Here is a 57,671-nt window from a genome sequence, read left to right as displayed (position 1 = left end):
AGTTCTGCTGGATGGTGCAGTCGTCCTCCAGCCGTACCAGGGCATGCAGGTCGCCCCTCAGCGAGCCGGTGTCGATCTCGTCGATCCGGCCGTGCTTGGTGTGCCGGATGGCCTTGACGACCAGTTCGGCCTTGCCGCCCCACTGGCGGTAGAGCGTGGCCTTGCTGGACCGGGTGCGGGCGGCGACGGCGTCCATGGTGAGGGCGTCGTAGCCGACCTCGCGCAGCAGGTCGAGCACGGCCTCGTACAGCTCGGCCTCGCGCTCGGGGGTGATACGGCTGCGACGTGCCGTCGTGGCCTCGGTCATCCCGCTCACCTCCTGTTCCCGCTGCTGGTCCCGCGTCCGAACGACACGGTTTCGTACACGTCCGACGGTACCCCACCGAGCAAGCGAAACGAAACGGTTTCGTTCGTGTCGTGGGTCACGGTTGTCAGCGCCGCATAAGGTGCCCTCGCACGAGTTGCCCGGGCCCCTCGCGCGGAAAAGCATGGGGAGGTGAGCTATCTGCGCATGCCCCATCTCCATGGCGACCTGTTGTGCTTCGTGGCCGAGGACGACCTCTGGCTGGCCCCGCTCGACGGACGGGAGCGCGCCTGGCGGCTCACCGCGGACCGCACCAAGGCCGGCCACCCCCGCTTCTCGCCCGACGGCGGCCTCGTCGCGTACACCAGCTGGCGCACCCTCGACCCGGAGATCCACCTCGTGCCGGTGGACGGCGGCACCAGCCGGCAGTTGACCTACTGGGGCAGCTCCGACACCCGGGTGACCGGCTGGAGCCCCGACGGCGACATCCTCGCCGTCGCCTCGCACGGCGAGCCGTTCTCCTACTTCACCTGGGCCTACAAGGTCACCACCGAGGGCGACCCGGGCCGCAAACTGCCCTGGGGCCCGGTCAGCGACCTCCAGGTCGCCGACCTCGACGGGGAACGCAAGTCGCTGCTGCTGACCGGCACCCCGCCGCACGACCCGGCCTCCTGGAAGCGCTACCGGGGCGGCGCCATGGGCCGGCTGTGGCTGCACGGACGCCGGCTGCTCGCCGACATCGGCGGCCACCTCGCCTCGCCGATGTTCGTCGGCGACCGCATCGCCTTCCTCTCCGACCACGAGGGCGTCGGCAACCTCTACTCCTGCGCCCACGACGGCTCCGACCTGCGCCGCCACACCGACCACGACGCCTTCTACGCCCGCAACGCCGCCAGCGACGGCAGCCGGGTGGTGTACCAGTGCGCGGGCGAGGTGTGGCTGGTCGACGACCTCTCCCCCGGCGCCGAGCCGCGCCGGCTCGACGTACGCCTCGGCGGGCCGCGCACCGGGCGGCGGCCCTACCAGGTGCCGGCCGCGCAGCACGTGGACGGGCTCAGCGTGGACGAGACGGGGCGCGCGAGCGCCGTCGTCGTCCGCGGCAGCCTGTACTGGCTCACCCACCGCGACGGCCCCGCCCGCACCATCACCGACACCCCCGGGGTGCGCGTGCGGCTGCCGGAGATGCTCGGCTCCGGCGGGCAGGTCGCCTACGTCACCGACGCCGAGGGCGAGGACGCCATCGAGATCGCCTACCTGCCGCGCACCACCGGCGACCGCGCCCCGCGCCGGCTCGCCCAGGGCGCACTCGGCCGGGTGCTGGAGCTGGTCGCCGACCCCGACGGCGAACGGCTCGCCGTCGCCTCGCACGACGGCCGGCTGCTCCTGCTGGACGCGAGCGAGGACGGCGGCGGCGAGGTCACCGAGCTCATCCGGTCCATCAACGGGCCCGTGCGGGACCTGGCCTTCTCCCCGGACGGCGCCTGGCTGACCTGGTCCCACCCGGGCATCGGCCGCTCGCTCAGGCAGATCAAGATGGCCCGCATCAAGGACGCGCTGATCGTCGACGTCACCAACGGCCGCTTCGAGGACGAGGGTCCCGTCTTCACCCGCGACGGCCGCTACCTCGCCTTCCTGTCCTGGCGCGGCTTCGACCCGGTGTACGACGTGCACACCGGCGACCTGTCCTTCCCGCTCGGCTGCCGCCCCTACCTGGTGCCGCTGTCGTCGGCCACCCCCTCCCCGTTCGCGCTGAGCCCCGAGGGCCGGCCGGCCGCCGGGGGCCTGGACCCGGTGGAGGACGAGGGCGCCGACGGACAGGTCACCGTCGAGGTGGAGGGCCTCGCCAACCGGGTCGTGCCCTTCCCCGTGATCGCCTCCAAGTACTCGGCCCTGTGCCCGGTCGCCGGCGGCGGCCTGGTCTGGCTGCGCTGGCCGATCTCCGGCGCGCTCGGCGAGACCTTCGTCAACCCCGACGACACCAGCGGCCGCCCCACCCTTGAGTACTTCAACCTGGCCAAGGCGAAGAAGACCGAACTCGTCGGCCACCTCGACTGGTTCGCGGTCAGCGGCGACGGCACCCGGCTGGTCGTCGTCGACGAGGGCGACCTGCGCGCGGTGCCCGCCACCGAGCCCGGCGACAGCGACTCGACGGTGTGGATCGACCTGCGCCGCATCCTGCACGAGGTCGACCCGCCCGCCGAGTGGCGCCAGTCCTTCGACGAGGCCGGCCGGCTCATCCGCGCCTACTTCTGGGACCCCGGCATGAGCGGCATCGACTGGGACGGGGTGCTCGCGCAGTACCGGCCGCTGGTCGAACAGGTCGCCTCGCCCGACGAGTTCGCCGACCTGCTGCGCGAGGTGCTCGGCGAACTCGGCACCTCGCACGCCTACGTCACCGCCGCCCGCCGCAACGAGGGCCCGCCGCACTTCCAGCGCTGGCAGGGCCTGCTCGGCGCCAACTTCGTCTGCCGGGACGGCGCATGGCTGGTCAAGCGCATCCTGCCCGGCGACTCCTCCGACTCCAAGGCCCGCTCCCCGCTGGCCGGCGCCGGCATCCGCGAGGGCGCCGCGCTCACCCACGTCGACGGCCGCCCCGTGGACCCGGTCGCGGGACCGTATCCGCTGCTCGCCGGGTCCGGCGGTACGACGGTGGAGCTGACGTTCTCCGTCGCGGAGGGCGAGGAGGGCGAGGAGGCGCACTCCCGGCGCGTCGCCGTCGTCCCGCTGATCGACGAACGGCCCCTGCGCTACCAGGACTGGGTCGCCAAACGCCGCGAGGTCGTACGCGAGCTGAGCGGCGGCAAGTGCGGCTATCTGCACATCCCCGACATGGGCGGCTCCGGCTGGGCCCAGTTCAACCGCGACCTGCGCATGGAGATGTCCCGGCCGGCGCTCATCGTCGACGTACGCGGCAACGCCGGCGGCCACATCAGCGAACTGGTCGTGGAGAAACTGACCCGCACCATCCTCGGCTGGGACCTCACCCGCGACGCCCAGCCGGTGTCGTACGCCTCCAACGCCCCGCGCGGACCGGTCGTCGCCCTGTGCGACGAGGCGACCTCATCCGACGGCGACATGATCACGGCCGCGTTCAAGCTGCTGAAGCTGGGGCCGGTGGTCGGCCAGCGCACCTGGGGCGGCGTCGTCGGCATGACCGGACGGCACCGGCTCGGCGACGGCTCGGTGATCACCGTGCCGATGAACGCGGCCTGGTTCGACGCCTACGGCTGGTCCATCGAGAACCACGGGGTGGTCCCCGACGTGGAGGCCCTGCGCACCCCGCTGGACTGGGCCGAGGGCCGCTACGCCCAACTCGACGACGCGGTACGGCTGGCGCTGGACCTGCTGCAGACCAACCCGCCGGCGAGCCCGCCGGACTACCGGGGCGTCCCGAACCGGGCCCGGCCCAAGTTGCCGCCGCGGCAGTGAACACGCGGCCGCCGCCACGGCAGTGAGCCTCTGCCCAGGCGGTGAGCACGCGCGTGGGGTGCCCGGACGTCTCCGGGCACCCCACGGCGTACAGGTCAGGCCGAGCTAGATCATGTCCTCGTCGCGGTCGAACCGCTCGTCCAGCTCGTGCTCCGGGTCCTCCATGCCCTGGCGGCCGCGCTCACGCTGCGGCTGCTGGGGCTGCTGGGACCCGCGGTTGCCCAGCTTCTCGCGAGCCTGCTCGCCCTTCTGGCGGGCCTGGTTCTGCCACTGCTCGGCCTGGTCCTGGAACTTGTCCTTCATGCCCATGTGGGTTCACTCCTGTGGTGGGTGAGTCGGTGACCCCCGAAGGGGCCTCGACCAGATTCACACGGGCGGTCACCCTGCGCATGTCGATCAGTCACGCAGCGTGCTGCGCTCCTGCTCATCGGCCGCGCCACCTGCGCCGACGAGGCCCGAGCGCATGCCCTGGAGCCGGTCGCCGAACCGCCGCATCTCCCGCTGCCCCACCGTGCCGATGAGGCCCGGCAGATACCCGCGCACCGACTGCATCCCGCGCAGCCACCACTGCCCGTACACATGGCCGGCGCGGCGCTCGATCCCGGCGACGATCCGGTCGACGGCCGGGCCCAGCGGGTAGGTCTTGTTGGACGGCCACGGCAGCCGCTGCCGCAGCTCGCGCATCACCTCGTCCTGGTCGGCGCCGCGCACCATGTCGGTGTCCGTCCACGACAGGTAGGCCACGCCCACCCGCACGCCCTTGTAGCCGACCTCGGCGCGCAGGCTGTGCGCGTACGCCTCCACGCCCGACTTGGACGCGCAGTACGCCGTCATCATCGGCGCCGGCGTGATCGCGGCCAGCGAGGCGACCTGGAGCAGATAGCCGCGGCTCTCCATCAGCACCGGCAGGAAGGCACGGGCCGTCACCGCCGAGCCGATCAGGTTGACCTCGATCACCCTCCGCCAGGCGTCCGGATCGGAGTCGACGAACGGACCGCCCGTCGCCACACCGGCGTTGGCGACCACGATGTCGACCTTGCCGAACCGCTCCTTGACCTCCTGCGCCACCCGCGCCATCGCCTCGTGGTCGGTGACGTCGGCGTGCCAGTACGCGCTCTCGCTGTGCAGCCGCTCCGAGACCTCCTTCAGCGCCTGCGGCTCCAGCCCCACCAGCGCCACCTTCGCGCCGCGCACCGACAGCTTGCGGGCGAGGAGTTCACCGACCCCGCGCGCGGCACCGGTGACGACCGCGACCTGCCCTTCCAGGCTCACCTTGCTCATGCGCTCTCCTCGACCTCGGTGTGTGCGGGTATGTGTGCGGCGACCAGTTCGCGGATGGCGCCGGTGACCAGCTCGGGCGCCTCGACGGGGGTCATGTGGCCGATCCCCGGCAGCTCGGTCAGCCCCGCGCAGTCGGGCAGCGCGGCGGCGAGCGACCGTGCGTGCGCCGGCGGGGTGAGCCGGTCGGCGGTGCCGGCGACGATCGCGGTGGGCACCCTCAACTCCCGTACCCCCTGGTCGAGATCGAGCGCGTCCAGCACCTGCGACCAGGTGTGGCGGGCGGTGCGCGGGCAGCCGTGCACGATCCGCGCGCACGCCTCGACCATGTGCGGGGCCGAACCGGGGCCCATCGTCGCGTACTTGAGGATGCGCAGCGCGAGCGGCGTGATGGGACCGAGCGGGGCGCGGGAGCCGAGGATGTGCTTCGTGAGCCAGGTCCGCAGCCGCCCGGCCCTGATGGGTACGACGGTGGCCTGGGCGACCAGCCGGGAACTGCCGGTGCTGCACAGCAGGACGGCCGCGGCGTGCTCGCGGAACGCGTCCCGCTCGGCCGCCGCCATCACCGTCATGCCGCCCATGGAGTGGCCGGCGATCACCGCCCGCTCGCCGGGCGCGAGGGTGGCCTTCAGTACGGCTTCCAGGTCGTCGGCGAGGGTGTCGGTGCTGCACGTCGCGCTCGCCGGGCTGCGTCCGTGGCCGCGCTGGTCGTAGGCGATGACGCGGTGGTCGGCGGACAGCGCCCGGATCTGCGCGGCCCAGAAGGCGGTCGAGCAGGTCCAGCCGTGCGCGAGGACGACGGCCGGCGCGTCCGGGTCGTCCACGGGGCCGTGCACCTCGACGTGCAGCCGGGCGCCGTCGGCGGAGGTGACGGTGAGGGTGCGGGCGGGGGCCGGCGGGGCGTACGGGCCGAAGGTGACGTGGTGGGGACGGCTCACGCGGTCACCTCCGCGGTGTCGTCGCTCTCGGCCTTGGGCGCCGTGGGAACGGCCGGCGGCCGCAGGACGGCGTACTCCGCGAGGTCCACCCGCCGGGTCGCCCGGCGGAACTCGGTGGTCGTCCCGGGCCAGATGGTGGTGTTGCGGCCGCTCGCGTCCAGGTACCAGCTGGTGCAGCCGCCCGTGTTCCACACCGTGCGCGTCATCCGGTCCTGCACCCTGCGGTTCCAGGCGTGCACGGCACTCGGGCGGGCATCCAGGGCGGCGCGGCCGCCGAGGACGTTCAGCTGGCGCAGATAGTCGGCCATGTAGTTCAGCTGGGACTCGATCATCAGGATCATCGAGGAGTTCCCGAGGCCGGTGTTGGGCCCGATGATCGTCATCCAGTTCGGGAAGCCTGCGGCCGAGGCGCCGCGCAGGGCCTGCATGCCGCCGCTCCAGTGCTCGGCGAGCGTGCGCCCGTCCGCGCCCACGACCCGCTCGGCGATCGGCATGTCCGTGACATGGAACCCGGTGCCGAAGATGATCGCGTCGACCTCGGCCTCGGTGCCGTCGGCGGCGACGACGGTGGACCCGCGGACCTCGCTGAGCCCGCTCGCGACGACGTCGACGTTGGGCTGCGCGAGCGCCGGATAGTAGGTGCTGGACAGCAGGATGCGCTTGCAGCCGATGCGGTAGTCGGGGGTGAGCTTGGCGCGCAGCGCCGGGTCCTTGATGGCGCGGGCCATGTTGCGCTTGGCGAGCTGCTCGACGAACCCGAGTTCGTTCGGGTGCTTGGTGAACGCCTGCACCTGCAGCTCGCGGATGCCCCACAGCAGGCCGCGGCGGGCCTTGGTGGTGAACGGCAGCTGCTGGTGCAGCCACCGCTCGGCGCCGCTGATCGCGCGGTCGACGCGGGGCATCACCCAGGCCGGGGTGCGCTGGAAGAGGGTGAGCCGGCCGACCTTGGGCTGGATGGACGGCACGATCTGGATGGCGGAGGCGCCGGTTCCGATCATGGCGACGCGCTTGCCGGTGAGGTCGTAGTCGTGGTCCCAGCGGGCGGAGTGGAAGACCTTGCCCGGGAAGGAGTCGAGCCCCGGGACGTCCGGGATCTTCGGGTCGGACAGCGGCCCGGTGGCGGAGACGACGACGTCGGCGGTCAGCTCCCCGGAGCTGGTCTCGATGTGCCACCGCAGCTGCTCGCCGTCCCACGTCATCCGCTTCACCTCGGAGTCGAAGCGGATGTGGGGGCGCAGCCGGAAGGTGTCGGTGACGTGCTCCAGATAGGCGCGGATGTGCTCCTGCCCGGAGAAGGTGCGGGGCCAGTCGGGGTTGGGCGCGAAGGAGAAGGAGTACAGGTGGGAGGGCACGTCGCAGGCGCACCCCGGGTAACTGTTGTCCCGCCAGGTGCCGCCGACGCTGCTCGCCCGCTCCAGGACGACGAAGTCCGTGATCCCCTCGCGGCGCAGCCGCACGGCGGCCCCCAGCCCGCCGAACCCGGACCCGATCACCGCCACCCGTACATGCTCGTGCTCAGCCATGCCGAAGCTCCTCCTGGCGCCCTGCGACTCTGCCAGTGAACACTGGCGCAATGGGGAGAGTAGAGGAGCTCCGTACTGATGGGTAGGGGGCGGGCGAGGAAAGTTACCCGCGGTAGAACATAGGCTCCTCCCGTGGCAGAGAAGCGTGAATACCGCATGGAGGAGCTGGCGGAGCTGGCCGGCATCACGGTGCGCACCCTGCGCTTCTACCGCGAGCGCAAGCTGCTCGCGCCGCCCCGCCGCGAGGGCCGTATCGCCTGGTACGACGACCACCACCTGGCCCGGCTGCGCACCATCGCCGCGCTGCTGGAGCGCGGCCACACCCTGAACGGCATCGCGGAACTCGCCGAGGCCCTCGACCAGGGCCGCGACGTCGCCGACCTGATCGGCGTCGGCGCCCCCACCGAGGAGGAGCCGGTCCGCCTCACCCCCGAGGAACTCGCCGCCCGCTTCGAGGGCGACGTCACCCCGGAGAACCTCGCCGCCGCCATGGACCTCGGCTACCTCGGCACCGACGGCGACGAGATCGTCCACATCAGCCGCCGCCTGCTGGACGTCTCCTCCACCCTGGTCCGCGAGGGCATCCCGCTCGCCGAGGTCCTGTCGGCGGCGGCCCGCGTCCGCGAACACGCCGACGCCCTCGCCACCCTCTTCACCGACCTCATCCTGCGCCACGCCACGGAGTCCGACCTCCCCCGCCTGCGCCCCCTGGCCCGCAGCGTGGTGGAGGCGGAACTGTCTTTGGCGCTGGACCGGCGGTTGCGCAAGCAGGGGGACGGGTAACGTCCCCTGCGTCGCGGTGTGCCCGCGCCGCCCCTCACGGCTCCCGGCGCGAGGCGCCGGCGACCACGGGGAGCAACACGACGAGGGGGGCGACCGTGTCCGAGGGACCACGGGTCAGCGAGGAGGAAGCGACCCGCCAGGCCTGGCAACTCCAGGGCGCGCTGTCCGAGTTGACCCGCACGGCCGACGCCAAGGCGTCCTTCGCGCTCGCCATCGAGTCCGCGACGCTCGCCGCCATGGCCGCCCTGGCCAACTCCCGGCACGGCCTCGGCCAGGTCTCCGGCTCCCTGCCCCGGGCGGCGCTGTGGACGGGGGTGGCCCTGCTCGGGCTCTCCGCCGTCATGGCCGTCCTCGCGGTCCTGCCGCGGCACGGCCGCGAGGGCCGCACCCGGGCGCACCACCCGGACGACCTCGTCTTCTACGGACACATCCGCCACCTGACCCCCGCCGAGCTGGCCGACGGCCTGCGCGGCCACCGCCCGCTGCCCGCGCTCAGCCGCCAACTCGTGGCCATGAGCCGCATCCTGTGGGTCAAGCAGCGACTGGTACGGCAGTCGCTGCTGACCGCCGTGGCGGGCGGCGCCCTGGTGGCGGTCGCCGCGCTGACGGGCTGACCACCGGGGCCACGCGGAAGGGACGTCGATGACCGCGGACTTCCTCAGCGGCGGGCCGACGGGCCGCGGGCCCGGCCACACCCCCTTCTGGGACCTGCTGGACGCGCCCGCCCGCTCCGCGCTGCGCGCCGCGGGCCGGGTGACGGCGTATCCGGCGCGGGACGACCTGATGCGCCAGGACGACCTCACCGACCACCTCCTCGTCGTCGGCGACGGCTGCGTGAAGGTGACGAGCCTGTCCGCCGCCGGCTACCAGGCGGTGCTGGCTCTGCGTGGCCCCGGCGACCTGGTCGGCGAACAGGCCGGACTGGACGGCGGTCCCCGGTCGGCGACGGTGACCGCGCTCACCCCGGTGCACGCCCTGCTGATTCCGGCCGGCCGGTTCCGTACGGCGGCCCGTGACCACCCCGTCATCACCGGCGCCGTGCACCGGATGCTGTCGGCCCGTCTGCGCGACGCCGACCGGCAGCGCACCTCCGCGGGCGCCGACCCGCTCGCCTCCCGGCTCGCCGGTCTCCTGCTCGATCTCGCCGCGGCCCACGGGCGCCGGCGTGCCTCCGGCGCCGTCGAGATCGCACTGCCGCTGTCCCAGGACGACTTCGCCGGCCTGGTCCTCGGCTCACGCAGGACCGTCAGCCGCGTCCTGGAGCAGTGGCGGGCCGACGGCTGGGTGACCACCGGCCGCACCCGGCTGACCCTGGACAATCCCGACGCCCTCAAACGCGTCCGCGAGGGCGGGCCGACCGCCGGAGCGGGATGAGCACCGCCGGGCTCACAGGTCGCTCCAGACCAGCGTCGTGAGGCCGTACTGCTCGGCGAGCGGGTTCCACTGTGTGACGAAGTCCTTCTTCGCCCGCGTCGCCTCGGCGCTCGCGTCCGCCGCGTCCTGCCAGGCGCCGGAGCTGTTCACGGCGTCGGCCGAGCAGTTCCCCGACACCTCGTCCACCACCCGTGCGTAGGCCCGGTCGGCCTCCTCGGAGCTGCGCCAGGCGGTGCGCAGCGTCGACAGCAGGCCGTCGGGCAGCGCGGACCCGCTCAGCGCGTCGAGCCGTGTCACCAGGTCGTCGCGCGCGTCGGCCGCCTCGGTGAACACACTGCGGGCCGACTGCAGACCGGTGCAGCGCGTCATCGACTGCACCGCGTCGGCGACGCCCCCGCGCCGGCCGGCGTTCTCCTCCAGCAGGTCGTCCAGCGTGCGGGCCTGCTCCGCAAGGCTGTCCGACGAACCCGCCTCGCCCTGGAGCGTGCCCGTACTGCTGCTGCTGTTGCCTCCCGAGCCGCTGTCACCGTTGGAGCCGTGCACCCACGCCACCACCGCGACGACCAGTGCGACCAGGAGCAGCACGGCGACCGCAATCGCACAGCCCGTCCGCGAACCCTGCGGGGTGGCCTGCTGCGGCGCGTGCGCGGTGACCGGCCCGGAGCCGGCCATGGTGCGGCCCGGCGACGTCGTCCTGCCCGGCCCGGGCGGCGGGCCGGAGGGGGTGGCCGTGGGCGGAGGGCTCGGCGGTGGGGTCGGGGGCGTCGGGCGGGGCTTCGGGCCGGCGGTGGCCGGCCAGGTCACCGGCGCGGTGTCGAAGGCCCGGCGCAGCGGATCCAGCCACTCCGACAGGGCCGGCCGATCGGGGGCCGTGCCCCGCAGGGCACGCTCCGCCAGGTCGCCCACGGCGCCGTCGACGCGCCGTAGCGCCCCCGTGTCCTGCCCGTGCTGCTCGTGCAGGAAGAGACGGACCGCGAGCAGCGCGAACTTGTAGACGTCGCCCTGCCGGGTGCCGACCGCCTCACCGGCGGGCAGCTCCCAGCCCGGCGTCTGCACGGGCTTGAGCGCCCAGTCGCCGCCCAGGCCCATCGCGTCGCAGTCGATGAGGAAACAGCCCGGGCGCGGTCCGGCCAGGGTGAACAGCAGGTTCTTCGGCGACAGGTCGCCGGCCACCACCCCCAGCCCGTGCAACCGCTGCAAGGTGTCGGCCAGGGCGAGCAGCAGCCCCATCATCTGCCGGGGCGTCACCTCGCCGACCATACGGTCCACATAAGCCAGGGAGTTGAGCAGGAACTCGAAGCCGGCCGTCTTGCGGTCGCCCGAGGGCAGGGTGAGGAAGTACTCGTCCGGGATCTGCCGCATCAAAAAGCCGCACACGTCCTGCCCGCGGGTCACCAGCGCCGCGGGCCAGGCCGTGTTCCGCGCCATCCACTCACCGACCGCGGCCGGCTGTGCGGGCAGGAAGGCGACCATGCGCTCCAGCGTGCCGACGCGCAGCTCGCCCAGCGCGGTCGGCTTGTACTCCTTGTACGCCACGGGCCAGGTCTTGTTGATCAGCCGCTTCTCGATCTCCCAGACCTTGCCCTGGCCGCCGTCGCCCAGCGAGCGGCCGAGGAGCAGACGCTCGTGGGGGATCCGGGCGGCCGCGCTGTCCGTCACCGGCTGCCCCCGCTCGGACCGGGCCCGGTGGGCAGGCGGTGCCTGGGCCATACGGCGAGCAGGGTGCGGTCGTCGTCGAACGTCTCCCGGGAGAAGTCGAGCAGACGGGCCAGGGTCCACGGCTGCACCGGCGGCACCGTCAGACCCTGCGCGAACATCTGCCCGACCAGCCCGGTGCCGTCGCCGAGCGGCACCCCGAATCCGTCGGTGCCCACCAGCAGCACGCAGTCCGCGGGCAAGGTGTACGACAGCGGGCGCACCTGACCGGCGAGCCGCGGCAGCGCGACCACGGCGGTGCTGGAGATGTCGTCGCTGTCCTCCGTCCCGTCGTGCAGCAGCGGCATGAACCGGCCTGCCTGCAGCAGCCAGGCGGAGGAGTCACCGGCGCGCACCACCGTGACGTGCATCCCGCCGTCCTCGGCCGGGGCGACCGTGCCCGCCACCAGGGTCGTCGCCAGCGTCCGCACGGCCTCCGCCCGGTCCCTCTCGTCCGGCTCCCGGCCGCGTGCGACGCGCATGTGGAGCTGGTAGGCGGCGGCGTGCACCACGCGGGACCAGTCCGGTCCGGCTCTGTCCTCGCCGAGCTGCACCAGCAGGTCGTTCACGGCCGTACGGCAGGCCAGCGCGGCGCCCACGTGGGACTGCGGCGCGGCCGAGACACCGTCGGCCACGGCGAAGGCGACCGTGCCGGTCGGCTCGTGCCAGGCGACGACCACGTCGTCCTGCCGGGGCAGCCCGCCGACGCGGTGGGCGTCTCCGCGGACGGAAGCCAGCCGCACGGTCAGGTGCGGCGTCGACCATCCGTCGAAGAGGGTGTCGGGCCGGTAGGGGTCGGCGGGCGGAGGCTTCGCCTCCAGGCTGACCGCCGGCGTACCGAGCACGATCCGCTGCCAAGGGTCACCCTCGGGACGCGGGACGCGCGAACCGCGCCCGGCGGACTCCGGCTGCCCGGGTCCGCTCACGGCGCCATGGCCGCGCGGTGGCTGGGCAGGGGGCGGGGGCGGGGTGCCGTAGCCCTGGGACCGCTGGCCATCCGGCGGCGCGGTGCCGTACCCCTGGGACCGCTGACCATCCGCCGGCGGCGCGGTGCCGTAGCCCTGGGACCACTGACCATCCGGCGGCGGCGCGGTGCCGTACCCCTGGGGCGGCACGCCGTACCCCTGTGGTGGGCGGCCGTCGAGCAGGGGCGGGGTGCCGTAGGCGGGGTGGTCGCCGGGGGCGGGCTGCTCGGCGTACGCGCCGCCGGCGCGGTCCGTGCTGCCGGGCGGCCGCGGCCGGTCGGGGGCGTTCAGGTCCGGACCGGAGTACTCGGGTACCTGGTAGTCCGACACCCGGTAGTCCGGCACCTGGTAGTCAGGGACCGGATAGTCGGGCGGCGGGTAGGGCCGGGCCGGGTGCCCCGCGCCCGGGGGGCCGGCCTGCGCCGGCGCGGGCCGCGTGCCGTCCGGCCCGTCGTCCGTGGCCGCCTCCGGCGCGTCCTGCCGCTCGTCCGCCCGGTCCTTGTGCCAGGGAAACCGCACCCGCTTGTCCACCTCAGACCTCGTCGATCGCGAGCCGGAAGCCCTCGGGCTTCTCCACCACCAGCTCGGGCCGGCCCGACGCCATCGCGTTGCCCGACTCCACCACGCTCTTGGTGAGCGCGGTGAAGAACCTGGCGATGGAATCGCCGAGTTGTGCCCCGGGAAGGGACACGAACGCGAAGTCCTGCCGCGTCGCCACGGACAGGATCGTGTCGGCTCGGGCCTCACCGATCCCGAACGCGATGACGTTGGGCGCCGCCGGGGTAACCGACCGGTCGGTGAGCCGGCTGTGCGTCTGCCGCCACTCCTCCCCGCAGGTCGGCTGCCCGTCGCTGAGGAAGAACACCGCGGGCCGGTGCACCCGGTAGCCCTGGGCCTTCAGCGCCGCCACGTCCTGCGGGATCCGCTGCAGCAGCGCCCCGAACGCCGCGTCGTAGTTCGTGCCGCCCCCCGCCGACAGCCGCGGCAGCTCGGCCTCGCTTCTCAGATCGGCCAGCACCAGCCGCTCGGTGACACCCCCGGCGAACCCGAGCACCGAGAAGCGCACCTTGGCCGCCGCCATCGGCTCCCCCAGCAGCGCCACGTGCAGCGACTTCATCCCCTCGTTGAGGTCGCCCACGTACGCCGTCATCGACCCCGACTCGTCCGCGAGGACGTACACCGGCAGCAGCTGCCCCAGCGTCTCAGCCATCCCACTACTCCCCTTCCCGTTCCGCTTCAGTGCTCGCCGGGGACCGGCATCAGGCCCTGCGGGCAGTCCAGCCGCAGCTCCATCCGTCCCGCGAGCGCGCTCCGGCCCAGGTGCAGCAGCGTCTGCTGCACCAGCACCGAGAACTGCACGACCGACTGCGCCGTGTCCGCCCCCTCCACGGCGACCACGCCGAGTTCCGGCCGCGAGGCCAGCCGCTGCACCGCACGCACCCGGCCCGGCCCGACGCCGCAGGCCACCAGGTGCGGGTGGTACGTGTGCGCCATCAGCTCCGCGTGCGCCTGCGGCCACTCGGTGTCGTCCTCGGCCTCGGCGACGGCGAGGAAGAAGACCACCGGGCGCAGCACGCGCGGCACCTGCTCCTTCAGCCGCTCGGTCTCCAGCGGCACGAGGTCCCGCAGCCGCCGCAGCACGGGCCGGTAACGGCAGCCCGGCGCGGTGTTCAGGCCGGGCACTCCGGTGCGCCAGGACACCTCGGTCAGCGGCAGCACCACGTCGGCCCCGTCGGCGTAGGTGATCACCGACAGCCGGACCGCTGCCGCCACGTCGGGGCTGCTGGCCAGCACGGTCTGCACCGAGCGCAGCATGTTCCCGAGGTCGGTGAGGCAGCCGGCCGCCGCGGCGGAGGTGTCCAGCACGAGGTAGACCGGGATCAGCCCGCTGGGCGGCGCTGAGGTGACCGCGGGGGTGGAGCCGCCCCACTGGACGGGACCGCCGGCCTGCGCGGAGGCGGGCGCGGACGAGTAGTCGGGCAGCTGCGGCGGCGTGCCGGTGCTGAACGACGGCGCGGTGCCGGCGTCGGGACGCTCCAGCACCCCGGCGACGCCGGTGCCGGCCGCGCCGGGTCCCAGCACTCCCTTGCGCAGCCCCGGCAGGTCGACCTCGCGCACCACGCCCCGCTCGATCAGGAACTTGACCATCTCCGCGTGCCGCTGGTCGCGGATCTCGTGCTGGGCGGCCTCGGCCGCACGGACCTGGCCCCACAGGGTGAGCGCCTGCGCGGTGTCCTCCGGGTGGCGCACGAGGTGCTCGGACAGGAGCCGTTCCATGTCCATCGGCCCGCTGCCCAGCGCGGCCCGCTCCTCCCGCTCGCGCTCCCGGCGGCCCGCGGCACGCAGCGCCTCGATCTCCACCTCGGAGCGGGCCTCACCGAGCCTCGCCTCGTGCTCGTGCACCCCGAGCCGGGCGCGGCGGCGGGCCTCCTCCAGCTCCTGGATGTGCCGGGCGGCCGCCGCGTCGGGCTCCATCTGGATCTTGCAGTAGTAGATCGTGACGCCCTCGGGCAGCCGGATCTCCCGGTCCAGTTCCTGGTTGATCGCCAGCTGCGCCGCCATGGCCTCGGTGATGGCGAACCGGGCGGCGCACAGGCGGACGCGGTCGGTCAGATACCCGTAGACGACCGTGAGCGCGTCGCGCACATTGCGGGCCACCACCATCGCCGGGTCGTGCACGCGGAAGCCGACGTCGATCGTCGCCTGGAACCGGTGCCCGCCGTCCTTGCAGGTCAGCGGGGTCTTGGTGACGTTCGCCTGACGCCGGTGATCGCTCAGGTCGACGACGTAGCAGGGCCGGCTCCCGCCGAACCAGCGCTGCCCGAACGTACGGACCCGCTCCACCTCGAAGGGCCCGCCCTCCACGGGGTAGACGATCGCCACCGCCGGCGGCAGGTTGGGCAGCTCCCCCACCCGGCTGCGCGGGATCGCGCGGTCGTTCAGTATCAGCGAAAAGGACACCCTCACACCCCTTCCAGATCGAGCTGCGCGCGCACCACCCGGGCGGTGAGCGGAAACCGCACGACGCGCTCGGGGTGGACCCAGTCCTCGGCGCAGCCGCGCAGGATCCGGCCCGAGCGCGTGTCCCCGTGCGCGATGGCGCCGACGAGCAGACGGAACATCTCGCGCAGCAAGGAGTCCCGTTCGGCCAGCCGCGCCCACTGCCCGATGACCTGCTCCGCCTCGTCGTGGAAGAACGACTCGTTCAGCGCGCCCCGCCACAACCGCACGAACGGGTCCCGCAGTTCGTGCCGGCGGTGCGCCAGGTGCAGCAGGGTCGGCCACTCCGGAACCGTCGCGTCCGGCTCCACTTCCCTGGTCTCGACGACGACCTGCGCGGCCACGATCAGGAAGGCGAGCGTCGCCGCCCGGCTGGAGCGGTGCTCCTCCGCGCGGGCTCGCAGCATGGACAGCACGGCCCCGGTGACATCGGGATCGTCGGCGACCAGGTCGGCCAGCGCGTAGCCGACGGCCACCGCCACCGTCACGCTGTCCACGGGGAGCAGCCGGCCCAGTTCCTCGACCGGGCTGCCGGAGACCGCGCCCAGGCCGTGCACCCGCGCCGCGGTCGCCCGCGCGGCGGGATGGTCGTCGGCGTACCAGCCGTCGACCAGAGCGTCCGCCTGCTCCCGCACCCACGGGTTCTGGCAGGCCACGGCGAGCGCGTAGGCGACGGCCGTGCGCCGCGGCACGCTGTCCCCGTACGCCCACGGGACCAGCACGCGGCGCTCCACCGTGCGGTAGGACTCGGCGGCCAGCACCCCGAGCCCGGCGGCGGCCGCGTACACGCGCACCTGCTCCGAGGGGTGGGTGACCAGCTCCGCCAGCCAGTCGAGGATCTCGGCCTGTATCTCGTACTGAGTCCAGGCGTGCACGATGACCCGGCGCGCGTAGGCCGGGTCCCGGTACTCCAGCAGCTTGCCGGGCTCGCCGTCGGGCTGGTCCAACTCCTGGGCGCGCAGGCGGTGCAGCTGTCTGCGCCGCGGCGTCCGGAACGGGTCCCTGGCGAGCGGGAGACGGCCGTCGGGTCCCGGCGCCCTCACATACGGGGAGTCGTCCTCCAGGCGGTCGCGCAGCGAGCGGGCGGCCTCGGCGACGTCCTCCTGCGGCAGTCCGTTGAGCACGGCCAGCGCGAGCGCGAAGCTGCGGGTGGCGGGGTCGGGCAGGCTCTCCGCCCAGATCTCGAAGTCCTCCGCCTCCAGCCGGGCGCGGTGCTCACGCAGGCGGTCCAGGTCGACGCCGCCGTACAGGTCGACGTGTTCGCCCATCACCGCGGCGAGTTCGCCGGCCTGCCGGCAGGCCGGGAGGTCGCCCAGCAGTTCGGTGACGACCTCGCGCACGTCGTCGCGGGCCATCAGCCGGTCGGCGTCGCGCTCCCCGAGGCGCCACCGCAGGTGGGCGCGCACCACTTCCCACGGCTGGGGAGCATCGGACAGGTCCCGCACGCCGGCCAGCAGTTCGCCGTCGGCGAGCTCGCCGGCCGCCACGGTGACGACCATCCAGGCACCGGCCTGCGACAGCGCGCCCTGCACCTTGTCGTACGTCTCACGGCTGAGGCTGGCGATGTCCTCGGGACGCTCCAGCAGGAACCCCGCGCCGGGTTCGATCACCCCGCTGTCGTTCTCCAGCTGATCGGCCAGGGAGGTCAGGTCCACGCCGCCGTCGAGGTGGTAGAGGGTGCCCTGGCAGGCTCCCAGCAGCAGCCGGACCGCCATGCCGGACTTGCCGTGCCCGGCCGCCCCGCGCAGGATCAGCAGCCGCTGGCGGAGCAGGGCGTCGCGGGCGTCGGGCAGATCGGCGGGAGCGCAATAGGCGAACCGGACACGTTCGACGGTGAGCGGGGACAGCACCCGTAACTTGCGCCTGCTGCCGCCCAGCAGCACCACGTACTTGTCGCCGCCGACCATGTCGCCCTCGACGTTGGCCACGGCGTTCTGCAGATGCCCGCGCCGCTGGGAGCCCTGCCCGAGCCGTCCGGTCGCCTCGTAGGACTCGGCGCCGGGCCCGGACTGGGGTGCCGCTCCCTCGCCCGCGCCGGGCGACGGTGCGCTGTCGGGGGTGCCGTTGGGGGCGGGCTGCTCGGGTGTCGCCGGGCCCGCGGCGGGCGGAGGGGACGTGGTCCCCGCCGCGCCCGCCGTGGGTCCCCCCGAACCGGCCGCCGGCTGGCTCCCCCCGGATGCGCCGGCGGCCGGAGCCGCGCCGGCCGGACCGGCCGTCACAGCCGCACGCTCCCGCTCGTGTGAACGGTCACGTGCTTGTCTCCGGCGATCTGGTCGCCCTGAACGGTCTGAGCGTGCTGCGAGACAACGGGGTGGGGGGCTTGCCGGACGTCGTCCTGTGACGGGGTGCCGCCTTCAGGGGCGGCCGTCGGCTGCGCCGGCGGTTGCCCGGCGGCGGGGTCGGCGGCGGGGTCGGCCGGTGTGGCACGACCTGCCGTGGCCGCAGGAGCTGCCGCGCCGGCACCGCCCGCCTCAGTGGCGGTGGGCGGGTTCGGCAGGCCGACCGGGGCGGACCGGCCGGGGACGGTGATCCAGCTGCTGATCGTCTCGCCGTGCTTGGTGAGGAAGTCGCAGGGCAGGTAGGCCGCGGGGTCGATGCCCCGGTGCCCGTGTCTGATCACCGCGCGGTGCACCTCGCCGGAGACGGCGAACACCATGCGCGCCGACGGCGCCGCGGTGAGCACGTCCCGCAGCGGCTGGGCGTCGACCAGCCGGCACGCCGTGTTGACGGCGTCCCCGGACCAGCCGCGCTCGTCCCGGGCCGCCAGTCCCTGGTGCAGCGCCAGCCGCAGCCGCAGCGCGTGCTCCGCGTTGGCGCCTTCGGCGTACTCGCCGAGCTCCAGGTCCAGCTCCCGCACGAAGGGCCCCGCGATCAGCAGCGGGGAGACGGAGGGCTCGACCAGCATCAGCACGCCGTCGCCGCGGTCCTCCGTCACCGTGTCCGCCGCACCGAGCCCGGACCGCTCCATCGCGGCCGTGAGCACCCGATACATCGCGCCCCGCACCCGCCGCTGGACGGGATCACGGCGCGAGCTGAAGTTCTCGACGTCCAGCGCCATGATCCAGCGATGCGTGGCCTCTCCCGCCATGAGCGTGCCTCCCCGTGCTCCCCGTGACGCGCAGCCGATCGATCAGCCCCACCAGTAGACGGCACCCGGAGGGAGCGGGTCCACGCCATTTGGCGCATTGGCGGGATTGGCCGGAAAGCATTCACGACAGACGCTCGAAGGAGCCAGACGTGTTCGAAATAGCCCTGGATCAACGGGAGTTGAGAGACGACAGGGACGCTTCCCGAGGGGAGCCGGCGGGCGCACGCCGGAGCGTACGCCGGGGCGGACGCGCCGGAGGCGTCACCGGTCGTAGACGACCGTCACCGGGGCGTGGTCCGACCAGCGGTCGGTGTGTGTGGCGGCGCGCTCCACGTAGCCCTTGAGCGCCCGGGCCGCAAGTCCCGGCGTCGCGCAGTGGTAGTCGATCCTCCAGCCCGAGTCGTTGTCGAAGGCCCGTCCCCGGTAGGACCACCAGGTGTAGGGGCCGTCGGTGTCCGGGTGCAGGGCGCGGATCACGTCCACGTAGCCGCCGTCGGCCGGGGTCAGGACGCGGGTCAGCCACTCGCGTTCCTCCGGCAGGAAGCCGGAGTTCTTCTGGTTGCCGCGCCAGTTCTTCAGGTCGGCCTGCCGGTGGGCGATGTTCCAGTCGCCGCAGACCAGGACCTCCCGGCCGTCGGCGGCGGCCCGCTCGCGCAGTTCCTTGAGGTGGGCCAGGAACTCGCCCATGAAGCGGATCTTCTCGTCCTGGCGCTCGGTGCCGACCTCGCCGGAGGGCAGGTAGAGGGAGGCGACCGTGACGCCGGGCAGGTCGGCCTCGACGTAGCGGCCGCTGCCGTCGAACTCCGCCGAGCCGAAGCCGACGCGGACGCGGTCGGGCTCGCGGCGGGTGTAGAGGGAGACGCCGGCGCGGCCCTTGGCGGCGGCCGGGGCGTGCACGACGTGCCAGCCGTCGGGCTGCCGGACCTCCTCGGGCAGCTGGTGCGGCTCGGCGCGCACCTCCTGGAGGCAGACGACGTCTGCTTCCGTCCGGGCGAGCCACTCCACGAAGCCCTTCTTGGCGGCGGCCCGCAGCCCGTTCACGTTCACGGTGGTCACTGTCAGCACCCCGGCACGATACCGGCACACTGGTCCAGGTCCTGAAAATCCCGAGAGCCCACCTCCTGCATAGAAGTACGATACCCAGCATGCTTATACGCCGCGTCCCCTTCGACCACCCCGACGCCGTCAAGCTCAACGACGAGGTCCAGGCCGAGTACCACGAGCGCTACGGCGACGGCGGCGACGCCACCCAGCTCGACGCGTCCGACTTCGAGCCGCCGAACGGCGTGTACCTGATCGCGTACGACGCCGACGACCGGCCCGTGGCCACCGGTGGCTGGCGCCGGCAGGACGCCAACGAGGAGGGCAACCGGGACGGCGACGCCGAGCTGAAGCGCATGTTCGTGGTCGCCGACATGCGCGGCCGGGGCCTCGCCCGGCGCATCCTGGCCGCGCTGGAGGAGGACGCCCGCGCGGCGGGCCGTATCCGCATGGTCCTGGAGACCGGCACCAAGCAGCCCGAGGCCATCGCCCTGTACACCTCCTGCGGCTACGAGCCCTGCGAGAAGTTCGGCTACTACCGCTTCCACGAGGACAGCCGCTGCTTCGCGAGGGCGCTGTAACCCCGGGCGGGCGGGCCGCTCACTCGCGCAGGAACGCCAGCACCGCCAGCACCCGGCGGTGCACGTCCTCGGCCGGCGGCAGGTCCAGCTTGGTCAGGATGGAGCCGATGTGCTTGCCGACCGCCGCCTCGGAGACCACCAGCTGCCGGGCTATCGCGCCGTTGGATCTGCCCTCCGCGACCAGCGCCAGCACCTCCCGCTCCCGCGGGGTGAGCCGCGTCAGCGGGTCCCGGCGGCGGCGCAGCAGCTGCCGTACGACCTCCGGGTCGACCACCGTGCCGCCGGCGGCCACCTCGGCGAGGGCGTCCACGAACTCCTCGACCTGACCGACGCGGTCCTTGAGGAGATAGCCGACCCCCGTGCCGTCCCCGGAGTCCAGCAGGTCGGCCGCGTACGCCCGCTGCACGTACTGGCTGAGCACCAGCACCGGCAGCCCGGGCCGCTCGGCGCGCAGCCGGACCGCCGCGCGCAGCCCCTCGTCGGCCTGGCCGGGCGGCATCCGCACATCGGTCACCACCACGTCCGGCTCGTGCTCGGCGACCGCCGCGAGCAGCGCCTCCGCGTCGCCGACCGCCGCCACGACCCGGTGCCCGAACCGGGTGAGCAGCGCGGTCAGCCCGTCCCGCAGCAGCACGCTGTCCTCGGCCAGCACCACGCGCAGCGCCGCCCGTCCGCCCCTGCCGTCCCCCATGTCCCCCGTCCTCTCCGCCCCGTCGTTCACCCGGGCCGCTCCCCCGTGGCGACCCGAGCGGCCCCTTCCTGGGCGTCCGCGAGCGCCGCGCACGGGATCTCCGCGCGCAGCACCGTCGGTCCGCCCGGTGGGCTCGACACGGAAAGTCTTCCATCGACCACTGACAACCGGTCCCCGAGCCCGGTCAGCCCGCTGCCGCCGGCCGGGTCCGCGCCGCCGCGCCCGTCGTCGCGCACCTCGACGGTCAGCCGTCCCCCGGCGTGCCCGCCGCGCACCTCGGCGCGGTCCGCCCCGCTGTGCCGGGCGACGTTGGCGAGGGCTTCGCACACCACGAAGTACGCGGCGGCCTCCACCGCCCCGGGCAGCCGCCCGGGCAGGTCGAGCCGCACGTCCACGGGGACGGGGCTGCGGTCGGCGGCGTCGGCGACGGCCGCCTTGAGGCCGTAGTCCGCGAGCACCTTGGGATGGATGCCGTGGATCAGCTCGCGCAACTCGGCCAGGGCGGCGCCCGCCTCCTCGTGGGCCCGGGCCAGCTGCTCGGCGAGCGGTCCGGGCGGGGCGTCGAGGCGGGCCAGGCCCAGTGTCATCGTCAGCGCCACCAGCCGCTGCTGCGCCCCGTCGTGCAGGTCGCGCTCGATGCGGCGCCGCTCGGCCTCGAAGGCGTCGACGAGGCGACTGCGGGAGCGGGCCAGTTCGGCCACCCGCGCGCCGAGCTCCGGCTCGCGGGGCGCGATCAGCAGCCGGGTCAGCCCGGCCCGGGCCCCGGCCGCCGCGCCGAGGACGTACGCGCCGGCCGCCAGCAGCAGCACGCCCAGGACGGCGACGCCCCACGCGGCCGGCCAGCCGGTCACCGTCCAGGTCTTGAGCACCTTCGCCTCACGGCCGTCGCCCGTCGTCGCCATCAGCAGGGGGGTCGCCGCCATCGCCGACGGGAAGAGCAGCGCCACGGTCACCACCAGCACCTCGGCCGGCCACAGCAGCGCCGCGCACAGCAGCGCGTGGCCCAGCTCCCGCCAGGTGGCCTGCTCCCGCAGCCGGGTGGTCAGCCAGCTGCGCAGTCCGGGCTCGGGCGGCTCGACGTGACCGCCCGGGGCCGGCCCGTCGGCCACCAGCCGCAGCCGGTGCCGTTCGAGCGCGGCCACGGGCAGCCCGGCGAGGGCGACGGCGGCGAGCAGCGGCAGCCCGACGAGCGCGAGCGCCAGCACACCGCCGACCGCGAGCAGGGTCAGCAGCGACACCAGCACGGCGATCCCGAGGGCGACGCCCGACACCAGGTAGGCGGCGGCACGCCACGGCCACGGGGTGAGCAGGTAGCGGGGGCGGGCCAGGGCCTGCCAGAGGGTGCGCGGCGGTTGCATGCGGATCACGGTAGGAGCGGCGCCCCGGTCACGGCCATCGGTCCAGCGGGTGGGCTGGGGGTATGCCTGGCCCTACCCCAGGTCTCGTCCCTGCCCGACTGATCCGGACGCCCGGCGGCGGTTGGCTTGTGCCATCGGGACCGAACGAGTGGGGCGGGAAGGGCAGATGACCACGGACGCGATCCAACTGACCTGTGTGAGCAGGAGATACGGCAGCACAGACGGCGGTGTGACGGCGCTGGACTCCGTGTCGCTGGCCTTCCGGCGCGGCACGTTCACCGCCGTGATGGGCCCGTCGGGCTCCGGCAAGTCGACGCTGCTGCAGTGCGCCGCCGGGCTCGACCGGCCCACCTCGGGCTCGGTCCGGCTCGGCGGGACGGAGCTGACCGGGCTGAGCGAGCGGAGGCTGACGCTGCTGCGGCGTGAGCGCGTCGGATTCGTCTTCCAGGCGTTCAATCTGCTGCCGTCCCTGACCGCCGCCCAGAACGTCGCCCTGCCGCTGCGCCTGGCCGGCCGCCGCCCCTCCGGGGCCCGCGTGCGGGAGGCGCTGGAGCAGGTCGGCCTCGGCTCGCGGGCCCGGCACCGGCCGTCGGAGCTGTCCGGCGGCCAGCAGCAGCGCGTCGCCCTGGCCCGCGCCCTGATCACGCGCCCCGAGGTGCTGTTCGGGGACGAGCCGACCGGCGCGCTGGACTCGCGCACCAGCCGTGAGGTGCTGCGGTTGCTGCGCGGCATGGTCGACGACGAGGGCCTGACCACCGTCATGGTCACGCACGACCCGGTGGCCGCCTCCTGTGCCGACCGGGTCGTGTTCCTGGTCGACGGGCGGGTGCACGGCGAGATGAGCGGGGCGTCGGCGGGGGACGTCGCCGCCCGGCTGGCGGACCTGGAGGCCGAGGCCGACCGGGGCACGGCGCACGCGCGCGTGGCTGCGGAGACCGACCAGGGTGCCCGGCACACGCGTGTGCGGGAGGCCGACCACCGTGCCGCGCACGCGCGCGTGCGGGAGGCGTTCCCGTGCTGACTCTCGCCCTGCGCACCGTCCGCACCCGCTGGGTGTCCTTCGCCGGCAGCTTTCTCGCCCTCTGTCTCGGCACGGCGCTGCTGACGGTGATGGGGCTCGCCCTGGCCGCCACGCTCGACGCGCCGCCGCACCGCCCGGAGCGCTTCGCCGCCGCGCCCGTCGTGGTCCGGGGCCAGGACACCCTGCGGGTCGAGACCCCGGCCGGCGTGCGCACCCGGCCGCTCACCCGGCCGCGCGAGGTGCCCCCGGCCACGGTGGCCGCGCTGCGCGCGGTGGGCGACGTCGTCGTCGACCGGTCCTTCGCGGTGGATGTCGCGGGCGGGCCGGGCGATCTGGTGGGCCACCCCTGGCCGGTCGCCCGCTTCGCGCCGTACCGGCTGACCGCCGGGCGCGCGCCCCGCGCCGCCGACGAGGTGGTCGCCGCCGACGACTGGACGGCGGTGGGCCGACGGCTGCGCAGTGACCGCGGCACGCTGCGGGTGGTCGGCACGGTCCGCGCCACGGCGGCCGAGAACCCGGTGTTCTTCACCGACGCGCGTGCCGCCCGGCTCGCCCCCCGTGTCGTCCAGCTGGTCGTCGACGCCGGCCCCTCGGCCGTACGGCGGGCCGTGGCCGCGGCGGACGTGCGGGTGCTGACCGGTGACGCGCGAGGGCTCGCGGACCCCGATCCCGGGCGGGACGCTCGGGCGCTGACGGCGCTGAACGCCCTGTTCGGCACGGCCGGTGGCGTCAGCGGCTTCGTCTCGGTCCTGGTCGTGGCGTCCACCTTCGCGTTCACGGTGGCCCAGCGCGGGCGGGAGTTCGGCCTGCTGCGCGCCGCGGGCGCGACACCGGGTCAGGTGCGGCGCACGGTGCTGGCGGAGGCGCTGCTCGTGGGCACGGCGGCCTCGGCGGCGGGTTGCGCGCTCGGCGCGTACGGGGCGCCGCCGCTCGTCGCTGGCGTGGTGGACGGCGGCCTGGCGCCCGGCTGGTTCGCCCCCGCCGATCCGCCCTGGCACGCGTGGCCGTATCAACTGGCGTTCTGGGCGGGCCTGCTGGTCGCGCTCGGCGGGGCTGCCGCCGCGTCCTGGCGGGCGGGGCGGATCGCGCCGACGCGGGCGCTGCGCGAGGCGTCGGTGGACAGCCGCACCCTGACCTGGGGGCGCCGGGTGTGCGGTACGGCCCTGCTGCTGACCGCCGCCGGGACGCTCGCCCACACCCTGCTGACCGACCCGGCCGACCTGCTGCACCGCAAGACCTACGTCAGCCGCCCCCTGTTGCTGACCGGGGCGCTCGCGCTGCTCTCCCCCGCGCTGCTGCGGTCGGCGGTGCGTCTGCTGGCCTGGCTGCCCGCCAGGCTTCCGGGCGCGCTGGGGATGCTGGCCCGGGAGAACACCGCGACGAGTGGGCGCCGTACGGCCGCCGTCGCCGCCCCGGTGCTGGCCACGGTCGCCCTGACGGGCTGTCTGCTCGGCACACCGGCGGCGCTTCAGCAGGCGCGGGCGGCGGAGGCGGGGGCGCGGACGGTGGCCGACTTCACGGTGGTGCCGCGGGGGCACGCGCTCGTGGCCGGCGCGGCGGTGGACGACTCCGGCGGGATCGGTACGGCGGTGGTGGCCCGGCTGCGGTCGGTTCCCGGCGCCGACGTCTCCCCCGTGCGCGGCACGGCCGTCCACGTCCTGGAGGACGGCGTCGCGCTCGTCACCTTCGACGCCCGTGCCGCCGGCCCCCGTCTGCTGGCCGCGACCGTACGGCTGCCCGTGACCGCCGGACGGATCTCCGACCTGGACGATGCGTCGATCGTCGTGAACGAGGAGTGGGCCGAGCACACCGTCGGCCACCGTGTCACCGTCCGGCTCGGCGACGGCACCCGCCGGACGCTGCGCGTCGCCGCCGTCCTGGCCACCGGCACCGGCGACAACGGCGTGTGGGTCACCCCGGCCAACGCCCCCGGCGCCGGGGTGGAACGGATCGACGTACGGGTGCGGTCCGGCGCGGACCCGGCCGCGGTCGCGGCGGCGCTGCGCACGGCGGTACGCCCCGGGGACGGCGTACGGGTCCTCACACGCGCGCAGTGGCTGCGCGAGTCCCGGCCCGGGACGAACGCCACCACCCGGCTCGGTCTGTTCCTGGTCCTCGGCATCGCCCTGCTCTACACGGGCCTGTCGCTCGCCAACACCCTGACCATGTCGACGTCCGGCCGGGCCGCGGAGTTCAGGGCACTGCGGCTGGCGGGTGCCACGCGGGCGCAGATCCTGCGGCTGACGGCACTGGAGTCGCTGACGGTGGTGGCGGCGGGCGCCCTGCTCGGGCTGCTGGTGACCTTCGTCACGGCGGCCGGTACGGGCGCCGCCCTGGCCCTGTTGTCCGCGCCGGCGCCGCTGGTGATCCCCTGGCCCGCGCTGGGCGCGGCGACGGCGGCGTGCGCGCTGCTCGCGGTGGTGCCGGCGACGGCCACGGCGGCGGTCGCGTCGCGCCGCTGAGACGAAGGGCCGGGACAAAGGCGAGAGCCCCGGCGATCGTGATGATCGCCGGGGCTCTCATTGCGTGGACCTGAGGGGATTTGAACCCCTGGCCCCCTCGATGCGAACGAGGTGCGCTACCGGACTGCGCCACAGGCCCTTGCAACGAGTGAAACTTTAGCATCCCCCACGGCGTGCTCGGAAATCCGCTCCCGGGCGGGTGGATGCCGGGCTCACTCGTTGGCCGCGCGCGGCCGGTCGCCGTCCTCGTACTGGTCGAAGAGGGGGGTGCGGCCGCGCTCGCGTGCCCGGCGTGCGGAGGCGGCACGGCGCGCGTCGCTGCGGCCGTCGGCGGCGTTCGGCCTGTCGTCCGCGCCGGGGGGCTCCTCCACCGCGACCGGCTGCTCGTCGGCCGGCTCCGGGATGACCGCGCTGGAGCGTGCCGAGCTCCACGCGTCCGGTGCGCCCAGGTCGACGTCGGCCGTGGCGCGCGGGGCGACCGGCGCGGTGACGTAGGTCGGCAGGGGCACCGGTACCGGGTCCCAGCTGTCGCCGTGGCCGGGGCGCCGCTGCCGTTCGCGCTGCTGGTCGACCCACTCGGCGTGGTCGGTCTGCTCCACCAGGGCCCGCCGGTCGGCGGCGAGCGCCGACAGCCCGGTGTCGGTCACCACGTCGTGGGCTTCGTCCGGCTCCTCGGCGTCGGCGTGCGCACCGGTGTCGACGGGGGTGCGCCGGCGCGGCTGGCGCTCGCGCAGTCGCTGTGCGGCGGCCTCGGCCCGGCGGCGGTCCATGTGGTAGGCGAAGCGGCGGCGCTCCTGCCGGCGCAGGTAGACGATGTACGCGCTGAGCATCACGGCGGGCACGCCGGGCGCCCACAGGAACGCCAGCCCGCCGACGGCGGCGACGACCGCGCCCAGCGTGAACGCCAGGAACAGCATCACGGTGGTGCGCCGGCGCCGGGCGAGCACCTTCGAGCGCCGGGCGCGCGCGGCGGCCGCCTGCGCGGAGGGCGCGGAGGACGCGGACGGAGCGGAGGGCGCACGCCGGGCTTCCGGCACCCGCGCTTCGGGCACCCGGCCGCGCGCCGGCTCGGGCGCGGGCTCGTGCACCGGCTCACTCACCGGCTCGGACTCCGGTACGTCGTGCTCGTACGCCTGCGCCTGGGCCGCCGCGTGGGTGTGCGGTCGGGTCGGAGGCACGGCGAAGGCCCGGACGTCCACCGAGTCGGTGACGGCGTCCGGGTCGGCGAAGTCGGGCTCCCCCTCGTCGGTGGAGCGCGCCCGCAGGTCCTTGGCGTACCGGCGCTCCATGCCCGCTCGTCCGGACAGCAACCGGATGGCGGTGCTGAAGCGTTCCGTCGGACGGGCCTCGTTCAGCTCGTCCTGCCTACGGAGCCACATGGGCACCAAGTAGGCGGCCCAGGCCCCGACGATGACTGCGTAGATGAGGCCGCTGCTGCTCACGTCTCACACGGTAGAGGGGTTTGCGTGAGGCCATCCGCCAATTGGGCCGGTGTGTCGCACGATCTGGCTGATATTCCGAACTTTTTTTGTGATCGGCGCGATCAGCGGGCCGCTTCATCCCGGAATTCACCGCCCCGAGATGGTCACAGGCCGATCAATTTCGAACACTTATTCAATTTCCCGGAGTGACGGCTCCGACTAGCCGTGATTCCGGGGCGTGTTCTGCGTGCTGTGCGACGAGCCGTTCTGGGTGCGGGTGCGCCGCCAGCGGGCCAGAAGTCCCTCCGGCACCTCCTCGGCGGTCAGCGCGAAGACGAGATGGTCGCGCCAGGCGCCGTCGATGTGCAGATAGCGGGGCCGCAGCCCCTCCTCGCGGAATCCGAGTTTCTCCACCACCCGGCGGCTCGGCCCGTTCTCCGGGCGAATGCACACCTCGATGCGGTGCAGACCCACCGTGCGGAAACAGTGGTCCACCGCGAGCGCCACGGCCGTCGGCATCACCCCGCGCCCCGCCACGGCCTGGTCCACCCAGTAGCCGACGTGCCCCGAGCACATCGACCCCCAGGTGATCCCGGCCACGGTCAACTGCCCGACCAGCTGCCCCCGGTACTCGACGACGAACGGCAGCATCCGGCCCGCGCGCGCCTCGCGGCGCAGATGCCGGACCATCTGGCGGTAGGTCGGCCGGTGCGCGATCGGCCCGGTCGGCGTGGGCGGCGGAATGGTCGCCTCCCACGGCCGCAGCCAGTCCCGGTTGCGCCGGTTGACCTCGCGCCAGGCCCGCTGGTCGCGCATCTTTATGGGCCGCAGGACCACATCGCCCTCGGCCAGCACCACGGGCCAGGATGAGCCGTTCAGCTCGCACCCCCACTGCCGGCGCCGGGTCTGGGGTGGTCGCCGCCGCGGATCTGGTCGACGGCGTGCACCAGCAGCGGCTCCAGCACGGCCAGGCCGTCCTTCACACCACCCGTGGAACCCGGCAGGTTGACGATCAGGGTCCGCCCGGCGACACCGGCCAGGCCGCGGGAGAGCACCGCCGTCGGCACCTTGTCCCGGCCGTGGGCGCGGATCGCCTCCGCGATGCCCGGCACCTCGTGGTCGATCACCGCACGGGTGGCCTCCGGCGTGCGGTCGGTGGGCGAGATGCCGGTGCCGCCGGTGGTGACGATCACGTCGTAGCCGTCCTCGGCGCCGGCCCGCAGCGCGTCCCGCACCGGGTCGCCGTCGGGCACCACCCGCGGGCCGTCGACGTCGAAGCCGAAGCGCTTGAGGCCGTCGGCGACCAGGGGGCCGCCCCGGTCCTCGTAGACACCCGCGGCGGCCCGGTTGGAGGCCGTGACGACCAGGGCCCGGTAGCTCATGCCCGGCTCCAGTCGCCCGACTTGCCGCCCGTCTTCTCCTCCACCCGCACGTCCGTGATGACCGCTCCCTTGTCGACCGCCTTGACCATGTCGATCACGGTGAGCGCGGCGACAGAGACCGCGGTGAGAGCCTCCATCTCGACGCCCGTGCGGTCCGTCGTCTTCACCGTGGCCAGGATCTCCACGGCGTCGTCCGCGACCGACAGGTCCAGTTTCACACCGGAGAGGGCGAGCGGGTGGCACAGCGGGATCAGGTCCGGGGTGCGCTTGGCGCCCATGATGCCCGCGATCCGCGCGGTGGCCAGCGCGTCGCCCTTGGGCACCCCCTCGCCGCGCAGCAGCTCGACCACGCGGGGAGAGACGAGGACGCGGCCGCTGGCGCGGGCGGTGCGCGCGGTCACGTCCTTCCCGGACACGTCGACCATGCGGGCGGCGCCCGCGTCGTCGATGTGCGTCAGGCGGTCCTGCACAGGGGTGCCGGGGGTCTCCCCCCGGTTGGGCACAGTCATGGTGGTGGCGCTCCCGGTCCGGGCCCGGCGCGCTGCGGCGCACGGGCCTGTTTGCGCGACACGGTACCGCCAACCGGGAGCGGTCAGCCGAGCAGGACGACCTCTACCTCGTCGCCGGACGCCACCGACTCCACGTCCTCGGGTACGACGATCAGCGCGTCGGCCTGCGCCAGGGCCGCGATCAGATGCGAGCCGGTCCCGCCCACCGGGCTGACCGTGCCGTCGGCGTAGGCGCCGCGCAGGAACTGCCGGCGGCCCTTCGGCGAGGTCAGCGGCCGCTCGGCGGACAGCGTCGCCCTGGCCGTCGGCCGGTGCACATCGGGAAGGCCCATCAGGGTGCGGATCGCCGGGCGCACGAACAGCTCGAAGGAGACGTACGACGACACCGGGTTGCCCGGCAGGGCGAGCAGCGGGGTGTGGTCGGGTCCGATGGAGCCGAAGCCCTGCGGCTTGCCGGGCTGCATGGCCAGCTTGCGGAACTCCACGCCGCCGCCCGGCTCGTCCTCGTCGCCGATGTGCGACAGCGCCTCCTTGACCACGTCGTACGCGCCGACGCTCACCCCGCCCGTGGTGACCATCAGGTCGGCGCGCACGAGCTGGTCGTCGATGGTGGAGCGCAGCGTCTCGGCGTCGTCGGCGACGGCGCCCACCCGGTAGGCGATGGCGCCGGCGTCGCGCGCGGCGGCGGTGAGGGCGAAGCTGTTGGAGTCGTAGATCTGACCCGACGCCAGTTCCTCGCCGGGCTGGACGAGTTCACTGCCGGTGGAGAGCACGACCACGCGGGGGCGCGGGCGCACCCTGACCGTGCCGCGGCCGATCGCGGCGAGCAGGGCGATCTGCGGCGGGCCGAGCACGGTGCCGGCCACGAGGGCGCGGTCGCCGGCCTTGACGTCGCTGCCGGCGGCGCGCACGTGCGCGCGTGCCTCGGCGGGCCGGTACACGCGCACGTGCCCCTCGGCGCCCTGCGGGGCCAGCGCCCGCGCGCGCATGCCGCTGACGGGGCCCTCGCCGAGCCCGCCGTCGGTCCACTCCACGGGGACGACCGTCTCGGCGCCGGGCGGCAGCGGGGCGCCGGTCATGATGCGGGCGGCCTGGCCGGGGCCCACCGGCAGCAGGTCGGCCTGGCCCGCGGCGACGTCCCCGACGACCTCCAGGACCGCCGGGAACTCCTCGCTCGCGCCCGCGACGTCCGCGACCCGCACCGCGTAGCCGTCCATCGAGCTGTTGTCGAACGGCGGCAGGGACACCGGCACCGTGACGTCCTCGACCAGGACGCAGCCCTGGGCGTCGAGGAGCTGCAGCTCGATCGGTTCCAGCGGGCGGACGGTGGTCAGGACGTCCTGAAGGTGCTCGTCCACCGACCACAGGCGGTCGGGGCCCGGGGTGCGGGACGCGGCATCGCTCAAGGTGGCTACATCTCCTCGCTGACGTAACTGCGCAGCCAGGTCCGGAAGTCCGGGCCCAGGTCCTCACGTTCGCACGCGAGTCGGACAATGGCCCGCAGATAGTCGCCCCGGTCGCCGGTGTCGTAGCGGCGGCCCTTGAAGACGACGCCGTGCACCGGGCCGCCCACCTTCTCGTCCTCGGCGAGCTGCTGCAGGGCGTCGGTGAGCTGGATCTCGCCGCCGCGGCCGGGCTCGGTCTTGCGCAGTATGTCGAAGACGGCCGGGTCGAGGACGTAGCGGCCGATGACGGCGTAGTTCGACGGGGCGTCGGCCGGGTCGGGCTTCTCGACCAGGCCGGTCACCTTGACCACGTCGCCGTCCTCGGTGTTCTCCACCGCGGCGCACCCGTAGAGGTGGACCTGCTCGGGCGCGACCTCCATGAGGGCGATCACGCTGCCGCCGTGCTGCTCCTGGACCTCGATCATCCGCTGCAGCAGCGGGTCGCGCGGGTCGATCAGGTCGTCGCCGAGGAGCACGGCGAACGGCTCGTGGCCCACGTGCGGGGCCGCGCACAGGACGGCGTGACCCAGGCCCCTGGGGTCGCCCTGGCGCACGTAGTGCATGGTCGCCAGGTCGCTGGACTCCTGCACCTTGCCGAGCCGTTCGGTGTCGCCCTTCTTCTCCAGGGCGGATTCGAGCTCGTAGTTGCGGTCGAAGTGGTCCTCCAGCGGGCGCTTGTTGCGGCCCGTGATCATCAGGACGTCGTCGAGGCCCGCGGAGACGGCCTCCTCGACCACATACTGGATCGCCGGCTTGTCGACCACCGGCAGCATCTCCTTGGGAGTGGCCTTGGTGGCCGGCAGGAACCGGGTACCGAGGCCCGCCGCGGGGATGACAGCCTTGTTGATCCTGGGGTGCGACTGGGTCATGCCCGCCACCTTAACCGGTGTGCGAGACGGTCCCCGCGACTCCCGGACATCGGCGCTCATATGAGCACAAGAGAACGGTACGGGAGCGACAAGTGGGCGAAAAAGGGCCGGATGTGGAGCCGGACAAGCGTGCGGTACGACGGCGGTTCCTGGCCGCGCGCACCGCGCTGACCCCGGCCGATGTGACAAAGGCCGCGTCCGCCTTCGCCGAACGGGCGGGGGAACTGCCCGAGCTGGCGCACGCGCGAACGGTGGCGGCGTACGTCTCCATGGGCGGCGAGCCGGGCACGCTCCCGCTGCTGGACGCGCTGCGCGCGCGGGGCGTACGCGTCCTGCTGCCCGTGCTGCTGGACGACAACGACCTGGACTGGGGCGAGTACACCGGCCCCGACTCCCTCACCACGGTGCAACATGGCGGAAAGATGGCCCTGTTGGAGCCCGCCGGCGAGCGGCTGGGCCCGCAGGCGGTGACCACCGCCGACGTGGTGCTGCTGCCCGGGGTCGCGGTCGACGCGCGCGGGATGCGCCTGGGGCGCGGCGGAGGCTCGTACGACCGGGTGCTCGCGCGGCTGGAGCGCGCGGGTGCCCGTCCCGCGCTGGTGGTGCTGCTCTACGACACCGAGGTCGTCCCGCGCGTCCCGGTGGAGCCGCACGACCGGCCGGTGCACGCGGTGGTGACGCCGTCCGGGGTGCGCCGCTTCCGCGCATGACGAGGGCCCTCCACGCGCGCGTGGAGGGCCCTGCGGGATCGTTCAGCGGGTCACGGCTTCAGCACGAGCGTGTCGCTGGTGCTGTCGTCCACGGCCGTCTGTGAGAACGACCACGGCAGCAGTTCGCCCTTGGCCCACTTGTCCGTCTGATCGGTGTAGTGGGCGCTGAAGGCGTGGCCCGAGGCGCCGGAGAGGTTGATCCACTTCGACTTGTCGAGGTTGTCGAGGTTGACCACCATCCGCATCGACGGCACCCAGACGACGCCGTAGCCGCCGGCGGCGTTCCAGCCGGAGGCGTTGACCGCCGCCTCACCGCCGCTGAGCTTCCACGGGCCGCGGTTGAGGACGTACTTGAGGATGCCGGGGCCCTCGGTGCCGAGCGTCTGGTTCTTCAGGAACAGCCGGTGCAGCCGGCCCCAGCTCCAGGTGTCGATGTCCTTGCCGAGCTTGGCGGTCAGCTCCCAGCGGGCGTCGATCATGGCCCGCTTGAACAGCTCGTCGCGGTTGTGCGCCGCGGGGCGCGTGCCCGAGCGGGGCGTCTTCCACCAGTCGCTGTCCGGCTTGTCCATCAGCGTGCGCACCACCTCGAACCAGCGGTCGCCGCCGTCCGGCTGCGCCTGGTCGGCGTCGCGCTGCCCGCACTCACGGACCTTGGAGGTGTCGTCGGCCGGTCCGGTGGTGTTGACCGGGTCCACCCACAGGCACTGGCCCTCGACCCGCAGCTCCTTGGGCAGCTTGTTGCCGAAGGCCAGCTTGAGGACGTTGCGCCACACGGCGTTGAAGTAGGCGGCGGCCGCCGAGTCGGCGTCCTGGGTGTAGTCCCAGCCCTCCAGCAGCTCCTGCGCCTGGCGGACGTCCGTGTCGCCGACGTCGATCTTCAGCAGGTTCGGCACGAGCAGCTTGGCGATCTCGCTGCTGTTGTCGAGCTGCATCTGGCGCATGTCGTCGGTGGAGATCTTGCCGCCGCCCTTGATCTTGGACTCGATCAGGTCGGCGATGCGCTGGCTGCGGGTGCCGTAAGCCCAGTCGGTGGTCAGCGTGTAGGGGTACTCGTCCGGGTCGACGACGGCCTGGTTGGCGGTGACGATGTAGCCCCGGTCGGGGTTGTGCTCGTAGGGCAGCTCGTCGAAATCGAGGTAGCCGGTCCAGCGGTACTTCGGGTCCCAGCCCGGCGCCGGGATCGAGCCGTCGCCCTTGCCGCGGGTGGGGATCTTGCCGGGCAGCTGGTAGCCGATGTCGCCCTTGGCGCCCTTGTTGTCGGCGTAGATCAGGTTCTGCGAGGGGACGTCGAACAGCTTCGCCGCGTCGCGGAAGTCGTTCCAGTTCGTGGCCCTGTCCATGGCGAACACGGCGTCCATGGAGGTGCCGGGCTGCAGCGCGGTCCACTTCAGGGCGATGGCGTAGCCGTCGCCGCGGTCGGGCGCCGCGGTGTCGACGGTGGCCTTCTTGCCGACGTTCACCAGTTCGTCGTCGCGGTCGGACAGCAGGGGCATGCCGTCCTGGGTCTGCCGGACGACGATCTTCTTGGACTCGCCGCCGGCGACCTGGATGGTCTCCTCGCGCGTGACGAACGGCCGGACCTTGCCGTCGTACAGGTAGCCGTCGCCGGTGACCTTCTCCAGGTAGAGGTCGCTGACGTCGACGCCGGAGTTGGTCATGCCCCAGGCGATGTCCTTGTTGTGGCCGATGACCACGCCGGGCATGCCCGCGAAGGTGTAGCCGGTGACGTCGTACTGGCAGGTGCTGGAGACGCTGCGGCAGTGCAGGCCCATCTGGTACCAGACGGACGGCAGCGAGGCCGACAGGTGCGGGTCGTTGGCGAGCAGCGGCTTGCCGGTGATGGTGTGGGCGCCGCCGACGACCCAGGAGTTGGAGCCGATGCCGTTGCCGTTGACGCCGACGGCCGTGGGGACGTCGTCGAGGACCTTGTAGAGGCCGGCGAGCTGGCTCTGCAGGCCGGCGCCGGACGAGGTGCCGGTACCCGTGCCGGTGCCAGTGCCCGTACCAGTGCCCGTGCCGGTGCCGCCGCTCAGCGAAGACCCGGAGCCGCCGGATCCACCGGAGCTGCCGGAGCCGCCGCCCTGTTCGAAGGACTTGGTCAGCTCGTCGTACTGGCCCTCCTGGACGATCGCCTTGTGGCGGTCGTAGGGGTACCGCGGGTAGAGGTCGGCGATCTGCTGGGGGCCGAGCCGGCTGGTCATCAGGGCACGGTCGATCTCGTCCTGCATGTTGCCGCGCAGGTCCCAGGCCATCGCCTTCAGCCAGGCCACCGAGTCCACCGGCGTCCACCGCGCCGGCTTGTAGTCGTTGCTGAAGCCGAGCGCCGCGTACTCCAGCGAGATGTCCTTGTTGTCCTTGCCGGCCAGGTAGGCGTTGACGCCCTTGGCGTAGGCCTGGAGGTACTTCTTGGTCGAGGCCGACAGCTTGGTCTCGTACTCCTGCCTGGCCACGCGGTCCCAGCCCAGGGTGCGCAGGAAGGCGTCGTTGTCCACCTGGCTCTTGCCGAACATCTCCGACAGGCGCCCGGAGGTCATGTGCCGGCGCACGTCCATCTCGTAGAACCGGTCCTGGGCCTGGACGAAGCCCTGCGCCATGAACAGGTCCTCGTCGGAGGACGCGTAGATCTGCGGGATGCCGTAGCCGTCGCGCTTGACGTCGACGGGTCCGGACAGGCCCTTGAGGGTGATCGAGCCCTTGGTCTGCGGGAAGGACGCCCGGACCGTACTGACGGACCAGTAGCCGCCCCAGCCGATGCCGCCGATGACCGCCAGCACCAGGACGAGCACGACCAGACGGGCTTTTCGCCCCTTCTTCCTGCCGGACTTGCCGGGCTTGTCACCCGTTGTGGCGGTGGTGTTGGGGGGCATCGCTGTCCTTGCTGTCCTTCGCGAGCGGCAGGTTCGGCTGTGCTTTTAACTGAGCGCTGGAGCAACCATAGGCGCAGGGCCCGTCGGCCCTTGACGCGGAGTCCGCAACCAGCCGGGGCGGGCGTTCGATCTTGCCTCGGCGAGCGTCAAGAAATCGTCAAGAGTTAGGTAAGGTAACGAAGTAATCGGAAGATCTCGAACATCTCGGAGAGGAACCGGCCGCTGACTGTCAACCACCTCAACCAGCTCCTGCTCGTCTGCTCGCTCGTCCTGCTCGTCGCCGTGGCAGCGGTCCGGATCTCCTCGCGGAGCGGACTGCCGAGCCTGCTCGTCTACCTGGGCATCGGCATCCTCATGGGCCAGGACGGCATCGGGCACATCCACTTCAACAGCGCCGAGATGACCCAGGTCATCGGCTACGCCGCCCTGGTCGTCATCCTGGCCGAGGGCGGTCTCGGCACGAAGTGGAAGGAGATCAAACCGGTCCTGCCCGCCGCCTCCGCGCTGGCGCTGGCCGGGGTCGCGGTGAGTGTGGGCGTGACGGCCGCGGGTGCGCACTACCTGGTGGACCTGCAGTGGCGGCAGGCGCTGATCATCGGCGCGGTGGTGTCCTCGACGGACGCGGCGGCGGTCTTCTCCGTCCTGCGCAAGATCCCCCTCCCGGCGCGCGTGACGGGCACGCTGGAGGCCGAGTCCGGGTTCAACGACGCACCCGTCGTCATCCTGGTCGTCGCCTTCTCCACGGCCGGTCCGGTCGAGCACTGGTATCTGCTGCTGGGCGAGATAGCCCAGGAGCTGGCCATCGGCGCCGCCATCGGACTGGCGATCGGCTGGGCCGGCTCCTGGGGCCTGAAGCACGTCGCCCTGCCCGCCTCCGGCCTCTACCCGATCGCCGTCATGGCCATCTCCGTCACGGCGTACGCGGCCGGCGCGCTGGCGCACGGCAGCGGCTTCCTCGCCGTCTACCTCGCCTCGATGGTGATCGGCAACGCCAAGCTGCCGCACTGGCCCGCCACCCGCGGCTTCGCCGAGGGCCTCGGCTGGATCGCCCAGATCGGGATGTTCGTCCTGCTCGGCCTCCTGGTCACCCCGCACGAGCTGGGCGACGACGTGTGGCCCGCGCTGGTCATCGGGCTCGTGCTGACCATGCTGGCCCGCCCGCTGAGCGTCGTCGCGTGCCTCACACCGTTCCGGGTGCCCTGGCGGGAGCAGACCCTGATGTCCTGGGCCGGTCTGCGCGGCGCCGTGCCCATCATCCTGGCGACCATCCCCATGGTGAACGGCGTCCAGGGCAGCCGGCGCGTGTTCAACATCGTCTTCGTGCTGGTCGTCGTCTACACCCTGCTCCAGGGCCCGACCCTGCCCTGGCTCGCCCGCACCCTGCGCCTGGGCGACCGCACGGAGACCGCCGACCTCGGCATCGAGTCCGCGCCCCTGGAGCGGCTGCGCGGCCATCTGCTGTCCGTGGACGTCCCCGAGGGCTCGCGGATGCACGGCGTCGAGGTCAACGAGCTGCGCCTGCCGCAGGGGGCGGCGGTCACCCTGGTGGTGCGCGAGGGCAAGTCCTTCGTGCCGCTGCCCTCGACGGTGCTGCGCCGCGGCGACGAGCTCCTCGTCGTCACCACCGACCCGGTGCGCGACGCGGCGGAACGCCGGCTGCGCGCGGTCGCCCGCGGCGGCAAGCTGGCCGGATGGCTGGGCACGGAGAGTGAGGGACGCTGACCACGGCGTGGTCCGATTTCCGGCACCCCGGCCAATCCCAGGTGAACACTTGGGCGGTGCTCGTATTCACAGGGCTTTCCCGCGGGATCCCTGTACGATGAAGGCGCACCCCTGATCGAACCAACTCTGCCTGACGCAGAGCTGGCGCGACCGTATGGCGGCCGTGCAGCCCCTCACCGAGGGCCCCGGCATCTACCGCAGTCCGCGCAAGAGGACAGCTCTCGGCGCACGGCCCCTTACCAGGGCGCCGCGCTACCAGGCGGCAGAAAGGCACGGGCCGTGGCGTCCACGGTCACCTCGGAGAAGACGAAGGCGGCGACTCCCGCCCGCCCTGGATACGGGCAACTGCTGCGCACCCGCGGCGCCTGGACCTTCCTGCTCCCCGGCTTCGCGGCACGCCAGCCGTTCGCGATGCTCACCCTCTCCATCGTGCTGCTCGTGCAGCACACCACCGGCTCCTACGGCGCGGCCGGCGCCGCGGCGGCCGTCACCGGCGTGTCGATGGCGCTGTTCGCCCCGTACAGCGGCCGTCTCGCCGACCGCTACGGCCAGCGCGCCGTCCTGCTGCCCGGCGTGATCGTGCACGCGCTGTCCGGGCTCACCCTGACCGCGCTCGCCCTCGCGCACGCCCCGCTGTGGGCACTGTTCGTGGCGGCGGTGCCGACGGGCGCCTCGGTGCCGCAGATCGGGCCCATGGTCCGCGCCCGCTGGGGCGTGAAGCTCAAGGGCTCCCCGCTGATGAGCACCGCCGCGGCCTTCGAGTCCGTCACCGACGAGCTGACCTTCGTCGTCGGCCCGCTGCTGGCGACCGCCCTGTGCACCACCGTGGCGCCCGCCGCCGGTCTGATCACCGAGGCCGCGCTGACGCTGGTCGGCGGTCTGCTCTTCGCCGCGCAGAAGAGCACCCAGCCCCAGGTCCACTCCGCCGACGCCCACGCGCGCGTGGAGCGCACCTCCGCGCTGCGCGTCCCCGGCGTGCGCGTGCTGATCGTGACGTTTCTGGGCATCGGCTCCGTCTTCGGCGGCATGCAGGTGTCGCTGGCCGCGTTCACCGAGTCCATCGGCGAGCCCGGCCTGAACGGTGTGCTCTACGGCGTCTTCGCGGCGGGCAACATGATCTCCGGGCTCGTCTGCGGCGCCGTCGCCTGGAAGGTCGCCCCGCAGCGCCGCCTGGTCGTCGGCTACGCCGCCCTGGCACTGGTCGCCTCCGCCCTGTGGACCGCCCACTCCACGCTCCTGCTGGCCGGCCTCGGCCTGCTGGTCGGCATGTGCATCGCGCCCGCCCTGATCACCGGCTACACCCTGGTCGAGGGCCTGGTGCCGGCCGGTGCGCGCACCGAGGCGTTCACCTGGCTGACCGGCGCGGTCGCGCTCGGCCAGGCCGCCGCCGTCACGGTCGCCGGACAGCTGGAGGACCGGCTGTGGGGCGGCGCCGGTTTCCTGGTCCCGATGGGCGGCACGGTGCTCGCCCTGGTGACCCTGCTGGCGCTGCGCTCCCGGCTGGTGGCGCACCCCCGGGGCCGTACCGTCGCGCGTGGCGTGGGTCACCGCGTGCCGGTGACAGTGGACTGACGCTCGGGAATACGTCAGTATGGATCGTCGTTAGCACTCATTGAGTGAGAGTGCCAGGAGGAAGACAGTGCCCACCTACCAGTACCAGTGCACCGAGTGCGGCGAGGGCCTTGAGGCGGTGCAGAAGTTCACCGACGACGCCCTGACCGAGTGCCCCAGCTGCAAGGGCCGCCTCAAGAAGGTGTTCTCCGCGGTCGGCATCGTCTTCAAGGGTTCCGGCTTCTACCGCAACGACAGCCGCGGCTCCTCGTCGAGCAGCTCGCCGGCGTCGTCGAAGTCGTCCTCTTCCACGTCGAGCACGTCCTCGTCGTCGTCCTCGTCCTCCTCGGACGCGGGGTCGAGCTCCTCGTCGAGCAGCTCCACCAGCTCCTCGGCCGCCTGAGACTCACTTTTCCCGGGACCCTGCCGTCGCCCGACGGCGGGGTCCTCGGCGTGTGCCCGGCCGGTTAGGGTGCGGGCATGGCGAACAACGCGAACGCCGAGATCGGCGTGATCGGCGGCTCCGGTTTCTACTCGTTCCTGGACGAGGTGACCGAGATCCAGGTGGACACCCCCTACGGTGCGCCCAGCGACTCCCTCTTCCTCGGCGAGATCGCCGGCCGCCGGGTCGCGTTCCTGCCCCGCCACGGCCGGGGTCACCATCTGCCGCCGCACCGCATCAACTACCGGGCCAACCTGTGGGCGCTGCGCTCGCTCGGGGTGCGCCAGGTCCTCGGGCCGTGCGCGGTGGGCGGGCTGCGGCCCGAGTACGGGCCGGGCACGCTGCTGGTGCCGGACCAGCTCGTGGACCGCACGAAGTCCCGGGTGGGCACGTACTTCGACGGGCTGCCGCTGCCCGACGGCACGGTGCCGAACGTCGTGCACGTGTCCCTGGCCGACCCCTACTGCCCCACCGGGCGCGCGGCCGCGCTGAAGGCGGCCCGGGGGCGGGACTGGGAGCCCGTGGACGGCGGGACGCTCGTCGTGGTCGAGGGGCCGCGCTTCTCGACGCGTGCGGAATCGTTGTGGCACCAGGCGCAGGGCTGGTCCGTGGTCGGCATGACCGGCCACCCGGAGGCGGCGCTGGCCCGCGAGCTGGAGCTCTGCTACACCTCGATGACCCTGGTCACCGACCTCGACGCCGGGGCGGAGACCGGTGAGGGCGTCTCCCACGACGAGGTGCTGCGGGTGTTCGCGGCGAACGTGGACCGGCTGCGGGGGGTGCTGTTCGACGCGGTGGCCGCGCTGCCCTCGAACGGGGAGCGGGACTGCCTGTGCACCTCGGCGCTGGGAGGGATGGACCCGGGGTTCGAGCTGCCGTGACGGGGGTGTCGATCCGTTCGTGACGGGGGTGGAGGCTTCCGTGACGAGAGTGTGGAACCGTCCGTGACGGGGGCGTGGAACCTTCCGTTCGAGTGAGGGAGTTGTCCACAGCCCGTCGGTTGTCCACGGGCGTCGGCGGGCCCCGGCGCGAGGCCTCATCGTGGGTCTCGCAAGCGATGTCCTCGCCAGCGGGTGGTGATCCCTGTGTCCGTTTCCTTCGCCCCTTCCTTCCCGGGACCTTCGTCCTCCTCACCGTCGGACGGCGTGCCGCCCACCCGCGAGGTGCCGCGGTTCGCGCCGGTGCGGGTGCGCGGTGTGCGTCTGCTGGCGCACCGGCTGGCCCGGCACCGCAGGCGGGCCGTCGCCGCCGGGCTGGCCGTCACCGCGGCCGCGCTGGTGGCGGCGGGGCCGCGGGAGACGGCCGACAGGGGCCGCGGGCACCCACCGGGACGCCCGTTGGCACACCCGGCGGCACCTTCGCCTGTGCGCGGCGGTGCGGGGGCCGGGACGGTGGCGGCACCGGTGCGGATCGCCGACGCCGGCACGGTCCGCCTGCTGCGGCCGGGGGACCGGGTCGACGTCATCGCCGCCGAGGACGCCACGAGCGGCGGCGACGCCCGCGTGGTGGCCCGTGGGGCCCGGGTGGCCCGGCTGCCCGGGGCGGCGGACGACACGGCGGACGGCGGCGCCCTGGTCGTCCTGTCGGTGCCGCGCGCCACGGCGGCCCGGCTCGTCGGGGCGAGCGCCACGGCACGTCTGGCGGTGACGCTGTGCTGAACCCGGAGGTCAGCCGCCTGCGCTGTTTGTCAAGTAGCTCGATCGAGTTATCGGATTGGACACGCCTCCCTTGGCCTGTCGTAGGTTGCGGAGCGGTTTACTCCACATGCCGTAAGGACGAGGAAGGGCCCCGAGGTGAGCGAGAAGAAGGATCCGGGCGTCTGGGAGGGCTTCAAGGCCTTCCTGATGCGCGGCAACGTCGTCGATCTGGCAGTAGCGGTGGTCATCGGCGCCGCCTTCACCAACATCGTGAACTCGGTGGTGAAGGGCGTCATCAACCCGGTGGTCGGCGCGATCGGCACGCAGAGCCTGGACAACTACAGCTCCTGCCTGACCGGGACCTGCACCAAGGACGAGGGCATCCGCATCATGTGGGGCTCGGTCCTCGGCGCCGCGCTGAACTTCGTGATCACCGCCGCGGTGGTCTACTTCCTGATGGTCCTGCCGATGGCGAAGTACCTGGCCCGTCAGGCGGACCGCAAGGCGGCCCGGGAGGGCACGAAGGAGGTCGTCGAGGTGAGCGAGCTGGAGGTGCTCAAGGAGATCCGCGACACCCTGGTCGCGCAGCGGGGTGCCGGGCGCGGCGAGTAGCGGCGCACGGCCCGGCCGGCTCAGAGGTGGTGGGGCGGCTTCTCGTCGAGGAAGCGCTTCAGGTCGGCCGCGCTGTCGCCGGCCGTTCCCGGGCGCTCGCCCCACCCGCGGTCGGTGTCGTCCGAGGACTGCAGCTCGAACGGGTCGTCGAAGACCAGCGCGGCCTTCGGATCACGGGGCTCGGGGGCGGACTCGGTGCTCATGCCTCCAGGGTACGGGGCGGCGCCGGTCCGCTACGGCGCGGTGCCGACGCGGTACGGCGCGCTGCCGGTCCGGTACGGCGCGGCGCCGGTCCCAAGATTTTTGGCTCGTTATCTGCTGTGCTGGGAGGCATGACGTCGAGTTCCAGCCAGCCCCCGGCGCCTTCCGGCGTGCCCGCCCATCACCGGCCCCTGCGCAGGCTCACGTCGCGCGGGCGCGAGGAGGCCCATCGCGTCGCCTCACCGCTGGAGCTCTTCTTCGACCTGTGCTTCGTCGTGGCGATCTCCCAGGCCGGCGCCCAGCTGGTGCACTTCCTCGCCGAGGGGCACGCGGGCCAGGGCATCCTCAACTACGCGATGGTCTTCTTCGCCATCTGGTGGGCCTGGATGAACTTCTCCTGGTTCGCCTCCGCCTACGACAACGACGACGTGCTGTACCGGGTCGTCACCCTGGTGCAGATCGCCGGTGTCCTGGTGCTGGCGGCGGGGGTCTCCCGGGCCTTCGACGACCACGACTTCCTGGTCGTCTGGCTCGGCTATGTGATCATGCGGCTGGCGATGGCGGCGCAGTGGCTGCGCGCCGCGAGAGCGGCCGAGGGCGCCGAGCGCACCACCGCGCTGCGGTACGCCCTGGGCGTGCTGCTGTGCCAGATCGGCTGGTTGGGACTGGTCCTGCTGCCCGAGCCCGCGCGGCCCTGGCTGTTCCTGGTGATGGTGCTGGTGGAGCTGGCCGTGCCGGTGCTCGCCGAGAAGGACTTCGCCACGTCCTGGCACCCGCACCACATCGCCGAACGCTACGGCCTGTTCACCATCATCGTGCTCGGCGAGACGATCGCCGCGGCCACCGTCGCCGTGAAGACGGCCGTGGACGAGCACGACGCCCTCGGTGAGCTGCTGCCCATCGCGGCGGGCGGCCTGCTGATCGTGTTCGCCGCCTGGTGGATCTACTTCGTGGTGCCCATCCACGGCCGTCTGCGCTACGGCGGCCAGATCTTCCTGTGGGGCTACGGCCACTACCTGATCTTCGCCTCGGCGGCGGCGATCGGCGCGGGTCTTGAGGTGGCCGTGGAGCAGGCGGTCGGGTCGGCGCACATCTCCACCACGGCGGCGTCGGCCGCGGTGACCCTGCCGACGGCGCTGTACCTGCTCACCGTGTGGGCGCTGCACGCACGCCACTTCAAGGTGGGCATCGCGCAGCAGCTGGTGCTGCCGGTGACCGCGCTGCTGGTGATCTGCTGCACATTCCTGGGCGACTGGGCGGTGCTCGCGGCGGGGATCGTGTCGGGGACGGCGGTGGCGGTGGGGGTGACACTGACGGCACGGACGGCGGCCCGCAGAAGCGCGCAGAGAGCCGCTACGACGACGTGAGGGGCCTTGCGCCCTGCGTGCCGGGTCACACTGGGGCGTATGACAGTTGACTCTCTGACGGATGTCGCCGGGGTGCGGGTCGGACACGCGACGCGCCGTGGTGACGGGTGGCTGACGGGGACCACCGTCGTGCTCGCGCCCGAGGGGGGAGCCGTGGCCGCCGTGGACGTGCGCGGCGGCGGGCCGGGGACGAAGGAGACCGACGCGCTCGATCCGCGCAACCTCGTGCAGAAGGTCGACGCCGTGGTGCTCACCGGCGGCAGCGCGTACGGACTCGACGCCGCGTCCGGGGTCATGGCGTGGCTGGAGGAGCGGGGCCGCGGAGTGCGGGTGGGTCCCGATCCCGCGCATGTCGTGCCCGTGGTTCCGGCGGCGTGCGTCTTCGACCTCGGGCGCGGGGGTGACTTCCGGGCCCGGCCGGATGCCGCGCTGGGGCGGGCGGCGGTGGAGGCGGCCGCGGGCAGCGGGTTCGGGGCGGCGGTCGCACAGGGGTGTGTGGGGGCCGGTACGGGGGCGGCCGTCGGGCTGTTGAAGGGCGGGGTCGGGACGGCGAGCGCGGTGCTCGGCTCGGGGGTCACCGTGGGCGCGCTGGTGGTGGCGAACGCGGCCGGGGCGGTGGTGGATCCGTCGACGGGGGTGCTGTACGGGGAGTTGTTCCAGGGCGGGCGGGTGGAGTATCCGCCGGCGGGGGTGCACGAGGCCGCGCGGGCGCGTCTGGCCGAACTCGCCGCGGCGTCGGCGGCGCCGCCCCTCAACACGACGCTGGCCGTGGTCGCCACGGATGCGGAGCTGTCCAAGGCGCAGGCGCAGAAGCTGGCGGGTACGGCCCATGACGGCATCGCGCGGGCCGTGCGGCCGGTGCACCTGCTCAACGACGGGGACAGTGTCTTCGCCCTGGCGACGGGGGCGCGGGCGCTGGAGGCCGGCAACCCCCTTGCCCTGAACGAACTGCTGGCGGCGGCCGCGGACGTGGTGACCCGCGCGATCGTGAAGGCGGTGCGGGCCGCGGAGTCGGTGGACGGCCCGGGGGGCACCTGGCCGTCGTACGGGGAGCTGTACGGCTGAGGCAGCGCGGGACGGGTTCCGCCCCGAACGCCCTCCCCCGGCCCAGGAATTGTCGCAGTTCTGTCACGCACGCCCCTCCCCCGGCACCGCGGGGAACCGTGCCGGTCGTCCGATCACTCTTTCTTCACGTAATCGGAGTGGATCACGCACACCACATGAGGAGCAGCCCGTGACAACGCCGGACACAGCAGCGCGGCGCGTACTGGGGGCCTGTGCCGCCCTGATGGTCGGCGCCCTGACCCTCACCGCGTGCGGCGGGAACGCCAGCGCCGACAACAACGACGGCAAGAGCGGCGGCGGCGACACCAAGACCTCGGTCGCGAAGATCGCCATCTCCGCCAAGGACGGCTCGACCGGCGCCTCGATCAACACCACCGGAGTCAAGGTCAGCGACGGCAAGCTGACGGACGTGAAGATGACGGTGGCCGGCACCGGCCAGGCCGTGGCCGGTGAGATATCCGCCGACGGCAGCACCTGGAAACCCAAGGAGCAGCTGGAGCGCGGGACGAAGTACCAGATCTCCGCGACGGCGAAGGACTCCGACGGCCGGACGGCGGCCGCGAACTCCATCTTCACCACCGTCTCGTCGGCGAACAGCTTCATCGGGTCGTACACCCCGGACGACGGCACGACGGTGGGCGTCGGCATGCCGGTGTCGTTCACCTTCGACAAGGCGATCAGCGACAAGAAGGCCGTGCAGTCGCACATCACGGTCACCTCCAGCAGCGGCCAGCAGGTGGTCGGGCACTGGTTCGGGGCCCAGCGGCTCGACTTCCGCCCGCAGGACTACTGGAAGGCCGGCTCCAAGGTCACGATGAAGATCGACCTGGACGGCGTGCAGGGCGCGAACGGCGTCTTCGGCGTGCAGAAGAAGACGGTGACCTTCACCGTCGGGCGGTCGCAGGTCTCCACGGTGGACGTGAACACGCAGACCATGACCGTGGTGCGGGACGGCCAGACGGTGAAGTCGATCCCGATCTCCTCCGGCAGCCCGGACCACACCACCTACAACGGCACGATGGTGATCTCCGAGAAGTTCACCCAGACCCGGATGAACAGCCGGACGGTCGGGCTGGGCGGGGAGTACGACATCCCGGACGTGCCGCACGCGATGCGGCTGACGCAGTCGGGGACGTTCATCCACGGCAACTACTGGTACAACAAGGGCAATCCGCCTTTCGGGCGCGAGGGCACCAGCCACGGCTGCGTGGGCCTGGCGGATGTGCGGGGTGCCCAGGGCGACACTCAGGCGAAGTGGTTCTACGACCACTCGCTGCTCGGTGACGTGGTGATCGTCAAGAACTCCCCGGACAAGACCGTGGCCCCCGACAACGGGCTCAACGGCTGGAACATGACGTGGAGCGAGTGGGTCGCCGGCAGCGCCGTCTGACCAGTCGAAACGCCTGCTGAGCAAGGCCGCTGACGATCCGTCGGGCCGTGCGGGAACTTCCCGCACGGCCCGGCGCGTTTCCCGGGCGTACGTTTTCTCGGTTCCCGGACACGATGTCCGGCCGAGGGGCTACGGTATGCACCCACAAGGTGACATGCAGCAAGCGCGGGAGACCCCTTGAGCGTTCCGTACGAGACGGCAGCGTACGAACCACCCGAGTCGCCGGAGTCCCCGGAGGACCAGCTGGCGCGGCTCCTGGGCCGGGCCCTGAACTCCTTCGAGCTGCCCGACGAGGTGATACGTCGGCTGGAGTGCGCGCTGGCGTACGACAGCTCGCTGCACTCCGCGCACCACAGCGCGGGGCTGCACCGGGAGACCTACCGGCACACCTGGCTGCTGGCGGACGGCTCCGCGCTCACCTTGTGGGAGCTGGTCCACAACACCGCACCGGGCAGCGACCCGGACCACGAGGTGTACATCGACGAGGAGGAGCTGCGCGCGGCCACAGCCCGGCTGCCGCTGCCGTCGGACGGGACGGAGTTCGAGCTGCCGCTGCCGGCGCAGTGCGCGCCGGTGCCCCGTCCGCGCCATGTGTACGTCACCGACGGCTCGGCGGACCACGCGCGCCGGCTGCTGCGCCGCGCGGAGAACGCGGACCGCCCCGGCGGGGAGACGGCGGCCCTGCTGGCCACGGCGCGGGGGCACCGGATCACCCAGGCCTTCGGACGTCCCTGCCGGGCGGGCCGTATCGGCCTGTGCTTCTCGCTCTACGAGCACGCCTTCCTGCTGGGCGACGGCCGCGAGGTGGCCCTGTGGGAGGTCGAGCACACGGCGACGCCGGACGGGCGGCACATGTGCGAGGTGTACACGAGCGAGGAGGCGGCTCGGGAGGCGATGGAGCGGCGCGCGGCGAAGGTGTCCTGAGCGGCGTACCCCGCCCGCGCGGCCCTGTCGTCAGTGACCGCTGTCGAGCCGGCGTACCAGGCCCGCGAAGGCTTCCCGTTCGGCCGGGGTGAGTTCGACGGCCTCGCGGCGGGGGCCGGTCTCGCGCGGTCCGGGCATCGCGGGCAGGGCGGTGTCCTCACCCGGGGACGCGGGCCATGCCATGGCGGCCTCGGCCCGGAAGCGGCGCAGCATGCGGGTGACGCCGATCAGCCAGGCGACGCAGGCCAGGGTGAGGAAGGCCGCCCCCGCCGCTGGGAGGAACGAGAGGTGCTCGGGCATACGGTCCAGTACACAGCACGGTCCGGGACTTTGGCCCCGGACCGTGACGTATCTCGCATGTGGACCTATCCCGACAGCCATCGTGAACAAGTCACAGTGGCTGAAAGGGATATGTATGCCGCTCCTACGCGGCCACCGGCTGCTTGGAGCCCTCCGCGGGGAGCGTGCCGTCGGCCGGCTCCGGGGCCGTCGCGCCCGGGGCCGGCTTGCGCAGCCCCTTGAGGACGATGACCAGGGCGGTCGTGACACAGACGCCCGCGGCGATGGCGATCAGGTACAGCAGCGGGTTGCCGATCAGCGGGACCACGAAGATGCCGCCGTGCGGGGCGCGCAGGGTGGCGTCGAAGGCCATCGACAGGGAGCCGGTGATCGCGCCGCCGACCATCGCGGAGGGGATGACCCGCAGCGGGTCGGCCGCCGCGAACGGGATGGCGCCCTCGGAGATGAAGGACAGGCCCAGCACCCAGGCGGCCTTGCCGTTCTCGCGCTCGGTCTGGGTGAAGAGCTTGCCGCGCACGGTCGTGGCCAGGGCCATCGCCAGCGGCGGGACCATGCCGGCGGCCATCACCGCGGCCATGATCTTCATCGCGGAGTCGCTGGGGCTCGCGACGGCGATACCGGCGGTGGCGAAGGTGTAGGCGACCTTGTTGACCGGACCGCCGAGGTCGAAGCACATCATCAGGCCGAGCAGCGCACCGAGCAGGACGGCGTTGGTGCCGGTGAGGCCGTTCAGCCAGTCCGTCATGGCCTTCTGGGCGGAGGCGATGGGCTTGCCGATCACCACGAACATCAGGAACCCGACGATCGCCGAGGAGATCAGCGGGATCACCACCACCGGCATGATGCCGCGCAGCGCCGCGGGTATGCGCACCTTCTGGATCGACATCACCACCCCGCCGGCGATCAGACCGGCGGCCAGACCGCCGAGGAACCCGGCGTTGATGGTGAGGGAGATCGAGCCGCCGACGAAGCCGGGCACCAGGCCGGGCCGGTCCGCCATGCCGTAGGCGATGTACCCGGCCAGGACCGGGACGAGGAAGGCGAAGGCCACACCGCCGATCTGGAACAGCAGGGCGCCCCAGCTGTCGGCCTGGGTCCAGATGAAGTGGTCCATCACCGACGGCGCCTTGTTGATCTTGTAGCCGCCGATGGCGAAGCCCAGCGCGATGAGCAGACCGCCCGCCGCGACGAACGGGACCATGTAGCTGACACCGCTCATCAGCCACTTGCGCAGCTTGGTGCCGTAGCCCTCGCCCGTCTCGCCCGCGCGCTCGACCGGGGTGGCGCCCGAGGCGGGTGCCGCCGCGGTCGCCTCGCCGCGTGCCGCCTTCCCCCGGACCTCGGCGATCAGTTCGGCGGGGCGGTTGATGCCCGCCTTCACACCGACGTCGACGGTGGGCTTGCCGGCGAAGCGGTCCTTGTCGCGCACCGGCACGTCGTGGGCGAAGATCACGCCGTCCGCGTCCGCGATCACCGCCGGGTCGAGCCGGGTGAAGCCGGCCGAGCCCTGCGTCTCCACGACGAGCTCGACACCCGCCTCGCGGCCCGCGTTCTCCAGCGACTCGGCGGCCATGTAGGTGTGGGCGATACCGGTCGGGCAGGAGGTCACGGCGACGATCCGGAAGGGACGCTCACCGCGCTCACCGGACGGGGAGGTGGTGTCCGTGGCGGCGCCGGCGGAGGCCGCCACCGGCGTCGCCACGGAGTCTGAGGGGGCCTGCGCGGAGGCCGGTCCGGTGTCCGCGGAGGCGGCTTCCCCGTCCGCGGGGGCCGCTGCGCTGTCCGCGGAGGCCCGCTCGGCCTCGGCGTCGGCCGGGGTGATGTCCCCACGGATCAGCGCCGCCGCCGTGCCCGTCCCGGCCACCGACCGCAGCGCGCCCGTGAACTCGGCGTTCATCAGCTGCCGGGCCAGCGACGACAGGATCGTCAGATGGGCGTCGTCGGCGCCGGCCGGTGCGGCGATCAGGAAGATCAGGTCGGCGGGGCCGTCCGCGGCGCCGAAGTCGATGCCGGCGGCGCTGCGCCCGAAGGCCAGCGTCGGCTCGGTGACATGGGCGCTGCGGCAGTGCGGGATGCCGATGCCGCCGTCGAGGCCGGTCGGCATCTGCGCCTCGCGGGCGGCCACGTCGGCGAGGAAGCCGTCCAGGTCGGTCACCCGGCCCAGCGCCACCATGCGCTCGGCGAGGGCGCGGGCCGCCGCTTCCTTGGTCGTGGCGGACAGGTCGAGGTCGACCAGTTCCGCGGTGATCATGTCGCTCATCGCGGGCTCCTTAGCTCGCGTATCGCCCGGTCGGTGGGGTGGGCGGGGTGGGGACGGGGAGGGGGGAGGGTGCGGGGACTACGGGGACTACGGCGACGGGGGCGGTCGCGGCGCCTAACGGGGAGCCGGGCCGCGGGAGAGCGGGCACGTGGGGCGTCATGGCACCGGCTCCGTCAGCGGGCGGTCGACGGGCACCTGGTCCGTGACGGTCACGGCCGCCGGGTCCAGGTCGCCCGGCGTCGGCATCACGCTGCCGGGCAGCTGCACGGCGGCGGCGCCGTGCGCCACGGCGGAGGCGAGGGCCTCGGGGCCGCTGCCGCCGGCGATGAGGAAGCCGGCCAGGGAGGAGTCACCGGCGCCGACGTTGCTGCGTACGGCGTCCACGCGGGCGCTGCCGAACCAGGCGCCCGAGGCGTCCACCAGGAGCTGGCCGTCGGCGCCCAGGCTGGCGAGCACGGCGCCCGCGCCCATCTCGCGCAGTTCCTCGGCGGCCTTGAGCGCGTCGCCCACCGTGGCCAGGGGGCGCCCGACGGCCTCCGCGAGCTCCTCGGCGTTCGGCTTCACCACGTCGGGCCGGGCGCGCAGCGCCTCCAGCAGCGCGCGCCCCGAGGTGTCCAGCGCGATCCGCGCGCCCCCGGCGTGCGCCCGGGTGACGACATCGGCGTACCAGGAGGGGGCCAGACCTCGCGGCAGGCTGCCGCAGCAGGCGATCCAGTCCGCGCCGCGCGAGGCCTCGCGCACGGTCTCCAGCAGCCGTTCCTGCTCGGTGGCGGTCAGTTCCGGGCCCGGCGCGTTGATCTTCGTCAGGACGCCGTCGGCCTCGGCGAGCGCGATGTTGGAGCGGGTGGCCCCGGCGACGGGCACCGGCGCGACCTCGATGCCCTGCGCGTCGAGCAGGTCGGCGACGAGCGCGCCCGGCGCACCGCCCAGGGGCAGGACGGCGACCGTGCGCCGCCCGGCGGCCGCGACGGCGCGCGAGACGTTCACGCCCTTGCCGCCGGGGTCCGTGCGCTCGGTCTCGGCGCGGATGACCTCGCCGCGCTGGAGCGCGTGGACCTCGTAGGTGCGGTCGAGGGACGGGTTGGGGGTGACGGTGAGGATCATGCGCGTACCACTTCCGTGCCGCCGCGCTCGATGCCGGCGGCGTCTTCGGGGCTCAGCCCGCTGTCGGTGATCAGCAGGTCCACGTCGCTCAGGTCGCCGAAGCGGGCGAAGTGCTCCTGGCCGTGCTTGGAGGAGTCGGCGAGCAGGACCACCCGGCGGGCCGCGGCGACGGCCGCGCGCTTGACGGCGGCCTCGGCGAGGTCGGGGGTGGTCAGGCCGTGCTCGGCGGAGAAGCCGTTGGCGGCCACGAACAGCACGTCGGCGCGGATCTCGCCGTACGCCCGCAGCGCCCAGGCGTCCACGGCGGCCCTTGTCCGGTGCCGCACCCGGCCTCCGACCAGGTGGAGCTGGATGCCGGGGTGGTCGGCGAGGCGGGCCGCGATGGGCAGCGAGTGCGTGACGACGGTGAGGTCGGCCTCCAGCGGCAGCGCGGCGGCCACCCGGGCGACCGTGGTGCCGGCGTCGAGGATCAGCGTGCCCTCGGCAGGCAGTTCGGCCAGGGCCGCCTTGGCGATGCGGTCCTTCTCGCCGGCGGCGGTGGACTCGCGCTCGGTGAGGTCGGGCTCGAAGTCCAGGCGCCCGACGGGGATGGCCCCGCCGTGCACACGCCGCACCAGCCCGGCCCGGTCGAGGGCCTTCAGGTCGCGGCGGATGGTCTCCGCCGTCACCTGGAACTCCTCGGCGAGCGACACGACGTCCACCCGGCCGCCGTCCCGGGCGAGCCGGAGGATCTCCTGCTGCCGCTCCGGTGCGTACATGTCCGTTCGCCTCCGACTCATACCCGAACGTGTGGTTTCACTCGGAGGCTACGCCCGGATTTCTGGAAAGTAAACAGGTTCGGGCGCAATCAGAAGCAAACGGGCATGATCAGGCAGGGAAAGGTGCCACGACCAGGCATGAGGAGAGGGGCCCGGCGCCATCGGCACCGGGCCCCTCTCTGTCTCCTACGACCGTGAGGTGATCGTCAGGACACCAGCTCCGGCTCCTCGTCCCGCGCCGGAAGCTGCTCCGCCGCCGCCCCCTCCACGTGCTGCGCCGGCCGCCTCGGCAGGGCGAACATCAGCAGGAAGATCGCGCCCATCACCCCGGCCACCCAGCCCAGCGCGTGCTGGAAGGCGTGCACGAAGGCGGGGCCCACCTCGGCCGGGGCCAGCCGGTCGCCGATCTCGCCGAAGAAGACCACCGACACCAGGCCGAGGCCCAGCGCGTTCCCCATCTGCTGCACGGTGTTGATCAGCCCGGACGCCGAACCGGCGTGCTCGCGCGGCACCTGGGACAGCACCGCGTCCGTCAGCGGGGCGACGATCAGCCCCATGCCCACGCCCATCACCACCAGCGGCAGCGCCATCTGCCACGGGGCGATGGACAGGCCGTAGTGCGCGGCCTCCGCGATGTAGACGAGCACGCCCAGCGCCATCACCAGCGCGCCCGCCTGCAGCACACCGCGCCCGAACCGCGGAACCAGCTTCTGCACGCTCAGCCCGGCCGCCGTGGACACCGCGATGGAGAAGGGCACGCCGGTCAGCCCCGCCTTGAGCGGGCTCCAGCCCAGGCCCATCTGCATGTACAGGGTCCACACCAGGAAGAAGACGCCGAGCGCGATGCCGAACACGGTCTGCACGGCGATCCCGGCCGCGAAGCTCTTCACACGGAACAGCGACAGCTCCACCAGCGGGGACCCGTCCCGCGCCGCCTTGCGCCGCTCGTAGGCCACCAGCGCCGCGAAGACGACGAGCGCGCCGGCCATCGAGCCGTACCCCCACAGCGGCCAGCCCAGCTCACGGCCGCGGGTGAGCGGGTAGAGCAGCATCAGCAGCCCCAGCGTCACCAGGGCGACGCCGACCAGGTCCAGCTTGAGCGCCTTGGGGGCGCGCGACTCGGTGATGAAGCGCCGGCCCAGCAGCCAGGCGGCGACACCGACCGGCAGGTTGATCAGGAAGATGGGCCGCCACTGCAGACCGAACAGGTTCCACTCCGTCAGCAGCGCGCCCAGCAGCGGACCGGACACCGCGCCCAGTCCGACGATCGCGCCGAACAGGCCGAAGACCTTGCCGCGTTCGTGCGCCGGGAAGGTGGCGTGCACGATCGACAGCACCTGGGGCACCATCAGCGACGCCATCGCGCCCTGCAGGACGCGGGAGGCCACGAGCATCTCCGGGTTCGCGGCGAAGCCGCACAGGGCGGAGGCGAGCGTGAAGCCGGCGATGCCGAGGAGGAAGATCCGCTTGCGGCCGTGGATGTCACCGAGCCGGCCGCCCGTGATGAGACCGGCGGCGAAGGCGAGCGCGTAGCCCGCGGTGATCCACTGGATCTGGCTGAAGGAGGCGCCCGCGTCCCGCTGGATCGACGGTATGGCGATGTTGACGATCGTCACGTCGACGAGGTCCATGAAGGCGGCGGTCATCACGATCGCCAGGGCGAACCAGCGGCGGCGGTCGCCGGTGCCAGGGGGTGCGGTGAGGCGGGTTTCGGTCTCGCTGGAGGTCATGCGTCGAAGGTAGGACGCCAGTAGGTCAGATCACGTCCTATTTCTGCGGCATTCTCGATTCCATGACGACGGACACCCCGGCCCGGCTGCTGCAGTTGCTCTCCCTCCTCCAGACGCCGCGCGAATGGCCCGGCGGCGAGCTCGCCGAACGGCTCGGCGTCTCCCGCCGCACCGTCCGCCGGGACATCGACCGGCTGCGCGAACTCGGCTACCCCGTGCAGGCGACCATGGGCGCCGACGGCGGCTACCGGCTGGTCGCGGGCAAGGCGATGCCGCCGCTCGTCCTCGACGACGAGGAGGCGGTCGCCATCGCGGTCGGGCTGCGGGCGGGAGCCGGCCACGCGGTCGAGGGCGTGGAGGAGGCGTCCGTGCGGGCGCTGGCCAAGCTGGAACAGGTGCTGCCGGCCCGGCTGCGCCACCGGGTGACCACGCTGCAGGCCGCCACCACGCTGCTGACCAGCGGGGACGGGCCGAGCATCGCACCCGAGACGCTCACCGTGATGGCGTCCACGGTGGCCGGGCGGGAGCGGCTGCGGTTCGCCTACCGGGCCGCCGACGGAACCCAGTCGCGGCGGCTGACCGAGCCGTACCGGCTGGTGTCGACGGGGCGGCGCTGGTACCTCGTCGCCTACGACCTGGGGCGCGAGGACTGGCGGACGTTCCGCGTGGACCGGGTGAGCGAGCCGTTCGCGACGGGCGCGCGGTTCACCCCGCGGGAGCTGCCCGAGGGGAGCGCGGCGGAGTACCTGCGGCGGTCGATGCGGCGCGGGCACGAGTCGTACGACTTCCTCGTCGCGTTCGCCGCACCGGCGGAGGCGGTCGCCGCGCGGGTGCCGGAGTGGCTCGGGGCGCCGGAGCCCGCCGAGGACGGCGGGTGTGTGCTGCGCGGCCGGGGCAGCGGCCCGGTGGACTGGCTGGCGGCCCGGCTGGCGATGCTGGGCTTCGACTTCACGGTGCGCGAGCCGGCGGAACTGGTGGAGTCGGTACGCGAGTTGGGCGAGCGGCTGAGCCGGGCCGGGCGAAGCGGCTGAGCGGGGCGGGGGCCATGGCACTGAGCGGGGCGGGGCCATGGCGCTGAGCGAGGGAGCCGGGCGAGGCGGGGCGGCGGAGGCGGGCCGGGCGGGGTGAGGCATTGCACACCGATGTGACAGAATCTCCGGTCCGGGCGGGTCACCCCGTGGTTCAGGTACGGGGTGGCCCGTTCCGTCTCGCCGTGCTCCCGCCCTTCGGTGATCCCGTCGTAGGCACAAAGGAGCCGGACCCCGGCACCCGGGGGGAAGGCGCCGAAGTCCGGCTCTGGGAAGTCCCGGCGCCGGGGGGGATTGCGTCGGGACGTGGTTCAGTTGGCTCGCGAGCCGCCGAAACGGTCTGCCGGGGGCGGGAGTCGGTGGGTCTCCGTCCGAACTCCCGTGCTGTGAAGTCTTGTTCCCTGGCCCCCGCGGGTTGAAGCGGCGGAACAGCGCCATGTTTGCGCGGTCTTTCGCCACCCGGCGTACGCGCCCGCGCACGCCGGACGCCCCTCGTACGCCCGCTCAGGCCGCCGCGTCGAAGCCGGTGTCACGGGCCAGCTTCTTCAGCTCCAGCAGCGCGTGCTTCTCGATCTGCCGGATCCGCTCGCGCGTCAGGCCGTGCTCCTTGCCCACCTCGGTCAGCGTGCGCTCACGGCCGTCCTCGATGCCGTACCGCATCTTGATGATCGAGGCCGTGCGCTGGTCCAGGCGGCCGATCAGGTCGTCCAGCTCCTCGCTGCGCAGCAGCGTGAGGACCGACTGCTCGGGGCTCACCGCGGAGGTGTCCTCCAGCAGGTCGCCGAACTGGGTCTCGCCCTCGTCGTCCACCGACATGTTCAGCGAGACCGGGTCGCGGGCCCAGTCCAGGACGTCGGTGACGCGCTCCGGCGTGGCGCCGAGCTCGGCGGCGATCTCCGCGGGCTCCGGGTCGCGCCCGTGCTCGCGGTTGAACTCGCGCTGCACGCGGCGGATGCGGCCCAGCTCCTCCACCAGGTGGACGGGCAGCCGGATGGTGCGCGACTGGTCCGCTATGGAGCGGGTGATCGCCTGGCGGATCCACCACGTGGCGTACGTGGAGAACTTGAAGCCCTTGCGGTAGTCGAACTTCTCGACCGCGCGCACCAGGCCGGCGTTGCCCTCCTGGATCAGGTCCAGCAGGGGCAGGCCGCTGCGCGGGTAGCGCCGGGCCACGGCCACGACCAGCCGCAGGTTGGAGCGGATGAAGACGTCCTTGGCCCGCTCTCCCTGAGCGACCAGGGCCTTCAGCTCCTCACGGCTCGCATCCACCTCGGACTCCTCGAACCCGTCGAGGATCTGCCGCGCGAAGACACCCGCCTCGATCTGCTGGGACAGCTCGACCTCCTTGGCGGCGTCGAGCAGCGGTGTCCGCGCGATCTCGTCGAGGTACATGCCGACCAGATCGCGGTCGGCGATGTCGCCGGTGGCGCGAACACTGCTTGCCGCGTCGGCCGTCTCGCCGGTGGCGGACTGACGACGGGCGACGGCACGGGTTGCCATGCGTGCTCCCTTGCGATGGTGGGTCAGCGGGTGGTCCGTCGGACACTCGGCACGGCGAGGAGCGCCTCCGAGGTCTTCCGGACCCTCCTCCGGACTCCTCGGACTCTCCTCGGGTGCCCTGCATCCGATGGAAACAACGACTGGAATCCGGACAGAATTCCCAACCCGACCCCCGAATTTTCTGATCATGCAGTACCCTGTGCGGCCGCACGAGGAGGCGAGGTGCCGATGCGACGTCGAGATGTGCAGGTCAGGCCCGGGACGGAGGCCGACCTCGAAGGCCTCACGGATCTGTACAACCACTATGTACGTGAGACGCCCATCACATTCGACACCACTGCGTTCCCCCCCGAAGAGCGCCGCCCTTGGTTGCTCTCCCACCCTGAAGACGGCCCGTACCGTCTGAGGGTTGCCACGGACGCGGACACACAGGAAATTCTGGGGTACGCCACATCCAGCCCTTACCGCGCCAAGCCCGCCTACTCGACCTCCGTGGAGACGACGGTCTACGTCGCCCCGGGGGCCGGCGGGCGCGGCGTCGGCACGCTGCTGTACACGGCGCTGTTCGAGGCGCTGGCCGGTGAGGACCTGCACCGCGCCTACGCGGGCATCGCCCAGCCGAACGAGGCGTCCGCCCGGCTGCACGCGCGCTTCGGTTTCCGGCACGTGGGGACGTACCGGGAGGTGGGCCGCAAGTTCGGCCGCTACTGGGACGTGGCCTGGTACGAGAAGGATCTCTGAGGCCGCCCGGAGCGGACGGGTCAGCCGAACTGCACCGACCGCTTGGCCAGCCCCAGCCAGAACCCGTCGATCACGGACTTCTGTTCCCCGAGCTCACCGGCGGCGTCCGCCGCGCCCATGGTCACGAACAGCGGGGCGAAGTGCTCGGTGCGCGGGTGGGCGAGCTGCCCGGCCGGGGAGCGGTGCAGGAAGTCCAGCAGCGCGTCCACGTCACCGCCGTCCAGGGCCTGCCGCCCCCAGTCGTCGAACTCCGCCGACCAGGCCGGGACGCCGCCGGCGTGCCGCAGCGCGGCCAGGTTGTGGGTGAAGAAGCCGGAGCCGACGATCAGGACGCCCTCGTCGCGCAGCGGCGCGAGCCGGCGGCCGATCTCCATCAGCCGCACCGGGTCCAGCGTGGGCATGGAGACCTGCAGGACGGGGATGTCGGCGCCGGGGTACATCTCGACGAGCGGCACGTAGGCGCCGTGGTCGAGGCCGCGGTCGGGGATGTCCTGCACCGGCATACCGGGGGCGCGCAGCAGCTTGCGGACGCTCTCGGCGAGCTCCGGGGCGCCGGGCGCCTCGTAGCGGACGCGGTAGTAGTGCTCGGGGAAGCCCCAGAAGTCGTAGACGAGCGGGACGGTCGTGGTGGCGCCGAGGGCGAGCGGGGCCTCCTCCCAGTGCGCGGAGACCATCAGGATCGCCTTCGGCCGCGGCAGCGCGGCGGACCAGGCGGCGAGCTCACCGGGCCAGACGGGGTCGTCCGCGAGCGGCGGGGCGCCGTGGCTGAGGTACAGGGCGGGCATGCGCTCCCGGGTGGTGGCGGACATCGGCGGTACTCCCTCGGAACGTGGTGCTCAAACAGATGCTTTAAGTCTCAAGCTTTCCTCTCTCCAGGGTACGTCCGATTTGTTTAAGATTCAAGGACAGGGCCCGTACAGTGGTGGTATGACCACGGCACCCGCATCCGCATCCACGGAGACATCCACGGAGACACCCCGCTGGCTCAGCGACGAGGAGCAGCGCGTGTGGCGTTCCTACCTGGAGGCCACCACGCTCCTGGAGGACCATCTCGACCGCCAGCTCCAGCGGGACGCGGGCATGCCGCACATCTACTACGGCCTTCTCGTCCGTCTCGCCGAGTCCCCCCGCAGGCGGCTGCGCATGACCGAGCTGGCCATGTACGCCAAGATCACCCGCTCCCGGCTCTCCCACGCGATCGCCCGCCTGGAGAAGAACGGCTGGGTGCGCCGCGAGGACTGCCCATCCGACAAGCGCGGCCAGTTCGCGGTGCTCACCGACGAGGGCCTTGAGGTGCTGAAGCGCACCGCGCCCGGCCATGTGGCCGCCGTGCGCCAGGCGCTGTTCGAGCGGCTCAGCCCGGCACAGCAGAAGGCCCTCGGCGAGATCATGGAGATCGTCGCCGAGGGCCTCCAGCCCAAGGAAGCGGGTGCGGACCTGCCCTGGCTCCGCTAGTTCACCGGGCGCCGGTCAGTGGGCCACCACCGGAATCGGGGCCTCGTCCTCGACGCCGTCGCCGGAGCCGGAGGCCACCGGGGAGGAGCCGGGGCGGCCGGCGTTGACCAGGGTCACCGCGATCACCGCGGCCAGCGCCAGCATGCCGACGGCGAACCAGATGGCGTTGGTGTAGCCGTGCACCTGGCCCTGCAGCTGGACCAGCTGCGCCTGCGACTTCGAGGTCGCGCCGGCGATGTGGTCCTTGATGTACGCGGTGGTCGCGGAGGCGGCGATCGTGTTCAGCAGGGCGGTGCCGATCGCGCCGCCCACCTGCTGCGAGGTGTTGACCATCGCGGAGGCGACACCGGCGTCCCGGGGCTCGACGCCCAGGGTGGCCAGCGACATGGCGGGCATGAACGCCGTACCCATGCCGAGGCCGAGCAGCAGCATCGACGGCAGCAGCGTCGAGGTGTACGACGAGTCGATCGTCAGCTGCGTCATCAGCAGCATGCCGGCCGCGGCGACCACGAAGCCGGGGCCCATCAGCGCGCGGGCCGGGACGCGGGTCATCAGACGGGTGCCGATCTGGGTGGAGCCGACCATCATGCCCGCGATCATGGGCAGGAAGGCGAAGCCGGTCTTGATCGGCGAGTAGCCCTTCACGACCTGCAGGTAGTAGGTCAGGAAGAGGAAGGTGCCGAACATCGCGATGATGGCGATGCCGAGCGAGAGGTAGACGCCGCCGCGGTTGCGGTCGGTGATCACACGCAGGGGCAGCAGCGGGGCCTTGACCTTGGCCTCGGTGACGACGAAGGCCAGCAGCAGGACGGCGGACGCGACGAACAGGGAGGTGGTCGTCGTGTCGCCCCAGCCGTCGGACTCGGCGCGGGTGAAGCCGTAGACCAGCGCGACCAGGCCCAGGGTGGACAGGAGCACGCCGGGGATGTCGAGCGGGTTGCGGTTGCGGCCGCCCTCGGGCTCACGGATGACGAAGTAGGCGCCGGCCGCGGCGATGACGGCGAACGGGATGTTGACGAAGAAGGTCCAGCGCCAGTCCATGTACTCGGTCAGCACGCCGCCGAGGATGAAGCCGACGGCGCCGCCGCCACCGGCGATGGCACCGTAGATGCCGAACGCCTTGGCGCGCTCCTTGGCGTCGGTGAACATC

General features: G+C 73.0%; 51 protein-coding genes and 1 tRNA gene (2 of these 52 cut by a window edge). 21 read left to right on the top strand and 31 right to left on the bottom strand.

Translation table 11 applies throughout. From position 1 onward, the window contains the following. On the bottom strand, positions 1-307 hold the 5' portion of the coding sequence (locus C3489_RS02035) for a TetR/AcrR family transcriptional regulator (protein WP_103779163.1). 293 nt of this gene lie to the left of the window's left edge; the window shows 307 of its 600 coding nt (coding positions 1-307); it begins with the start codon at positions 305-307; the stop codon falls past the left edge of the window. A gap of 189 nt (positions 308-496) precedes the next feature. Between C3489_RS02035 and C3489_RS02030 the strand changes: the two genes are divergently transcribed. Further along, entirely contained in the window at positions 497-3,733 is a 3,237-nt protein-coding gene (locus C3489_RS02030) for a S41 family peptidase (protein WP_103779161.1), read from the top strand. A gap of 105 nt (positions 3,734-3,838) precedes the next feature. Here the strand turns inward: C3489_RS02030 and C3489_RS02025 are convergent, their stop codons facing one another. From C3489_RS02025 to C3489_RS02010, 4 genes are all read right to left on the bottom strand, one after another. Next, positions 3,839-4,042 (bottom strand): hypothetical protein, encoded by a 204-nt coding sequence (locus C3489_RS02025; protein WP_103779159.1) that lies wholly within the window; start codon positions 4,040-4,042, stop codon positions 3,839-3,841. A gap of 87 nt (positions 4,043-4,129) precedes the next feature. After that, positions 4,130-5,014 (bottom strand): SDR family oxidoreductase, encoded by an 885-nt coding sequence (locus tag C3489_RS02020; RefSeq protein WP_103779157.1) that lies wholly within the window; start codon positions 5,012-5,014, stop codon positions 4,130-4,132. After that, positions 5,011-5,949 (bottom strand): alpha/beta fold hydrolase, encoded by a 939-nt coding sequence (locus C3489_RS02015; RefSeq protein WP_103779155.1) that lies wholly within the window; start codon positions 5,947-5,949, stop codon positions 5,011-5,013. Before C3489_RS02015 ends, C3489_RS02020 begins: the two co-directional genes overlap by 4 nt. Further along, complete coding sequence (locus C3489_RS02010; RefSeq protein WP_103779153.1) at positions 5,946-7,472, bottom strand: NAD(P)/FAD-dependent oxidoreductase; 1,527 nt, start codon at positions 7,470-7,472, stop codon at positions 5,946-5,948. The genes C3489_RS02015 and C3489_RS02010 overlap by 4 nt, the downstream gene beginning before the upstream one ends. A 132-nt stretch (positions 7,473-7,604) precedes the next feature. Here C3489_RS02010 and C3489_RS02005 point away from each other — a divergent pair, with 132 nt between their 5' ends. The 3 genes from C3489_RS02005 to C3489_RS01995 all read left to right on the top strand — a co-directional run bounded on the left by C3489_RS02005 (position 7,605) and on the right by C3489_RS01995 (position 9,629). Then, complete coding sequence (locus C3489_RS02005; RefSeq protein WP_103779151.1) at positions 7,605-8,255, top strand: MerR family transcriptional regulator; 651 nt, start codon at positions 7,605-7,607, stop codon at positions 8,253-8,255. Between the two features lie 95 nt (positions 8,256-8,350). Continuing rightward, complete coding sequence (locus tag C3489_RS02000) at positions 8,351-8,869, top strand: Pycsar system effector family protein (protein WP_103779149.1); 519 nt, start codon at positions 8,351-8,353, stop codon at positions 8,867-8,869. A gap of 28 nt (positions 8,870-8,897) precedes the next feature. Next, entirely contained in the window at positions 8,898-9,629 is a 732-nt protein-coding gene (locus C3489_RS01995; RefSeq protein WP_103779147.1) for a Crp/Fnr family transcriptional regulator, read from the top strand. A gap of 12 nt (positions 9,630-9,641) precedes the next feature. Here C3489_RS01995 and C3489_RS38525 read toward each other — a convergent pair whose 3' ends face one another. From C3489_RS38525 to C3489_RS01960, 7 genes are all read right to left on the bottom strand, one after another. After that, positions 9,642-11,288: a hypothetical protein gene (locus C3489_RS38525; RefSeq protein ID WP_181139463.1), complete on the bottom strand. Its 1,647-nt coding sequence runs from the start codon at positions 11,286-11,288 to the stop codon at positions 9,642-9,644. Continuing rightward, positions 11,285-12,820 carry a protein phosphatase 2C domain-containing protein gene (locus C3489_RS01985; RefSeq protein ID WP_103779145.1) on the bottom strand — a complete coding sequence of 512 codons (1,536 nt, stop codon included), beginning with the start codon at positions 12,818-12,820 and terminating at the stop codon, positions 11,285-11,287. Before C3489_RS01985 ends, C3489_RS38525 begins: the two co-directional genes overlap by 4 nt. A gap of 1 nt (position 12,821) precedes the next feature. Further along, positions 12,822-13,499: a hypothetical protein gene (locus C3489_RS01980; RefSeq protein ID WP_103779143.1), complete on the bottom strand. Its 678-nt coding sequence runs from the start codon at positions 13,497-13,499 to the stop codon at positions 12,822-12,824. Positions 13,500-13,525: 26 nt separating this feature from the next. Then, on the bottom strand, positions 13,526-15,250 hold the full coding sequence (locus C3489_RS01975) for a hypothetical protein (protein WP_103779141.1): 1,725 nt from the start codon (positions 15,248-15,250) through the stop codon (positions 13,526-13,528). Between the two features lie 2 nt (positions 15,251-15,252). Further along, entirely contained in the window at positions 15,253-17,508 is a 2,256-nt protein-coding gene (locus C3489_RS01970) for a hypothetical protein (RefSeq protein ID WP_103779139.1), read from the bottom strand. Continuing rightward, positions 17,505-18,377: a hypothetical protein gene (locus tag C3489_RS01965; protein WP_103779137.1), complete on the bottom strand. Its 873-nt coding sequence runs from the start codon at positions 18,375-18,377 to the stop codon at positions 17,505-17,507. Before C3489_RS01965 ends, C3489_RS01970 begins: the two co-directional genes overlap by 4 nt. A 261-nt stretch (positions 18,378-18,638) precedes the next feature. Continuing rightward, positions 18,639-19,442, bottom strand: a complete 804-nt coding sequence (locus C3489_RS01960; protein WP_103779135.1) for an exodeoxyribonuclease III — start codon at positions 19,440-19,442, stop codon at positions 18,639-18,641. Positions 19,443-19,522: 80 nt separating this feature from the next. Between C3489_RS01960 and C3489_RS01955 the strand changes: the two genes are divergently transcribed. Next, positions 19,523-19,999, top strand: coding sequence for a GNAT family N-acetyltransferase (locus C3489_RS01955; RefSeq protein ID WP_103779133.1), 477 nt, complete (start codon positions 19,523-19,525; stop codon positions 19,997-19,999). Between the two features lie 19 nt (positions 20,000-20,018). Here C3489_RS01955 and C3489_RS01950 read toward each other — a convergent pair whose 3' ends face one another. Together C3489_RS01950 and C3489_RS01945 are read right to left on the bottom strand one after the other, a co-directional pair. Further along, positions 20,019-20,651 carry a response regulator transcription factor gene (locus tag C3489_RS01950; RefSeq protein ID WP_103779347.1) on the bottom strand — a complete coding sequence of 211 codons (633 nt, stop codon included), beginning with the start codon at positions 20,649-20,651 and terminating at the stop codon, positions 20,019-20,021. 65 nt (positions 20,652-20,716) lie between these two features. Continuing rightward, positions 20,717-22,048 carry a sensor histidine kinase gene (locus C3489_RS01945; protein ID WP_103779131.1) on the bottom strand — a complete coding sequence of 444 codons (1,332 nt, stop codon included), beginning with the start codon at positions 22,046-22,048 and terminating at the stop codon, positions 20,717-20,719. 166 nt (positions 22,049-22,214) lie between these two features. Here C3489_RS01945 and C3489_RS01940 point away from each other — a divergent pair, with 166 nt between their 5' ends. Further along, the gene (locus C3489_RS01940; protein WP_103779129.1) at positions 22,215-23,069 is read left to right on the top strand and encodes an ABC transporter ATP-binding protein; all 855 of its coding nucleotides are present in this window, start codon (positions 22,215-22,217) and stop codon (positions 23,067-23,069) included. After that, positions 23,063-25,531: an FtsX-like permease family protein gene (locus C3489_RS01935; protein WP_103779127.1), complete on the top strand. Its 2,469-nt coding sequence runs from the start codon at positions 23,063-23,065 to the stop codon at positions 25,529-25,531. Before C3489_RS01940 ends, C3489_RS01935 begins: the two co-directional genes overlap by 7 nt. 65 nt (positions 25,532-25,596) lie before the next feature. Here C3489_RS01935 and C3489_RS01930 read toward each other — a convergent pair. The 7 genes from C3489_RS01930 to galU form a co-directional block, all read right to left on the bottom strand. Further along, positions 25,597-25,670, bottom strand: a tRNA-Ala gene (locus C3489_RS01930). Positions 25,671-25,743: 73 nt separating this feature from the next. Then, positions 25,744-26,973 carry a gephyrin-like molybdotransferase receptor GlpR gene (gene glpR, locus C3489_RS01925; protein WP_103779126.1) on the bottom strand — a complete coding sequence of 410 codons (1,230 nt, stop codon included), beginning with the start codon at positions 26,971-26,973 and terminating at the stop codon, positions 25,744-25,746. Between the two features lie 198 nt (positions 26,974-27,171). Then, positions 27,172-27,807, bottom strand: coding sequence for a GNAT family N-acetyltransferase (locus C3489_RS01920; RefSeq protein WP_181139462.1), 636 nt, complete (start codon positions 27,805-27,807; stop codon positions 27,172-27,174). 20 nt (positions 27,808-27,827) lie between these two features. Beyond that, positions 27,828-28,334, bottom strand: a complete 507-nt coding sequence (locus tag C3489_RS01915) for a molybdenum cofactor biosynthesis protein B (RefSeq protein ID WP_103779123.1) — start codon at positions 28,332-28,334, stop codon at positions 27,828-27,830. After that, positions 28,331-28,843 carry a cyclic pyranopterin monophosphate synthase MoaC gene (gene moaC, locus C3489_RS01910; protein WP_103779121.1) on the bottom strand — a complete coding sequence of 171 codons (513 nt, stop codon included), beginning with the start codon at positions 28,841-28,843 and terminating at the stop codon, positions 28,331-28,333. Before moaC ends, C3489_RS01915 begins: the two co-directional genes overlap by 4 nt. Before the next feature lie 83 nt (positions 28,844-28,926). Beyond that, on the bottom strand, positions 28,927-30,249 hold the full coding sequence (glp, locus tag C3489_RS01905) for a gephyrin-like molybdotransferase Glp (RefSeq protein ID WP_103779119.1): 1,323 nt from the start codon (positions 30,247-30,249) through the stop codon (positions 28,927-28,929). Positions 30,250-30,254: 5 nt separating this feature from the next. After that, the gene (gene galU, locus C3489_RS01900) at positions 30,255-31,157 is read right to left on the bottom strand and encodes a UTP--glucose-1-phosphate uridylyltransferase GalU (protein WP_103779117.1); all 903 of its coding nucleotides are present in this window, start codon (positions 31,155-31,157) and stop codon (positions 30,255-30,257) included. Positions 31,158-31,249: 92 nt separating this feature from the next. On the opposite strand from galU, the gene C3489_RS01895 reads away from it, so the two are divergent. Continuing rightward, a complete protein-coding gene (locus tag C3489_RS01895; protein WP_103779115.1) occupies positions 31,250-31,867 on the top strand; it encodes a 5-formyltetrahydrofolate cyclo-ligase in 618 nt (205 codons plus the stop codon). A 50-nt stretch (positions 31,868-31,917) separates the two neighbouring features. Here C3489_RS01895 and C3489_RS01890 read toward each other — a convergent pair whose 3' ends face one another. Further along, complete coding sequence (locus C3489_RS01890; RefSeq protein WP_103779113.1) at positions 31,918-34,734, bottom strand: penicillin acylase family protein; 2,817 nt, start codon at positions 34,732-34,734, stop codon at positions 31,918-31,920. A gap of 192 nt (positions 34,735-34,926) precedes the next feature. Here C3489_RS01890 and C3489_RS01885 point away from each other — a divergent pair, with 192 nt between their 5' ends. The 6 genes from C3489_RS01885 to mscL all read left to right on the top strand — a co-directional run bounded on the left by C3489_RS01885 (position 34,927) and on the right by mscL (position 40,698). Further along, positions 34,927-36,456: a potassium/proton antiporter gene (locus C3489_RS01885; protein ID WP_103779111.1), complete on the top strand. Its 1,530-nt coding sequence runs from the start codon at positions 34,927-34,929 to the stop codon at positions 36,454-36,456. A 279-nt stretch (positions 36,457-36,735) separates the two neighbouring features. Then, complete coding sequence (locus C3489_RS01875; protein ID WP_103779109.1) at positions 36,736-38,028, top strand: MFS transporter; 1,293 nt, start codon at positions 36,736-36,738, stop codon at positions 38,026-38,028. A 67-nt stretch (positions 38,029-38,095) separates the two neighbouring features. Next, the gene (locus tag C3489_RS01870; RefSeq protein WP_103779107.1) at positions 38,096-38,410 is read left to right on the top strand and encodes an FmdB family zinc ribbon protein; all 315 of its coding nucleotides are present in this window, start codon (positions 38,096-38,098) and stop codon (positions 38,408-38,410) included. A gap of 77 nt (positions 38,411-38,487) precedes the next feature. Then, positions 38,488-39,330, top strand: coding sequence for an S-methyl-5'-thioadenosine phosphorylase (locus C3489_RS01865; RefSeq protein ID WP_103779105.1), 843 nt, complete (start codon positions 38,488-38,490; stop codon positions 39,328-39,330). A gap of 264 nt (positions 39,331-39,594) precedes the next feature. After that, complete coding sequence (locus C3489_RS01860; protein WP_103779103.1) at positions 39,595-40,107, top strand: hypothetical protein; 513 nt, start codon at positions 39,595-39,597, stop codon at positions 40,105-40,107. Positions 40,108-40,242: 135 nt separating this feature from the next. Continuing rightward, entirely contained in the window at positions 40,243-40,698 is a 456-nt protein-coding gene (mscL, locus tag C3489_RS01855) for a large conductance mechanosensitive channel protein MscL (protein ID WP_103779101.1), read from the top strand. A 20-nt stretch (positions 40,699-40,718) separates the two neighbouring features. Here the strand turns inward: mscL and C3489_RS01850 are convergent, their stop codons facing one another. After that, positions 40,719-40,901 (bottom strand): hypothetical protein, encoded by a 183-nt coding sequence (locus C3489_RS01850; RefSeq protein WP_103779099.1) that lies wholly within the window; start codon positions 40,899-40,901, stop codon positions 40,719-40,721. Between the two features lie 129 nt (positions 40,902-41,030). Between C3489_RS01850 and C3489_RS01845 the strand changes: the two genes are divergently transcribed. The 4 genes from C3489_RS01845 (at position 41,031) to C3489_RS01830 (ending at position 45,645) form a co-directional block, all read left to right on the top strand. Continuing rightward, on the top strand, positions 41,031-42,266 hold the full coding sequence (locus tag C3489_RS01845) for a low temperature requirement protein A (protein ID WP_103779097.1): 1,236 nt from the start codon (positions 41,031-41,033) through the stop codon (positions 42,264-42,266). Between the two features lie 39 nt (positions 42,267-42,305). Further along, positions 42,306-43,331, top strand: a complete 1,026-nt coding sequence (locus C3489_RS01840; RefSeq protein ID WP_103779095.1) for a P1 family peptidase — start codon at positions 42,306-42,308, stop codon at positions 43,329-43,331. A gap of 169 nt (positions 43,332-43,500) precedes the next feature. Further along, positions 43,501-44,721, top strand: coding sequence for an Ig-like domain-containing protein (locus C3489_RS01835; RefSeq protein WP_103779093.1), 1,221 nt, complete (start codon positions 43,501-43,503; stop codon positions 44,719-44,721). A 177-nt stretch (positions 44,722-44,898) separates the two neighbouring features. After that, on the top strand, positions 44,899-45,645 hold the full coding sequence (locus tag C3489_RS01830) for a DUF6227 family protein (RefSeq protein WP_103779091.1): 747 nt from the start codon (positions 44,899-44,901) through the stop codon (positions 45,643-45,645). A gap of 30 nt (positions 45,646-45,675) precedes the next feature. On the opposite strand, the gene C3489_RS01825 is transcribed toward C3489_RS01830, so the two are convergent. From C3489_RS01825 to C3489_RS01805, 5 genes are all read right to left on the bottom strand, one after another. Next, positions 45,676-45,945, bottom strand: a complete 270-nt coding sequence (locus C3489_RS01825) for a hypothetical protein (protein ID WP_103779089.1) — start codon at positions 45,943-45,945, stop codon at positions 45,676-45,678. A gap of 124 nt (positions 45,946-46,069) precedes the next feature. Then, on the bottom strand, positions 46,070-48,205 hold the full coding sequence (locus C3489_RS01820) for a fructose-specific PTS transporter subunit EIIC (RefSeq protein WP_103779087.1): 2,136 nt from the start codon (positions 48,203-48,205) through the stop codon (positions 46,070-46,072). Between the two features lie 156 nt (positions 48,206-48,361). Continuing rightward, positions 48,362-49,309 (bottom strand): 1-phosphofructokinase, encoded by a 948-nt coding sequence (gene pfkB / locus C3489_RS01815; RefSeq protein ID WP_103779085.1) that lies wholly within the window; start codon positions 49,307-49,309, stop codon positions 48,362-48,364. Beyond that, complete coding sequence (locus tag C3489_RS01810; RefSeq protein WP_103779083.1) at positions 49,306-50,067, bottom strand: DeoR/GlpR family DNA-binding transcription regulator; 762 nt, start codon at positions 50,065-50,067, stop codon at positions 49,306-49,308. Before C3489_RS01810 ends, pfkB begins: the two co-directional genes overlap by 4 nt. 206 nt (positions 50,068-50,273) lie before the next feature. Next, positions 50,274-51,797 (bottom strand): MFS transporter, encoded by a 1,524-nt coding sequence (locus C3489_RS01805; protein WP_103779081.1) that lies wholly within the window; start codon positions 51,795-51,797, stop codon positions 50,274-50,276. 62 nt (positions 51,798-51,859) lie between these two features. Here C3489_RS01805 and C3489_RS01800 point away from each other — a divergent pair, with 62 nt between their 5' ends. Then, positions 51,860-52,828: a YafY family protein gene (locus C3489_RS01800; protein WP_103779079.1), complete on the top strand. Its 969-nt coding sequence runs from the start codon at positions 51,860-51,862 to the stop codon at positions 52,826-52,828. A 501-nt stretch (positions 52,829-53,329) separates the two neighbouring features. On the opposite strand, the gene C3489_RS01795 is transcribed toward C3489_RS01800, so the two are convergent. Next, positions 53,330-54,325: an RNA polymerase sigma factor RpoD/SigA gene (locus C3489_RS01795; protein WP_103779077.1), complete on the bottom strand. Its 996-nt coding sequence runs from the start codon at positions 54,323-54,325 to the stop codon at positions 53,330-53,332. 228 nt (positions 54,326-54,553) lie between these two features. On the opposite strand from C3489_RS01795, the gene C3489_RS01790 reads away from it, so the two are divergent. Beyond that, positions 54,554-55,066 carry a GNAT family N-acetyltransferase gene (locus C3489_RS01790; RefSeq protein WP_103779075.1) on the top strand — a complete coding sequence of 171 codons (513 nt, stop codon included), beginning with the start codon at positions 54,554-54,556 and terminating at the stop codon, positions 55,064-55,066. A gap of 20 nt (positions 55,067-55,086) precedes the next feature. Here the strand turns inward: C3489_RS01790 and C3489_RS01785 are convergent, their stop codons facing one another. Then, positions 55,087-55,875, bottom strand: a complete 789-nt coding sequence (locus tag C3489_RS01785; protein ID WP_181139461.1) for a dioxygenase — start codon at positions 55,873-55,875, stop codon at positions 55,087-55,089. 118 nt (positions 55,876-55,993) lie between these two features. Between C3489_RS01785 and C3489_RS01780 the strand changes: the two genes are divergently transcribed. Then, positions 55,994-56,521 (top strand): MarR family winged helix-turn-helix transcriptional regulator, encoded by a 528-nt coding sequence (locus tag C3489_RS01780; RefSeq protein WP_103779073.1) that lies wholly within the window; start codon positions 55,994-55,996, stop codon positions 56,519-56,521. A 15-nt stretch (positions 56,522-56,536) separates the two neighbouring features. Here C3489_RS01780 and C3489_RS01775 read toward each other — a convergent pair whose 3' ends face one another. Beyond that, positions 56,537-57,671 carry the 3' portion of an MFS transporter gene (locus C3489_RS01775; protein ID WP_103779343.1) on the bottom strand. The gene runs 410 nt beyond the window's last position, so the window shows 1,135 of its 1,545 coding nt (coding positions 411-1,545); its start codon lies beyond the right edge, outside the window; its stop codon occupies positions 56,537-56,539.

Origin of the sequence: Streptomyces sp. Ru71 (genome assembly GCF_002920535.1) — a bacterium.
Taxonomy (GTDB): domain Bacteria; phylum Actinomycetota; class Actinomycetes; order Streptomycetales; family Streptomycetaceae; genus Streptomyces.
This window is presented reverse-complemented; position numbering and strand designations above follow the sequence as displayed.

Bases quoted from the DNA above. Each gene is read 5' to 3' on its own strand.
- C3489_RS02025 (WP_103779159.1), bottom strand. From the start codon at position 4,042: ATGGGCATGAAGGACAAGTTCCAGGACCAGGCCGAGCAGTGGCAGAAC.
- C3489_RS02020 (WP_103779157.1), bottom strand. From the start codon at position 5,014: ATGAGCAAGGTGAGCCTGGAAGGGCAGGTCGCGGTCGTCACCGGTGCC.
- C3489_RS02010 (WP_103779153.1), bottom strand. From the start codon at position 7,472: ATGGCTGAGCACGAGCATGTACGGGTGGCGGTGATCGGGTCCGGGTTC.
- C3489_RS01995 (WP_103779147.1), top strand. From the start codon at position 8,898: ATGACCGCGGACTTCCTCAGCGGCGGGCCGACGGGCCGCGGGCCCGGC.
- C3489_RS01980 (WP_103779143.1), bottom strand. From the start codon at position 13,499: ATGGCTGAGACGCTGGGGCAGCTGCTGCCGGTGTACGTCCTCGCGGAC.
- C3489_RS01965 (WP_103779137.1), bottom strand. From the start codon at position 18,377: ATGGCGGGAGAGGCCACGCATCGCTGGATCATGGCGCTGGACGTCGAG.
- C3489_RS01955 (WP_103779133.1), top strand. From the start codon at position 19,523: ATGCTTATACGCCGCGTCCCCTTCGACCACCCCGACGCCGTCAAGCTC.
- C3489_RS01945 (WP_103779131.1), bottom strand. From the start codon at position 22,048: ATGCAACCGCCGCGCACCCTCTGGCAGGCCCTGGCCCGCCCCCGCTAC.
- C3489_RS01940 (WP_103779129.1), top strand. From the start codon at position 22,215: ATGACCACGGACGCGATCCAACTGACCTGTGTGAGCAGGAGATACGGC.
- C3489_RS01915 (WP_103779123.1), bottom strand. From the start codon at position 28,334: ATGAGCTACCGGGCCCTGGTCGTCACGGCCTCCAACCGGGCCGCCGCG.
- moaC (WP_103779121.1), bottom strand. From the start codon at position 28,843: ATGACTGTGCCCAACCGGGGGGAGACCCCCGGCACCCCTGTGCAGGAC.
- galU (WP_103779117.1), bottom strand. From the start codon at position 31,157: ATGACCCAGTCGCACCCCAGGATCAACAAGGCTGTCATCCCCGCGGCG.
- C3489_RS01890 (WP_103779113.1), bottom strand. From the start codon at position 34,734: ATGCCCCCCAACACCACCGCCACAACGGGTGACAAGCCCGGCAAGTCC.
- C3489_RS01865 (WP_103779105.1), top strand. From the start codon at position 38,488: ATGGCGAACAACGCGAACGCCGAGATCGGCGTGATCGGCGGCTCCGGT.
- C3489_RS01850 (WP_103779099.1), bottom strand. From the start codon at position 40,901: ATGAGCACCGAGTCCGCCCCCGAGCCCCGTGATCCGAAGGCCGCGCTG.
- C3489_RS01845 (WP_103779097.1), top strand. From the start codon at position 41,031: ATGACGTCGAGTTCCAGCCAGCCCCCGGCGCCTTCCGGCGTGCCCGCC.
- C3489_RS01840 (WP_103779095.1), top strand. From the start codon at position 42,306: ATGACAGTTGACTCTCTGACGGATGTCGCCGGGGTGCGGGTCGGACAC.
- C3489_RS01825 (WP_103779089.1), bottom strand. From the start codon at position 45,945: ATGCCCGAGCACCTCTCGTTCCTCCCAGCGGCGGGGGCGGCCTTCCTC.
- C3489_RS01820 (WP_103779087.1), bottom strand. From the start codon at position 48,205: ATGAGCGACATGATCACCGCGGAACTGGTCGACCTCGACCTGTCCGCC.
- pfkB (WP_103779085.1), bottom strand. From the start codon at position 49,309: ATGATCCTCACCGTCACCCCCAACCCGTCCCTCGACCGCACCTACGAG.
- C3489_RS01810 (WP_103779083.1), bottom strand. From the start codon at position 50,067: ATGTACGCACCGGAGCGGCAGCAGGAGATCCTCCGGCTCGCCCGGGAC.
- C3489_RS01805 (WP_103779081.1), bottom strand. From the start codon at position 51,797: ATGACCTCCAGCGAGACCGAAACCCGCCTCACCGCACCCCCTGGCACC.
- C3489_RS01800 (WP_103779079.1), top strand. From the start codon at position 51,860: ATGACGACGGACACCCCGGCCCGGCTGCTGCAGTTGCTCTCCCTCCTC.
- C3489_RS01795 (WP_103779077.1), bottom strand. From the start codon at position 54,325: ATGGCAACCCGTGCCGTCGCCCGTCGTCAGTCCGCCACCGGCGAGACG.
- C3489_RS01790 (WP_103779075.1), top strand. From the start codon at position 54,554: ATGCGACGTCGAGATGTGCAGGTCAGGCCCGGGACGGAGGCCGACCTC.
- C3489_RS01785 (WP_181139461.1), bottom strand. From the start codon at position 55,875: ATGTCCGCCACCACCCGGGAGCGCATGCCCGCCCTGTACCTCAGCCAC.
- C3489_RS01780 (WP_103779073.1), top strand. From the start codon at position 55,994: ATGACCACGGCACCCGCATCCGCATCCACGGAGACATCCACGGAGACA.